The 57,545-nt window shown below is 42.3% G+C and carries 57 protein-coding genes (2 of these 57 cut by a window edge); 38 read left to right on the top strand and 19 right to left on the bottom strand.

The window, feature by feature from the left end:
• From ACNORC_RS13105 to hisIE, 13 genes are all read left to right on the top strand, one after another.
• On the top strand, positions 1–132 hold the end of the coding sequence (locus tag ACNORC_RS13105; protein WP_418336106.1) for a nuclear transport factor 2 family protein. 279 nt of this gene lie to the left of the window's left edge; 132 of the gene's 411 nt are visible here — the last part of the coding sequence; its start codon lies beyond the left edge, outside the window; it ends in the stop codon at positions 130–132.
• A gap of 64 nt (positions 133–196) precedes the next feature.
• Complete coding sequence (gene sucD / locus ACNORC_RS13100; RefSeq protein ID WP_418336105.1) at positions 197–1,069, top strand: succinate--CoA ligase subunit alpha; 873 nt, start codon at positions 197–199, stop codon at positions 1,067–1,069.
• A gap of 141 nt (positions 1,070–1,210) precedes the next feature.
• Positions 1,211–1,957, top strand: coding sequence for a 3-oxoacyl-[acyl-carrier-protein] reductase (gene fabG / locus ACNORC_RS13095; protein ID WP_418336104.1), 747 nt, complete (start codon positions 1,211–1,213; stop codon positions 1,955–1,957).
• An 86-nt stretch (positions 1,958–2,043) separates the two neighbouring features.
• Positions 2,044–4,077 (top strand): vWA domain-containing protein, encoded by a 2,034-nt coding sequence (locus tag ACNORC_RS13090; protein WP_418336103.1) that lies wholly within the window; start codon positions 2,044–2,046, stop codon positions 4,075–4,077.
• A gap of 19 nt (positions 4,078–4,096) precedes the next feature.
• Positions 4,097–4,912: a prohibitin family protein gene (locus ACNORC_RS13085; protein ID WP_418336102.1), complete on the top strand. Its 816-nt coding sequence runs from the start codon at positions 4,097–4,099 to the stop codon at positions 4,910–4,912.
• Between the two features lie 212 nt (positions 4,913–5,124).
• Positions 5,125–5,982, top strand: a complete 858-nt coding sequence (hisG, locus tag ACNORC_RS13080; RefSeq protein WP_418336101.1) for an ATP phosphoribosyltransferase — start codon at positions 5,125–5,127, stop codon at positions 5,980–5,982.
• A gap of 11 nt (positions 5,983–5,993) precedes the next feature.
• Positions 5,994–7,286 carry a histidinol dehydrogenase gene (hisD, locus tag ACNORC_RS13075; protein WP_418336099.1) on the top strand — a complete coding sequence of 431 codons (1,293 nt, stop codon included), beginning with the start codon at positions 5,994–5,996 and terminating at the stop codon, positions 7,284–7,286.
• Positions 7,276–8,367 (top strand): histidinol-phosphate transaminase, encoded by a 1,092-nt coding sequence (gene hisC, locus ACNORC_RS13070; RefSeq protein ID WP_418336098.1) that lies wholly within the window; start codon positions 7,276–7,278, stop codon positions 8,365–8,367. The genes hisD and hisC overlap by 11 nt, the downstream gene beginning before the upstream one ends.
• Positions 8,364–9,500 (top strand): bifunctional histidinol-phosphatase/imidazoleglycerol-phosphate dehydratase HisB, encoded by a 1,137-nt coding sequence (hisB, locus tag ACNORC_RS13065; protein ID WP_418336097.1) that lies wholly within the window; start codon positions 8,364–8,366, stop codon positions 9,498–9,500. Before hisC ends, hisB begins: the two co-directional genes overlap by 4 nt.
• Positions 9,501–9,510: 10 nt before the next feature.
• Positions 9,511–10,098 carry an imidazole glycerol phosphate synthase subunit HisH gene (gene hisH / locus ACNORC_RS13060; RefSeq protein WP_418336096.1) on the top strand — a complete coding sequence of 196 codons (588 nt, stop codon included), beginning with the start codon at positions 9,511–9,513 and terminating at the stop codon, positions 10,096–10,098.
• A 53-nt stretch (positions 10,099–10,151) separates the two neighbouring features.
• On the top strand, positions 10,152–10,901 hold the full coding sequence (gene hisA / locus ACNORC_RS13055; RefSeq protein WP_418336095.1) for a 1-(5-phosphoribosyl)-5-[(5-phosphoribosylamino)methylideneamino]imidazole-4-carboxamide isomerase: 750 nt from the start codon (positions 10,152–10,154) through the stop codon (positions 10,899–10,901).
• A 5-nt stretch (positions 10,902–10,906) separates the two neighbouring features.
• Positions 10,907–11,662: an imidazole glycerol phosphate synthase subunit HisF gene (gene hisF, locus ACNORC_RS13050; protein ID WP_418336094.1), complete on the top strand. Its 756-nt coding sequence runs from the start codon at positions 10,907–10,909 to the stop codon at positions 11,660–11,662.
• Between the two features lie 29 nt (positions 11,663–11,691).
• Entirely contained in the window at positions 11,692–12,288 is a 597-nt protein-coding gene (hisIE, locus tag ACNORC_RS13045) for a bifunctional phosphoribosyl-AMP cyclohydrolase/phosphoribosyl-ATP diphosphatase HisIE (protein ID WP_418336093.1), read from the top strand.
• 57 nt (positions 12,289–12,345) lie between these two features.
• Here the strand turns inward: hisIE and ACNORC_RS13040 are convergent, their stop codons facing one another.
• A complete protein-coding gene (locus ACNORC_RS13040) occupies positions 12,346–14,895 on the bottom strand; it encodes an ATP-dependent Clp protease ATP-binding subunit (RefSeq protein ID WP_418336092.1) in 2,550 nt (849 codons plus the stop codon).
• 241 nt (positions 14,896–15,136) lie between these two features.
• Here ACNORC_RS13040 and gyrA point away from each other — a divergent pair, with 241 nt between their 5' ends.
• Positions 15,137–17,692 (top strand): DNA gyrase subunit A, encoded by a 2,556-nt coding sequence (gene gyrA, locus ACNORC_RS13035; protein WP_418336091.1) that lies wholly within the window; start codon positions 15,137–15,139, stop codon positions 17,690–17,692.
• Between the two features lie 22 nt (positions 17,693–17,714).
• Entirely contained in the window at positions 17,715–18,983 is a 1,269-nt protein-coding gene (locus ACNORC_RS13030) for a tetratricopeptide repeat protein (protein WP_418336090.1), read from the top strand.
• A 51-nt stretch (positions 18,984–19,034) separates the two neighbouring features.
• Here ACNORC_RS13030 and ACNORC_RS13025 read toward each other — a convergent pair whose 3' ends face one another.
• Complete coding sequence (locus ACNORC_RS13025; protein ID WP_418336089.1) at positions 19,035–19,781, bottom strand: C40 family peptidase; 747 nt, start codon at positions 19,779–19,781, stop codon at positions 19,035–19,037.
• 21 nt (positions 19,782–19,802) lie between these two features.
• A complete protein-coding gene (locus ACNORC_RS13020) occupies positions 19,803–20,981 on the bottom strand; it encodes an acetyl-CoA C-acyltransferase (protein WP_418336088.1) in 1,179 nt (392 codons plus the stop codon).
• Between the two features lie 112 nt (positions 20,982–21,093).
• Between ACNORC_RS13020 and ACNORC_RS13015 the strand changes: the two genes are divergently transcribed.
• Positions 21,094–23,139: an HD family phosphohydrolase gene (locus ACNORC_RS13015; protein WP_418336087.1), complete on the top strand. Its 2,046-nt coding sequence runs from the start codon at positions 21,094–21,096 to the stop codon at positions 23,137–23,139.
• A gap of 3 nt (positions 23,140–23,142) precedes the next feature.
• On the opposite strand, the gene ACNORC_RS13010 is transcribed toward ACNORC_RS13015, so the two are convergent.
• Positions 23,143–23,595 carry a transcription elongation factor gene (locus ACNORC_RS13010; RefSeq protein ID WP_418336085.1) on the bottom strand — a complete coding sequence of 151 codons (453 nt, stop codon included), beginning with the start codon at positions 23,593–23,595 and terminating at the stop codon, positions 23,143–23,145.
• Between the two features lie 90 nt (positions 23,596–23,685).
• The gene (locus ACNORC_RS13005) at positions 23,686–24,093 is read right to left on the bottom strand and encodes a glyoxalase (RefSeq protein ID WP_418336084.1); all 408 of its coding nucleotides are present in this window, start codon (positions 24,091–24,093) and stop codon (positions 23,686–23,688) included.
• Between the two features lie 157 nt (positions 24,094–24,250).
• Between ACNORC_RS13005 and ACNORC_RS13000 the strand changes: the two genes are divergently transcribed.
• From ACNORC_RS13000 to ACNORC_RS12990, 3 genes are read left to right on the top strand one after another with little or no spacing between them, the layout of a single operon-like run.
• A complete protein-coding gene (locus ACNORC_RS13000; RefSeq protein ID WP_418336083.1) occupies positions 24,251–25,609 on the top strand; it encodes an NAD-dependent succinate-semialdehyde dehydrogenase in 1,359 nt (452 codons plus the stop codon).
• Between the two features lie 2 nt (positions 25,610–25,611).
• Positions 25,612–26,055: an NUDIX domain-containing protein gene (locus tag ACNORC_RS12995; RefSeq protein ID WP_418336082.1), complete on the top strand. Its 444-nt coding sequence runs from the start codon at positions 25,612–25,614 to the stop codon at positions 26,053–26,055.
• A 1-nt stretch (position 26,056) separates the two neighbouring features.
• Positions 26,057–26,446: an acyl-CoA thioesterase gene (locus ACNORC_RS12990; RefSeq protein ID WP_418336081.1), complete on the top strand. Its 390-nt coding sequence runs from the start codon at positions 26,057–26,059 to the stop codon at positions 26,444–26,446.
• Here ACNORC_RS12990 and ACNORC_RS12985 read toward each other — a convergent pair.
• The 3 genes from ACNORC_RS12985 to ACNORC_RS12975 form a co-directional block, all read right to left on the bottom strand.
• On the bottom strand, positions 26,443–27,546 hold the full coding sequence (locus tag ACNORC_RS12985) for an endonuclease/exonuclease/phosphatase family protein (protein ID WP_418336080.1): 1,104 nt from the start codon (positions 27,544–27,546) through the stop codon (positions 26,443–26,445). The genes ACNORC_RS12990 and ACNORC_RS12985 overlap by 4 nt on opposite strands.
• A 121-nt stretch (positions 27,547–27,667) precedes the next feature.
• On the bottom strand, positions 27,668–28,948 hold the full coding sequence (locus ACNORC_RS12980; protein WP_418336079.1) for a mechanosensitive ion channel family protein: 1,281 nt from the start codon (positions 28,946–28,948) through the stop codon (positions 27,668–27,670).
• 3 nt (positions 28,949–28,951) lie between these two features.
• Positions 28,952–29,236, bottom strand: coding sequence for a DUF3817 domain-containing protein (locus ACNORC_RS12975; protein WP_418336078.1), 285 nt, complete (start codon positions 29,234–29,236; stop codon positions 28,952–28,954).
• Positions 29,237–29,416: 180 nt separating this feature from the next.
• On the opposite strand from ACNORC_RS12975, the gene galE reads away from it, so the two are divergent.
• Positions 29,417–30,451 (top strand): UDP-glucose 4-epimerase GalE, encoded by a 1,035-nt coding sequence (galE, locus tag ACNORC_RS12970; protein ID WP_418336077.1) that lies wholly within the window; start codon positions 29,417–29,419, stop codon positions 30,449–30,451.
• A gap of 151 nt (positions 30,452–30,602) precedes the next feature.
• On the opposite strand, the gene ACNORC_RS12965 is transcribed toward galE, so the two are convergent.
• Complete coding sequence (locus tag ACNORC_RS12965) at positions 30,603–30,746, bottom strand: YqaE/Pmp3 family membrane protein (RefSeq protein WP_084625583.1); 144 nt, start codon at positions 30,744–30,746, stop codon at positions 30,603–30,605.
• A 209-nt stretch (positions 30,747–30,955) separates the two neighbouring features.
• Here ACNORC_RS12965 and ACNORC_RS12960 point away from each other — a divergent pair, with 209 nt between their 5' ends.
• Entirely contained in the window at positions 30,956–32,071 is a 1,116-nt protein-coding gene (locus ACNORC_RS12960) for a DEAD/DEAH box helicase (protein ID WP_418336076.1), read from the top strand.
• A 3-nt stretch (positions 32,072–32,074) separates the two neighbouring features.
• Here the strand turns inward: ACNORC_RS12960 and ACNORC_RS12955 are convergent, their stop codons facing one another.
• From ACNORC_RS12955 to ACNORC_RS12945, 3 genes are all read right to left on the bottom strand, one after another.
• Positions 32,075–32,950: a cation diffusion facilitator family transporter gene (locus tag ACNORC_RS12955; protein WP_418336075.1), complete on the bottom strand. Its 876-nt coding sequence runs from the start codon at positions 32,948–32,950 to the stop codon at positions 32,075–32,077.
• Between the two features lie 70 nt (positions 32,951–33,020).
• A complete protein-coding gene (locus ACNORC_RS12950) occupies positions 33,021–33,641 on the bottom strand; it encodes a YqaA family protein (RefSeq protein ID WP_418336074.1) in 621 nt (206 codons plus the stop codon).
• A 75-nt stretch (positions 33,642–33,716) separates the two neighbouring features.
• Positions 33,717–34,094 carry a hypothetical protein gene (locus tag ACNORC_RS12945; protein WP_418336073.1) on the bottom strand — a complete coding sequence of 126 codons (378 nt, stop codon included), beginning with the start codon at positions 34,092–34,094 and terminating at the stop codon, positions 33,717–33,719.
• Between the two features lie 227 nt (positions 34,095–34,321).
• On the opposite strand from ACNORC_RS12945, the gene ACNORC_RS12940 reads away from it, so the two are divergent.
• Positions 34,322–35,041: an SDR family oxidoreductase gene (locus tag ACNORC_RS12940; protein ID WP_418336072.1), complete on the top strand. Its 720-nt coding sequence runs from the start codon at positions 34,322–34,324 to the stop codon at positions 35,039–35,041.
• Between the two features lie 26 nt (positions 35,042–35,067).
• On the opposite strand, the gene ACNORC_RS12935 is transcribed toward ACNORC_RS12940, so the two are convergent.
• Positions 35,068–35,976, bottom strand: coding sequence for an alpha/beta fold hydrolase (locus ACNORC_RS12935; protein WP_418336071.1), 909 nt, complete (start codon positions 35,974–35,976; stop codon positions 35,068–35,070).
• A 6-nt stretch (positions 35,977–35,982) separates the two neighbouring features.
• Positions 35,983–36,663: a type 1 glutamine amidotransferase domain-containing protein gene (locus ACNORC_RS12930; protein WP_418336070.1), complete on the bottom strand. Its 681-nt coding sequence runs from the start codon at positions 36,661–36,663 to the stop codon at positions 35,983–35,985.
• A 207-nt stretch (positions 36,664–36,870) separates the two neighbouring features.
• Between ACNORC_RS12930 and ACNORC_RS12925 the strand changes: the two genes are divergently transcribed.
• The 3 genes from ACNORC_RS12925 (at position 36,871) to cysM (ending at position 41,109) form a co-directional block, all read left to right on the top strand.
• Positions 36,871–39,090, top strand: a complete 2,220-nt coding sequence (locus ACNORC_RS12925) for an FUSC family membrane protein (protein ID WP_418336069.1) — start codon at positions 36,871–36,873, stop codon at positions 39,088–39,090.
• Positions 39,091–39,436: 346 nt separating this feature from the next.
• Positions 39,437–40,225, top strand: a complete 789-nt coding sequence (gene epsC, locus ACNORC_RS12920) for a serine O-acetyltransferase EpsC (protein WP_418336068.1) — start codon at positions 39,437–39,439, stop codon at positions 40,223–40,225.
• On the top strand, positions 40,222–41,109 hold the full coding sequence (cysM, locus tag ACNORC_RS12915) for a cysteine synthase CysM (protein ID WP_418336067.1): 888 nt from the start codon (positions 40,222–40,224) through the stop codon (positions 41,107–41,109). The genes epsC and cysM overlap by 4 nt, the downstream gene beginning before the upstream one ends.
• 44 nt (positions 41,110–41,153) lie before the next feature.
• Here the strand turns inward: cysM and ACNORC_RS12910 are convergent, their stop codons facing one another.
• From ACNORC_RS12910 to ACNORC_RS12900, 3 genes are all read right to left on the bottom strand, one after another.
• Positions 41,154–41,699 (bottom strand): hypothetical protein, encoded by a 546-nt coding sequence (locus ACNORC_RS12910; protein ID WP_418336066.1) that lies wholly within the window; start codon positions 41,697–41,699, stop codon positions 41,154–41,156.
• A gap of 169 nt (positions 41,700–41,868) precedes the next feature.
• Entirely contained in the window at positions 41,869–42,417 is a 549-nt protein-coding gene (locus ACNORC_RS12905; RefSeq protein WP_418336065.1) for a hypothetical protein, read from the bottom strand.
• A 99-nt stretch (positions 42,418–42,516) separates the two neighbouring features.
• Positions 42,517–43,218 carry a Crp/Fnr family transcriptional regulator gene (locus ACNORC_RS12900; RefSeq protein ID WP_418336064.1) on the bottom strand — a complete coding sequence of 234 codons (702 nt, stop codon included), beginning with the start codon at positions 43,216–43,218 and terminating at the stop codon, positions 42,517–42,519.
• Positions 43,219–43,414: 196 nt separating this feature from the next.
• Here ACNORC_RS12900 and ACNORC_RS12895 point away from each other — a divergent pair, with 196 nt between their 5' ends.
• Entirely contained in the window at positions 43,415–44,935 is a 1,521-nt protein-coding gene (locus tag ACNORC_RS12895; protein ID WP_418336063.1) for a DEAD/DEAH box helicase, read from the top strand.
• A gap of 62 nt (positions 44,936–44,997) precedes the next feature.
• Here ACNORC_RS12895 and ACNORC_RS12890 read toward each other — a convergent pair whose 3' ends face one another.
• On the bottom strand, positions 44,998–47,280 hold the full coding sequence (locus tag ACNORC_RS12890) for a transglycosylase domain-containing protein (RefSeq protein ID WP_418336062.1): 2,283 nt from the start codon (positions 47,278–47,280) through the stop codon (positions 44,998–45,000).
• A 181-nt stretch (positions 47,281–47,461) separates the two neighbouring features.
• Between ACNORC_RS12890 and ACNORC_RS12885 the strand changes: the two genes are divergently transcribed.
• The 4 genes from ACNORC_RS12885 to ACNORC_RS12870 all read left to right on the top strand — a co-directional run bounded on the left by ACNORC_RS12885 (position 47,462) and on the right by ACNORC_RS12870 (position 50,298).
• Positions 47,462–48,319 carry an SdiA-regulated domain-containing protein gene (locus ACNORC_RS12885; RefSeq protein ID WP_418336061.1) on the top strand — a complete coding sequence of 286 codons (858 nt, stop codon included), beginning with the start codon at positions 47,462–47,464 and terminating at the stop codon, positions 48,317–48,319.
• 4 nt (positions 48,320–48,323) lie between these two features.
• On the top strand, positions 48,324–49,034 hold the full coding sequence (locus tag ACNORC_RS12880; RefSeq protein WP_418336060.1) for a TVP38/TMEM64 family protein: 711 nt from the start codon (positions 48,324–48,326) through the stop codon (positions 49,032–49,034).
• Positions 49,035–49,211: 177 nt separating this feature from the next.
• Entirely contained in the window at positions 49,212–49,634 is a 423-nt protein-coding gene (locus tag ACNORC_RS12875; RefSeq protein ID WP_418336059.1) for a hypothetical protein, read from the top strand.
• A 250-nt stretch (positions 49,635–49,884) separates the two neighbouring features.
• The gene (locus tag ACNORC_RS12870) at positions 49,885–50,298 is read left to right on the top strand and encodes a hypothetical protein (RefSeq protein ID WP_418336058.1); all 414 of its coding nucleotides are present in this window, start codon (positions 49,885–49,887) and stop codon (positions 50,296–50,298) included.
• A 51-nt stretch (positions 50,299–50,349) separates the two neighbouring features.
• Here ACNORC_RS12870 and ACNORC_RS12865 read toward each other — a convergent pair whose 3' ends face one another.
• A complete protein-coding gene (locus ACNORC_RS12865; RefSeq protein WP_418336057.1) occupies positions 50,350–51,633 on the bottom strand; it encodes a dipeptidase in 1,284 nt (427 codons plus the stop codon).
• A 220-nt stretch (positions 51,634–51,853) separates the two neighbouring features.
• On the opposite strand from ACNORC_RS12865, the gene ACNORC_RS12860 reads away from it, so the two are divergent.
• The 8 genes from ACNORC_RS12860 to ACNORC_RS12825 all read left to right on the top strand — a co-directional run.
• On the top strand, positions 51,854–52,699 hold the full coding sequence (locus ACNORC_RS12860) for a hypothetical protein (protein WP_418336056.1): 846 nt from the start codon (positions 51,854–51,856) through the stop codon (positions 52,697–52,699).
• A gap of 115 nt (positions 52,700–52,814) precedes the next feature.
• Positions 52,815–53,342, top strand: coding sequence for a hypothetical protein (locus ACNORC_RS12855; protein ID WP_418336055.1), 528 nt, complete (start codon positions 52,815–52,817; stop codon positions 53,340–53,342).
• Between the two features lie 35 nt (positions 53,343–53,377).
• On the top strand, positions 53,378–53,509 hold the full coding sequence (locus ACNORC_RS12850; protein WP_418336054.1) for a hypothetical protein: 132 nt from the start codon (positions 53,378–53,380) through the stop codon (positions 53,507–53,509).
• Positions 53,510–53,676: 167 nt separating this feature from the next.
• A complete protein-coding gene (locus ACNORC_RS12845; RefSeq protein WP_418336053.1) occupies positions 53,677–54,240 on the top strand; it encodes a hypothetical protein in 564 nt (187 codons plus the stop codon).
• Position 54,241: 1 nt separating this feature from the next.
• Positions 54,242–55,186: an alpha/beta hydrolase gene (locus ACNORC_RS12840; RefSeq protein ID WP_418336052.1), complete on the top strand. Its 945-nt coding sequence runs from the start codon at positions 54,242–54,244 to the stop codon at positions 55,184–55,186.
• Between the two features lie 121 nt (positions 55,187–55,307).
• Positions 55,308–56,666: an outer membrane protein assembly factor BamB family protein gene (locus tag ACNORC_RS12835; protein WP_418336051.1), complete on the top strand. Its 1,359-nt coding sequence runs from the start codon at positions 55,308–55,310 to the stop codon at positions 56,664–56,666.
• A 30-nt stretch (positions 56,667–56,696) separates the two neighbouring features.
• Complete coding sequence (locus ACNORC_RS12830) at positions 56,697–57,095, top strand: hypothetical protein (protein WP_418336050.1); 399 nt, start codon at positions 56,697–56,699, stop codon at positions 57,093–57,095.
• A 19-nt stretch (positions 57,096–57,114) separates the two neighbouring features.
• Positions 57,115–57,545: the 5' portion of a CDP-alcohol phosphatidyltransferase family protein gene (locus ACNORC_RS12825; protein ID WP_418336049.1), read on the top strand. 172 nt of this gene lie beyond the right edge of the window; the window shows 431 of its 603 coding nt (coding positions 1–431); the start codon lies at positions 57,115–57,117; the stop codon falls past the right edge of the window.

Here is a 57,545-nt window from a genome sequence, read left to right as displayed (position 1 = left end):
GAAGAACTTCCCATGGCCCATTTCATCTCCATCTGGCAAATTAAAGATGGTAAAATGTACAAAGGACATCAAATAAGTCAGCAGGCTGATGACAGCCCTGAAAATCTCAATTCTTTCCTGCCAACTAATTAATAAAACACTTTAGGTTTCTTTAGTAAAAACCTACTTTTGTAACTCAAAAATTCAATAATCAACTATGAGCGTTTTAGTCAATAAAGATTCAAAAATAATTGTTCAAGGATTTACCGGAAGTGAAGGTACTTTTCACGCCGGACAAATGATAGAATACGGAACAAACGTTGTAGGTGGGGTGACTCCCGGAAAAGGTGGTCAAAAGCACCTGGAAAAACCTGTTTTTAATACTGTTGCTGAAGCAGTAAAAGAAACCGGAGCAGACGTCTCCATTATTTTTGTTCCACCGGCATTTGCAGCCGATGCTATTATGGAAGCTGCTGATGCAGGCATCAAAGTTATTATCACTATTACCGAAGGTATTCCTGTAGCCGATATGATCAAAGCTGCAGATTATATAAAAGACAGAGACTGCCGTTTGGTAGGACCTAACTGTCCTGGAGTTATCACTCCCGAAGAAGCTAAGGTTGGTATTATGCCGGGCTTTGTCTTCAAAAAAGGAAATGTTGGGATCGTTTCAAAATCTGGAACCCTTACTTATGAAGCAGCAGATCAGGTTGTAAAAGAAGGTCTAGGTATCACCACCGCTATTGGTATTGGAGGAGATCCAATTATTGGAACCACTACCAAAGAAGCTGTTGAACTATTGATGAACGATGACGAAACTAAATGTATCGTTATGATCGGAGAAATCGGTGGACAACTTGAGGCTGATGCGGCCCGTTGGATCAAAGAGAACGGAAACAAAAAGCCGGTTGTTGGATTCATCGCCGGAGAAACTGCTCCAAAAGGACGTACTATGGGTCACGCCGGTGCGATCGTTGGAGGAAGTGAAGATACTGCCGAGGCTAAAAAAGCCATTATGAGGGAGTGTGGGATCAATGTTGTTGATTCTCCTGCCGAGATCGGTAAAAAAGTAAAAGAAGTTATGGGATAATTTATCCCGTGTTACCATAAGAACCTCCGTGGTTTGCTGATCCACAAATCAGGAACTTCCGGAGGTTTTTTTATGGTAAACAACTCGTTTTACTATATTTGATTCAAATTGAGTACTGACCACGAAAACCGAAAAATAAACATGAAACTTTTAGAAGGAAAAAATGCCATAGTTACCGGTGCCAGTAGAGGTATTGGAAAAGGAATTGCCGAAGTATTTGCTAAGCATGGAGCCAATGTGGCTTTTACGTATAGCTCTTCTGTAGAAGCAGCCAACCAGCTTGAAAAGGAACTTCAAGAAATGGGGATCAAGGCCAAAGGTTACAAATCAAATGCTGCTGACTTCAAGGAAGCCGAAGAACTGGTGAAAAATGTACTGGAAGATTTCGGAAGTATTGATATCCTGGTGAACAATGCCGGAATTACAAAAGATAACCTGTTGATGCGAATGAGCGAAGAAGATTTCGACAAGGTCATTGAAGTAAACCTGAAATCTGTTTTCAACATGACCAAGGCTGTTCAGCGTACCATGTTGAAGCAACGCAAAGGAAGTATCATCAATATGAGCAGTGTGGTGGGAGTAAAAGGAAATGCCGGCCAGGCGAACTATGCTGCTTCAAAAGCTGGGATGATCGGCTTCTCCAAATCAATGGCTCTTGAGTTGGGATCACGTAATATTCGTACCAACGTGATCGCCCCTGGATTTATAGAAACCGAAATGACCGGAAAACTTGATGAAAAAGTTGTGGAAGGCTGGAGAGAAGCAATTCCATTAAAAAGGGGAGGAACTCCCGAAGATATCGCTAACGCATGTGTCTTCCTGGGAAGTGATCTCAGCGCATATATTACCGGGCAGGTCATCAATGTTGATGGCGGAATGCTCACCTAAAAGATCTTGTTCCCGCTTTTAACCAAAAGCGGGAATTTTTTTTCAGGACACCTTTCTGTATATTTAATGAAATTCTGCAAGTCCTGATGCCAACATCTACTGTTCTCCTTATTATACTTGCTCTATTTGTCTCTATTGCCATAGGGACTTTTCAGTATTTCCATGAACCAAAAGGAAAACTATCTCAAAATGCCATTTTTGCTGCCTTACGTAGCCTTACTATCTTTGCTCTTCTATTATTGGCTATCAATCCCAAGGTCAGGAATACAGAATATTTTACTGAAAAACCTGAATTGATCCTGGCCGTAGATAACTCCTCTTCAATTGCCGAACTTTCAGATACCAGCCGGGTTAAGAACTTCGTAAACAAACTTCGGAAGGATAAAGAGATCAACAACAGGTTTGATGTTCAACTTTATACCTTCGGAAGGGAAACCGGTACCGGAAAAGCTCCGGATTTCAGAGAAAACCAGACCAATATTTCTACCATTTTTAAAGACCTGAAAAGTTTGAAGAGGGGGCAAAGAGCACCAACAATTTTGATGACCGACGGTAATCAAACGGTGGGGCAGGAATTCTCCTATGGAATTGCAGGATATGAGCAGCCGGTAATTCCGGTTGTTTTAGGAGATACTGCCAAAATTAAAGATCTGGCGGTCACCCGGATCAATGCCAATAAATATGCTTTTTTGAACAATCGTTTTCCTGTGGAGGTTATTCTCAGGTATTCAGGTAAAGAGCCTGCCGAATCAATTCTGCGGATAAAGTCTGGAAACACCGTTGTTTTCAGTAAAAAGGTAAATTTTAGTCAATCTGAAAATTCTGCCGTCATACAGACTGATCTGCCGGCAACTTCCATTGGCACCCGTGTATATACTGTAGAGATCGAACCTCTTTCAGAAGAAAAGAACGTTCAGAATAACAGCAGGAAATTTGCCCTGGAAGTCATAGATGAACGTACAAAGGTTGCGGTGGTATATGATGTGCTGCATCCTGACCTGGGAGCACTTAAAAAAACTATAGAATCAAACCAGCAAAGGGAAGTACATCTGCAGCAGATCCAGGATGGTAACTTTGATCCCGCCGATTACCAACTCCTCATACTTTACCAACCGAATTCAAAGTTTTTGGATCTTTTTCAGCGACTTCAGGAAAAGTCTCAGAACTACTGGCTTATTTCCGGACCAAATACTGACTGGCGCTTCCTTAATGCTCAGTTGGAGGATGTAGAGCATGAGATCACGGGACAAACTGAAGAAGTCTTTCCTGTCAAAAATGACAATTTTGGAACCTATCAGCTTTCCGAATTTGATATTTCAGCATTTCCGCCACTGGTTTCCAACTTCGGAGATCTAAAAATGGAATCCAATCCGGATGTTCTATTTTATAAAAAAGTGGAAGGAGTGGAAACCGGTTTGCCGCTTTTGGCTTTACTGGAAGAAAAGGAGCAAAAAAGGGCATTTTTGTTCGGTGCGGGGATTTGGAAATGGCGGAGTCAGGTGTATCAGGATGATTCCTCCTTTGAGAGTTTTGATGAATATTTTGGAAAACTTGTACAATTCCTGGCAGCCCAACAAATGAGGCAACGCTTTGCTGTTTCTTATGAACCGCTTTACAATGGCGAGCAGGAACCATTGATCTCGGCAGAATACTTCGATAAGAATTATGTTTTTGATCCAGGCAAAGAACTGGTGCTTCGAATCACAAACAAGGAGACCGGCGAAAAAAGGCAAATTCCTTTCCGGTTGGCAGAACGGCACTATGACGTTGACCTCTCCAGCCTTCCTGCGGGAGAATATGAGTTTAATGCCTATGTAGAAGGTGAAGGACTAGCTAAAACCGGTTCTTTCGAGATCCTTTCATTTGACATGGAAAAGCAATTTACCGGCGCAAACCTGGAAGAGCTGCAAATGATCGCCACTCAAAAAGAGCAGAAACTTTATTTCCTTGAAGATGCAGATCAACTACGGAATGATCTATTGTCATCCAATTCTTACCTTCCTGTGCAGAAAAGCCGACAAAACAACGTATCTTTGATCGACTGGTATTACCTGCTGGGGATAATAATTCTCTTGCTGAGCCTGGAATGGTTCTTAAGGAAATACCGCGGATACATTTAATTTACAAATTCAAACACGTATGGACAGATTACCAAAGGTGGGTTTACCCATTTTATTTTTAGGTATTATTTTAATTATTATCATCGCTAAATCTACAATTACCATAGGATCCGGGGAAGCCGGGGTTCTTTATAAAACCTTTGATGAAGGAGTGGTTACAGATGAACCTCCATTATCTGAAGGTTTCCATTTTGTAGCTCCATGGAACAAGGTTTTCGTTTACGAAGTGCGCCAGCAGTCAATTGATGAGGATATGCAGGTTCTTTCTTCCAACGGATTAGAGATCCAGCTGGATGCTTCAGTCTGGTTCCAACCTGCTTATGAAGAGCTGGGGTTATTGCACAAAACCCGGGGAGAAGCCTATGTACAACGAGTATTGCAGCCTGCTGTAAGATCTGCTGCCCGTGCGGTAGTTGGACGTTACAATCCGGAACAGCTTTATTCTTCTAAAAGGGAAGCCATCCAACAGGAGATCTTTGAGGAGACCAAATTATTGTTGGAAAACCAATATGTGCAGATCAATGAAGTTCTTGTGAGAGATGTTTCTCTTCCCTCGACCATTAAAGATGCGATCGAGCGAAAGCTTCGTCAGGAACAGGAATCTCTGGAATATGAATTCAGGTTGACCAAAGCAGAGCAGGAAGCCGAACGGCAGCGTATTGACGCTGAAGGTAAAGCCCGCGCCAATGAGATCCTAGCAGCTTCCCTGACAGATAAAGTCCTGAAGGAAAAAGGTATTCAGGCCACACTCGAACTGGCCAAATCCCCGAATTCCAAAGTAGTGGTTATAGGTGGCGGTGAAGGTGGTATGCCTATCATTTTAGGCAATCAGTAATTAAATATTCAGAAAAGTCTTTTCATATTGAAATATTTATTTAATTTCGCCTTTATAATGAAAGCAACTCAATTACATCATCATCATTCTCATTCATTCGCTCTTGCGAGGTGAGATTGATATGTGTATAACTCATATTTCTAAAACCCGTTTGAGCAGCTCAAACGGGTTTTTTTATTACCCCGTTTTCTGCTCAGCAAAAAATTACCAACATGCAAAAAATCAGAATAGCAGTACAAAAATCGGGGAGACTTCACGATGATTCTCTCAAGCTCCTAAAGGACGCCGGAATTTCAATTGACAATGGCCGGGAACAGCTTAAAGCCACCTCCGGAAATTTTCCGTTAGAGGTATTCTATCTCCGCAATGGGGATATTCCGCAGTATTTACGCGATGGCGTGGTAGATGCAGCCATTATTGGTGAGAATGTGCTCATTGAAAAAGGGGAGGACATAATAACAGCCGAAAAACTCGGATTTTCTAAGTGTCGTGTGTCATTAGCTGTTCCAAAAACGGCAAAATATACAGGTCTTAAAGATCTTGATGGCACCCGTATCGCGACTTCCTACCCCAATACCGTCAATAATTACCTGGCCAAAAATGGCATTTCTGCAGACCTTCATATTATTAACGGTTCTGTTGAGATCGCGCCTAATATTGGGTTGGCAGATGCGATCTGTGATATCGTTTCAAGCGGGAGCACCCTTTTTAAGAATAACCTGAAAGAAGTGGAGGTGATGCTGCAAAGCGAAGCCGTTCTGGCTGTTTCCCCAAAGATCTCTGCGGAAAGAAAAGAGGTGCTTACAAAGCTTCAGTTCAGGATCAAATCTGTACTGCGAGCCAGGAAATCAAAATACATTCTGATGAATGTTCCAAGCGACCGGCTCGATAAAGTAATTGAATTGTTACCCGGAATGAGAAGTCCTACCGTTCTTCCTTTAGCTGAAAAAGGATGGAGTTCTATCCACACCGTAATTTCTGAAGAACGTTTCTGGGAAGTAATTGATGAGTTAAAACAGAACGGTGCCGAAGGAATTTTGGTCGCACCAATCGAGAAAATGGTACTTTAAAATCTGCTGGAATGAAAAAAGTAATAAATCCGGAAAGGAAACAGTGGGAAGAACTTCTTAAGCGTCCCACGCAAAGTTTTGAAGATATTGAACGTACGGTTGCAGAGATCTTTGGGGAGATCAAAGCCAAAGGGGACGAGGCTGTCAATCGCTACACCGAACTGTTTGATGGTGTAAAACCTGACAACCTGGAAGTTTCTGCAGAAGAAATAAATGAAGCTCAAACCGAGGTTTCAGATGATCTAAAACAAGCTATTCAGTTAGCTAAAAAGAATATTGAAGCTTTTCACGCCGCTCAAAAGCAGGGAAAAGTTGCGGTAGAAACCGTCGCAGGGGTAGAATGTTGGCAGGAAAAACGACCTATTCAAAAAGTTGGACTTTACATTCCCGGCGGGACTGCACCTTTATTTTCTACGATCCTTATGCTGGCTGTACCGGCACAAATAGCAGGCTGCAGGGAAATAGTTCTGTGTTCCCCGCCTAACAAACAGGGTACGATAAATCCGGTGATATTGTATACTGCGGCTCTATGTGGTATAGATCGCATCTTTAAAGTGGGAGGTATCCAGGCCATTGCAGGAATGACCTTTGGAACCGAAACCCTTCCGAAAGTATACAAGATCTTTGGCCCCGGAAACCAGTTTGTAACTGTAGCCAAACAGATGGCCACGAAATATGATGTTGCAATTGATATGCCGGCAGGCCCTTCGGAATTGCTGGTGCTGGCTGATAATACCGCCAATGCTGCCTTTGTTGCTTCAGATCTCTTGTCACAGGCAGAACATGGAAAAGATAGTCAGGTGATATTGGTTTCTCTTTCCGAAGATTTTCTGGAACAAGTTGAAAAAGAGGTAGCGAATCAGCTGGAACAACTTCCGCGAAAGGAGATCGCCAGCGCAGCCATTCAGAATTCCCGCCTGATCTTTATAAAGGAAAAAGAAACTGCTCTCGAACTCATTAATGAATATGCCCCAGAGCACTTTATAGTTTGCTGCAGTGAAAGCGACTATTTTGTAGACGGAATTCAGAATGCGGGCTCTGTCTTTATTGGGAACAATACTCCCGAAAGTGCGGGAGATTATGCTTCAGGAACAAATCATACGCTGCCCACGAACGGATACGCGAAACAGTACAGCGGAGTTAACCTCGACAGTTTTATGAAAACGATCAGTTTTCAAAAGATAACTGAGGAAGGAATTCGCACTATTGGTCCGGCTATTGAATTAATGGCTGAGGCTGAAGGACTGCAGGCTCACAAAAATGCAGTTAGCTTACGATTAAAAGAACTTGAAAATGCAAACTAAGATGAACTCCGATTTTAATATTGACCGACTGGTGCGCAAGAATGTCGCGCAGATGAAACCGTATTCTTCTGCCCGGGACGAGTTCAAAGCAGATGGTCGAAAAATGACATTTTTGGATGCCAATGAAAATCCATTCGATAACGGAGTCAATCGATATCCCGATCCGCAACAGGCAAACCTGAAATCTGAACTTGCCATTCAAAAAGGCCTTCGGGAAGAACATATTTTACTCGGAAACGGCAGCGATGAAGTGTTGGACCTGCTTTTCAGAGCTTTTTGTAGTCCGGGGAGGGACAACATAATTACGTTGCCTCCTACCTATGGAATGTACAAGGTACTGGCTGATCTTAATGAGGTAGAAAACCGTGAAATATTCCTGAAGAAAAACTTTCAGCCTGATGTAGATACAATTCTTGATGAAGTGGATGCGAATACCAAATTGCTCTTTCTCTGCTCTCCCAATAATCCCACAGGAAACACTTTTTCTGAAGAAGCTGTTCTGAAATTATTGAATAACTTCAACGGACTCTTAGTGATCGATGAGGCCTATATTGATTTTTCTTCGCAGGAAAGTTGGCTAAAAAGACTTCAGGAGTTTCCTAATCTTGTGATCACGCAAACCCTCTCAAAGGCTTATGGACAGGCCGGGATCAGGTTGGGGATCTGTTATGCTTCCACAGAAATCATCAGTATCCTGAATAAGATCAAACCACCTTACAATGTAAATGTGCTAACCCAGCAAAAGGCTCTGGAGCGGTTACAGGCAACAGAAGAGGTGGAATTGGAGATCAAAAAAATACTTGGCCAAAAAGGCTTTTTAGAGAAGGAGTTATCCAAAATATCTTTTGTTAGTGAAATTTTTCCTTCCGAAGCAAACTTTCTGCTGGCAAGGGTAGACAACGCCGATCAAAGATATGAGCAACTGCTGAAGAAGGAAATAGTGGTCCGCAACCGCAGTAACCAACCGCTGTGTGAAAATACCATTCGCTTTACGGTCGGGACGATGGCAGAAAATATAAAGCTGGTAAAAGCTTTACAGGAAATAGAAATGAACAACCAAAAAGAAATGGCAAGTAAATGAAAAAAGTACTTTTTATAGACCGTGACGGAACATTGGCGCTTGAGCCCGAGGATTATCAATTGGATAGTTTTGATAAACTGAAATTTTATCCCGGAGTTTTCCAATACCTATCAAAAATCGCAAAAGAGCTGGACTACGAGTTGGTGATGGTCACCAATCAGGATGGCCTTGGCACAGATTCCTTTCCGGAAGATACTTTTTGGCCGGTCCAGAAATTTCTTTTACAGACCTTCGAGAATGAGGGAGTGAAGTTCAACGAGATCATTATTGACCGGACATTTCCGGAAGAAAATGCCAACACCCGAAAACCGCGCACCGGACTTCTAACACACTTCTTCAATGAAGAGCAGTACGATTTGAAGAATTCTTTTGTGATAGGCGACCGGCTGACCGACATGGAACTGGCAAAGAATTTAAATTCAAAAGGGATCTTTATCACCGGGCATGAAGATCTTGGAAAGGAAGAAGTTTCAACAAAAAAGGAGGAATTACAGCAGGTGATCCAACTGGAGACTGAGAGCTGGCAGAAGATCTATGAATTTTTGAAACTCAGTGATCGTTCCGCAGAGATCTCCCGGAAAACGAATGAAACAGATATTTTCATTAGGCTGAATCTCGATGGCACAGGAATAAGTGATATTAACACCGGACTCAAATTCTTTGACCACATGCTGGACCAGATATCGAGGCATGGTCAAATGGATCTGGAGGTGAAGGTTACCGGCGATCTGGAAGTCGACGAGCACCACACGATAGAAGATACCGCCATTGCTTTGGGAGAAGTATTTTCAAAAGCCTTGGGTAACAAACTTGGAATAGAGCGCTATGGCTTTTGCCTGCCGATGGATGATTGCCTGGCGCAGGTTGCCATTGATTTTGGAGGCAGGAACTGGTTAGTATGGGACGCCGAATTCAATCGGGAAATGATAGGCCAAGTGCCCACAGAAATGTTCTACCACTTTTTTAAATCCTTTACCGATGGTGCCAGGGCTAATCTAAATATCAAAGCTGAAGGAAGGAATGAACACCACAAAATAGAAGCCATTTTTAAGGCTTTTGCCAAAGCGATCAAGGTGGCGGTAAAAAGAGATCCTGAGAAAATGATCCTGCCCAGTACCAAAGGCATGCTATAATTTGAACAGAATGAAAATAGTTATAATAGATTACGGAGCAGGAAACATTCAAAGCATCAAATTTGCATTGGAACGACTGGGTTACACCGGGGTATTATCCTCAGACGCAGAAGAGATCAGGAAAGCAGATAAGGTCATTTTTCCCGGTGTTGGGGAAGCAAGCTCGGCTATGACCAAACTACGAAGCACAGGATTGGATGCGCTTATTCCCCAACTGGAGCAGCCTGTTTTGGGTATCTGCCTGGGTATGCAGTTGATGTGTGCCTCTTCGGAAGAAGGAAACACAACCGGACTGGGGATTTTTGACACAGCAGTGGTTCATTTTGAAAAGGACCTGAAAGTGCCTCACATAGGATGGAACAGAATAACGGATCTTAAAACAGAACTTTTTGAAGGAATTTCAGAAGGAGAGTACGTTTATCTTGTGCACAGTTATTATGCTCCTGTCTGCAGTGAAACTATTGCGAAATGTGACTACGGAGTGGAATATTCTTCAGCTCTTAAAAAAGGTAATTTTTACGGAGTTCAGTTTCATCCGGAAAAAAGCAGCGAGGCAGGAGAAAGAATATTGGAGAACTTTCTGAAGTTAGAAATGTAAAAATAGAAGAGACCTTTCGGCTCCGCTCGAGGTGACAATTAAAACAAAAAAGAATGAGAATCATTCCAGCAATAGATATTATCGACGGGAAGTGCGTAAGGCTTTCCCAGGGAGATTACAGCACAAGTAAAATTTACAATGAGAACCCTTTAGAGGTTGCGAAAGAATTTGCAGATCATGGGATAAAATACCTGCACCTGGTCGATCTTGACGGAGCAAAATCAAAGCATATTGTCAATCACAAAGTTCTTGAGAAGATCGCTTCGGGTACTGATCTTAAGATCGATTTTGGGGGTGGATTAAAGTCTGATGAGGATCTTAGAATCGCTTTTGAATCTGGAGCCAGGCAGATCACCGGGGGAAGCATTGCGGTAAAACAACCGGAAGTCTTTTTCTCCTGGCTGGAAAAATTTGGAAATGAAAAGATCATTTTAGGGGCCGATGCCAAAAACAAGAAGATAGCAGTCAGTGGCTGGACTGAAGAATCGGGAGAAGATCTTTTACCTTTTATTCAGCAGTATTCAGCAAAGGGAGTCAAATATGTTATCTGTACTGATATTTCTAAAGATGGAATGCTGACTGGTCCTTCAATTGATCTGTACAGGGAAATCCTGGAAGAGAATCCTGGATTGAAACTAATTGCCTCCGGAGGGGTGGCTACTTTCGATGATCTTCCATACCTCCGTGAAGTTGGTTGTGAAGGAGCGATTATTGGAAAAGCGATCTACGAAGGAAAGATCAGTTTAAAACAGCTGGAGAAATTTATCCTGGAAAATGGAGGATCACAAGAAATAAACATTTAGAAGAAATGCTGACAAAAAGAATTATTCCTTGTCTTGATATCAAGGATGGACGTACCGTAAAAGGGGTAAATTTCATAGCCCTCCGGGATGCAGGAGATCCGGTGGAGCTGGCGCAGATCTACTCGAGATCGGGTGCAGATGAACTGGTGTTCCTGGATATTTCGGCTACAGAGGAAAAAAGAAAGACCCTGGCAGAACTGGTAAGAAAAGTGGCTGCCACGGTGAATATTCCGTTTACTGTAGGCGGGGGGATTTCTTCTGTTGAAGATGTAGATGTGCTGCTTCAGAATGGGGCTGACAAGGTTGCTGTGAATTCTTCCGCAGTGAAGAATCCCGACCTTATCAATCAATTGGCAGCTAAGTTTGGTCGGCAGTGCATTGTCGTGGCCATTGATGCTAAACAGATTAACGGGAAATGGCTCGTGTACCTCGTGGGCGGAAAAGTTCCTACTGAAATTGACCTTTTTGAATGGGCAAAAGAGGTGGAAGAGCGAGGTGCAGGAGAGATCCTTTTTACCTCCATGGATCACGATGGCACTAAAAAAGGCTTTGCTAATGAAGCACTGAAAAGACTTTCTTCAGAACTCAGTATCCCGGTAATTGCCTCGGGAGGTGCTGGTGATATACAGCACTTTTGCGATGCTTTTACTGAAGGAGATGCAGATGCAGCTTTGGCCGCCAGTGTTTTTCATTTCAGGGAAATAGAGATCAAAGATCTGAAGAAAGAAATGAGGAAAAAAGGTATTGAGGTTAGACTTTAGGTAGAACAAAGAATATAGAAAATAGAGAAATGAAAATAGATTTCAATAAAGATAGAGACGGACTTGTGCCCGCAATTGTACAGGATTCGGAAACCAAAAATGTACTAATGTTAGGTTATATGAATGACGATGCACTGGCTAAAACCAAAGAGCTTCAAAAAGTGACATTTTTCAGCCGCAGTAAAAAAAGACTTTGGACCAAAGGGGAGGAGAGTGGTAACTTTTTAAACGTGGTGGATATTAAAGTAGATTGTGACAAGGATACGTTGCTTATTCTCGCAAGACCTGACGGCCCAACCTGCCACAAAGGAACAGATACCTGTTGGGGAGAAGAGAATACACAGCAATTCGGATTTTTATCCGAACTGGAAAAGATCATCACTGATCGCAGAGACAATCCGGAGAATGAGAAAAGTTATGTTGCTTCCCTTTTTCGAAGCGGGATCAATAAGATCGCGCAGAAAGTAGGTGAGGAGGCGGTGGAAACGGTTATCGAAGCCAAAGATGACAACGAAGAGCTGTTCCTGAATGAAAGCGCCGATCTTTTATTTCATTACCTGATCCTGCTGAAAGCAAAAGGATATGAGCTGCAGGATGTAGTTGATGTTTTAAAGGGAAGGCATTAAAAAAAGAAGCCTGTGAAAATTCACAGGCTTCAAAAATTAAAACTCAACTACGTACAACTAAGAGTTGGTTTCTTTTTTAGCTTTTTCCACTTTAATGGTCAGCTCATTTTTCTTTTCGTCAAGGTCCATAAAGATCTTGTCTCCTTCAGAAATGTGTGAAGAAATGATCTCTTCGGCCAGGGCATCTTCAATATACTTCTGAATAGCTCTGTTCAATGGTCTTGCACCGTATTGCTTGTCGAAACCTTTTTCGGCAATGAAATCCTTGGCTTTTTTGGTCAGTTTCAAGTCGTAACCAAGAGCGCCAATTCTTCCGAATAGTTTTTCAAGCTCAATATCAATGATCTTATAAATGTCCTCTTGTTCTAGAGGGTTAAAGATCACCACGTCATCTACCCGGTTAAGGAACTCGGGAGCAAATGCCTTTTTAAGAGCATTTTCAATAACACTACGTGCGTTCTCATCAACCTGAGACTTCTTGGCAGCGGTTCCAAAACCTACTCCCTGTCCAAAATCTTTCAGTTTTCTGGCCCCAATATTCGAGGTCATTATAATGATCGTATTTCTAAAGTCGATCTTTCTACCAAGGCTGTCAGTGAGGTAACCGTCATCCAGTACCTGCAACAGCATGTTGAATACATCAGGGTGGGCTTTCTCTACCTCGTCCAGCAGGATCACTGCGTAAGGTTTACGTCTTACTTTCTCAGTTAATTGACCTCCTTCTTCATAACCTACGTATCCCGGAGGTGCACCAATTAATCGGCTTACCGCGAATTTTTCCATGTATTCACTCATGTCGATACGTATCAACGCATCTTCATTGTCGAACAATTCTCTGGAAAGGATCTTCGCTAACTGAGTTTTACCAACCCCGGTTTGACCAAGGAAGATAAATGAACCAATTGGCTTGTTCGGATCTTTAAGTCCGGCGCGGTTACGCTGAATAGCTTTTACCACTTTTCCAACCGCTTCGTCCTGACCAATTACTTTGCCTTTGATCAATTCCGGCAGAAGAGCCAGTTTGTTGATCTCAGTCTGGGCGATCCTGTTTACAGGAATTCCTGTCATCATGGAAACAACATCTGCTACGTTATCTTCAGAAACTATTTCCCGGTGCATTTTAGATTCTTCTTCCCACTTGGCCTGAGCTTTAGCGAGTTCTTTCTCTATATTCTTTTCGTCATCACGCAGTTTTGCAGCTTCTTCATATTTCTGCTTTTTAACCACGGAATTCTTGTTCTCTCTTACTTCTTCCAGCTTGCGCTCCAATTCCAGGATCTGTTTTGGAACATCAATATTTGTGATGTGCACTCTTGAACCAGCTTCATCTAAAGCATCGATCGCTTTGTCCGGAAGGAAACGGTCTGTCATATACCTGTTAGTGAGTTTTACACAGGCCAGAATAGCTTCGTCTGTATAAGTCACATTGTGGTGCTCTTCATACTTGTCCTTAATATTATTAAGGATCTGAATAGTTTCCTCTACCGTAGTTGGTTCTACGATAACTTTTTGGAAACGTCTTTCCAGAGCTCCATCCTTCTCAATATACTGTCTGTACTCGTCAAGAGTTGTGGCACCGATACATTGTATCTCGCCTCTTGCAAGTGCAGGTTTGAACATGTTGCTGGCATCCAGGCTACCTGTAGCGCCACCGGCACCAACAATAGTATGGATCTCATCAATGAAAAGGATGATATCATCATTCTTTTCAAGTTCGTTCATTACTGCTTTCATTCGTTCCTCGAATTGACCACGGTATTTGGTACCGGCAACAAGGCTGGCAAGGTCAAGAGTGACCACCCGCTTGTCAAAAAGGATACGTGAGACTTTTCTTTTTACAATACGTAAAGCAAGACCTTCAGCAATTGCCGACTTACCAACTCCGGGTTCTCCAATGAGGAGCGGGTTGTTTTTCTTTCTTCGGCTTAAGATCTGGGATACCCTTTCGATCTCTTTCTCCCGACCCACAACAGGGTCCAGTTTATCAAGCTCTGCCAGGGCAGTAAGATCCCTTCCGAAGTTATCCAAAACGGGAGTCTTCGATTTCTTGTTGGTCTTACTCGGACTTCCCGCAAAAGGATTGCTTTTTCCGGAATCGTCTGAAGTAGCATCTTCATCCGAAAAAGACTCGGCCGAAGGAGACTCTATATAGTCGTCATCGTTTGTTATCATATATTTAAACTGGTCTTTAACCCCATCGTAATCCACCTTCAATTTATTGAGAAGTTTCGTAGTAGGGTCGTTTTCATTCCGTAAAATGCACAATAGCAGGTGGGCAGTATTAATCGAAGTGCTCTGGAATAATTTAGCCTCCAAAAAAGTGGTTTTGAGAGCCCTTTCTGCCTGGCGTGTCAAATGAAGATTTCGCTTCTCATTAGATTCAACACTTATCGCAGGGTTAGCAGGGCTTAGGATCTCTACCTTTCTTCTTAAATGGGTAAGGTCAACATCCAGTGCATTTAATATATTAATCGCTTTTCCATCACCATCTCTAAGCAGCCCCAACATGAGGTGCTCTGTACCTATAAAGTCATGGCCCAAACGCAAGGCTTCCTCCTTGCTGTAGGCGATCACATCTTTTACTCGTGGTGAAAAATTATCATCCATGTTTTTTCCTTTCTCTCTGATTATTTGTAACTCAAGTTTCAAAAACCATACCTGATTCTGAGTTATAGCTAATTGACAAATTTGCTTCCTAATATCAAAGAAGAATGTAATGAACTTATTAACGAACGACAACTAAAAATTTGTTAATAAAATACAAGAAAACCTCAATGAATATAGCCTTTGGGTTCCCAAAAATGCGTAAATTGGCACGTTAGTTTTTTGAACCAAAATATGTGAATTTATGGCTGAAGGAGAAAAGTTAATTCCTATCAATATTGAAGATGAAATGAAGTCGGCTTACATTGATTATTCAATGTCGGTCATTGTGTCACGTGCACTGCCAGATGTGCGGGACGGATTGAAACCTGTGCACAGAAGGGTTTTATATGGAATGTACGAGCTTGGTGTTCTTTCTAACAGGGCTCATAAAAAATCAGCGAGAATAGTTGGGGAAGTGTTAGGTAAGTTTCACCCGCACGGTGACTCTTCAGTCTATGACACTATGGTGCGTATGGCCCAGGAATGGAGTTTACGCTATATGTTGGTCGACGGCCAGGGTAACTTTGGATCTATTGACGGTGACAGCCCTGCAGCAATGCGTTATACCGAGGCCAGAATGCGCAAGATCAGTGAGGATATGCTCGCAGATATTGATAAAGAAACAGTTGATACCCAATTAAACTTTGACGATACCCTTCACGAACCGGTAGTTTTACCTACCCGTATCCCGAACCTTTTGGTGAACGGGGCGAGTGGTATTGCTGTTGGTATGGCTACCAATATGCCGCCACACAACCTTGCTGAAGTGGTGGACGGAGTAGTGGCCTATATCGATAATCCCGATGTTGAAATTGATGAACTTATAGAGCATGTAAAAGCTCCTGATTTTCCTACCGGCGGAATTATCTACGGATATGACGGGGTGCGCGAAGCATTCAAAACAGGACGTGGAAGAGTAGTTCTTCGTGCTAAAGCTCATACCGAAGAAGTCAACGGAAGAGAAGCTATTATAGTTACTGAAATACCTTACCAGGTGAACAAAGCTGAAATGATCAAAAAGACGGCTGACCTGGTGAATGACAAGAAGATAGAAGGGATATCTCTCATCCGTGACGAGTCTGACCGTAACGGAATGAGGATCGTTTACATTCTTAAGAGAGATGCGATCCCAAATATTGTCCTTAATACCCTTTACAAGCACACTTCTTTGCAGAACTCTTTCAGCGTTAACAATATCGCCCTTGTAAAAGGCCGACCTCAAATGCTGAACCTGAAGGATATGATCCAATACTTCGTGGAACACAGGCATGAAGTGGTGGTGAGAAGAACTGAATATGAACTTCGAAAAGCTGAAGAAAGAGCACACATTCTTGAAGGGCTTATCATAGCTTCTGATAATATTGATGAAGTAATTGCATTGATCAGGGCGTCCAGCAATGCTGATGAGGCAAGGGAAAAGCTGATCGCGCGTTTTGAACTTTCAGAAGTACAGGCCAAGGCGATCGTAGAGATGCGATTGAGACAACTTACCGGTCTGGAACAGGATAAGTTGAGAGCTGAGTACGAAGAACTAATGAAGACCATTGAAGATCTTAAAGACATCCTCGCGAGAAAAGAACGCAGAATGGAGGTCATTAAAGATGAGATGCTGGAGGTGAAGGAGAAGTATGGTGATGAAAGAAGATCTACTATAGAATATTCCGGAGGTGATCTTAGCATGGAAGATATGATCCCTGATGAGCAGGTAGTGATAACCATTTCTCACGCGGGTTATATTAAAAGGACATCACTTACAGAATATAAGACACAAAACAGAGGTGGAGTTGGACAAAAGGCTTCTATTACAAGGAATGAAGATTTCCTTGAGAACCTGTTCATTGGAACCAACCACCAATACATGCTCTTCTTTACCGAAAAAGGTAAGTGTTTCTGGATGAGGGTCTATGAGATCCCTGAAGGAAGCAGAACTTCAAAAGGAAGAGCGATACAAAACCTGATCAACCTCGAGCCGGATGATAAGCTGAAAGCATTTATCTGTACTCAGGATCTTAAAGATGAAGAATACATCAACAGCCATTATGTGATCATGGCTACTAAGAAAGGACAGGTTAAAAAGACTCCGCTGGAGCAGTATTCACGACCACGTACCAATGGTATCAATGCGATCACCATCAGGGAAGGAGATGAGCTACTTGAAGCAAAATTGACCAACGGTGAAAGCCAGGTTATGCTGGCAGTGAAGAGTGGTAAGGCTATCCGATTTGAGGAGAGCAAGACCAGACCAATGGGAAGAAATGCATCCGGGGTGAGAGGTATTACCCTTGCAGATGACAACGATGAAGTAGTAGGAATGATAGCGATCCAGAATCCGAAGGAGGAAACCGTTCTTGTGGTTTCTGAAAATGGATACGGAAAACGTACCTACATTGACGATCCGGAAGATGGAGAACCAATTTACAGGGTCACCAACCGTGGAGGAAAAGGTGTGAAGACCATTTCCATCACTCCAAAGACTGGTAGCCTTGTGGCTATCAAAAGCGTAACTGATCTTGATGACCTTATGATCATCAATAAATCGGGTATCGCGATCCGAACTTCAGTAGACAGCCTTAGAGTTATGGGCCGTGCTACACAAGGAGTAAAATTGATCAACCTTAAGGGGAATGATTCGATTGCCGCAGTGGCAAAAGTAATGAATGAAGAGGAAGATGTGGAAGAGGTTGCAGACAAGGAAGGCCTTGATATGAGGGACGGAACTGAAGATGGCACAACAATTGCAAATAACAGTGACGAATAACTTTAACACAAAACCCTAAATGATGAAAAATAGATTCTTAACGGCAGTTTTAATGATGCTTACTGTCGTAGCGTTCGCCCAGAAAAAAGAAATTCGACGTGCCGAAAAAGCCGTGGAAAAAGGTGAATTCCAGGAGGCTCGAAAGTACATACAACAAGCAGAAGCTGAAATTGCAGGAGCTGATAAAGAACTGCAAGCAGAATTTTACCTTTACAAAGGATATGCCCTGGTAGGTACCGGTCAAAACGTTGCTCCGGCTGATCTTACAGCTGCTGTAGAAGCATTCAAAAAAGCAAAAGAACTTGGGCATGAAAATGCTGCTGACGGAATTACTGCTGCCAGTAACGCTCTGGTCACTGCTGCTATCGCCGATCAAAATGCTCAAAAGTATGCTGAGGCCGCAGACAAGCTTTACATGGGATATCAACTGAATACTAAGGATACCATGTACCTTTATTATGCTGCTTCAAATTCTGTAAATGCTAAAGATTATAAAACTGCTCTTGATTATTATCAGCAGTTGAAAGACCTTGGTTTTACAGGTATTGAGACACAATACACTGCAGTGAACAAGGCTACAGGGGAAGAAGAGCAAATGGCTTCTAAAGAACAAAGAGATCTTTTCGTGAAGTCCGGAGAGTATATGAATCCGCAGGAAAGGTCGTCTGAGTCTAAAAGAGCAGAGATCGCTAAGAATGTTGCATTGATCTACATTCAACAAGGTGATAACGAAAAGGCTGTAAGTGCAATGGAAGATGCCAAAAAGGAAAATCCAAATGATGCCGGTCTTATGCAGATTGAAGCTGATATGTACTACCGTATGGGCGACATGAAAAAATACCGTGAAATCATGGAGGAGATCGTAGCTCAGAATCCAAATGATGCGGTTCTATATTACAACCTGGGAGTAAGTTCTGCCGAAATGGGAGAAAAGGACCGTGCAATGGAGTACTACAATAAGGCTATTGAATTGGATCCAAATATGAATAATGCCCGTATAAACATGGCATACGTAATTCTTTCAAGAGAGGCTCCAATAGTTGAGGAAATGAACAGTCTTGGTATGAGCAAGGAAGATACTAAGAAGTATAATGCACTAGCCAAGGAACGTCAGGGTCTTTATAGAGAAGCACTTCCACACCTACAAAAAGTATTGGAGATCAATCCAAATAATATAGAAGCTGCCAGAACCATCATGAACATTTACTATCAGATCGAAGAGCCTAAAAAGGCTGAAGAAATGAAAGCTAAAATTGCTGAAATGGAAGCTGCCAGAGCAAACCAAAACTAATTTGCAGGATTACCTGAAATAAAAAAACCCGCTGTGAAGCGGGTTTTTTGTTTATATGATCTTTTTTATCACCCTGAGTTGATGCGTATGTCGTCGCATTTCGGCATTATAAATGCCCGAATGATCTATGCGGTCCAGCCGCACCCTGCCATCAGAATGAATGATGTAATTATCATTCATGATAATGCCTACATGAGTGATCACTCCTTCTTTATTATCAAAAAATGCAAGATCTCCGGGTTCACTTTCTTCAATGAAACTAAGGGACTCTCCTTGCTTCGCCTGATCAGCCGCATTACGGGAAAGTTTATATCCATTGAGTTTATAGACCATCTGGGTGAATCCGCTGGAGTCAATTCCAAAAGGCGTTTTTCCGCCCCACATAAAGGGAGCGTTTAGGTAAAGGAAAGCCGTTTCAATAAGCTTTGGTTTATCTCTTTTTCCCTGCATTCTGTTACCCGAAAAGTTGTGTTGCAACAATTCAAGTCCGTGCAATTCAGAACCCAATGGCACAGGCAGCAATTGATTCCCGGTATCCACAAAATCAACAAGGTCACCAGATAATGGTCCCTCTGAGATTTCCGCTGATTGATAATGTTCTTCAGTAACCTTTTGATACTGCTTATTGTCAATCCAGGCTTCGACCCCATCAAAAGCGGTCCTGATACGGGACCATTTTCCTCTTTCTTCAAGGATCTTGAAGTACTCTCCATAGAGCACCTGGCTCAGCATTTCGCTGGTATCTGAAGGTTCTAACCTTAGTGGAACAATGCCCAGGTTACAGATGGCATATTGCATTAATTCGGGGGTATCAGAATATTAATGACGCTCCAGGATCATGGCAGAAGCACCGCCACCACCATTACAAATTGCAGCTGCTCCAATTTTTCCGTTGTTCTGTTTTAATACGTTCAGTAAGGTTACGATGATACGTGCTCCTGAGCACCCCAGTGGATGACCTAATGAAACAGCTCCACCATTCACATTTACATTATCGCCTTTTAGTCCCAGGATCTTCATATTTACCAATCCTACTACAGAAAAGGCTTCATTAAATTCAAAGTAATCTACGTTGTCCATAGAGATACCTGCTTTATCAATGGCTTTCGGAAGCGCTTTGGAAGGCGCTGTAGTAAACCAAATTGGATCTGTAGCAGCATCTGCGTAACTTTTGATAGTAGCCAGTGGAGTTAATCCCAGTTCATCTGCTTTTTCACGGCTCATAAGTACAAGTGCAGCAGCACCATCGTTAATAGTAGAGGCATTTGCCGCGGTTACCGTTCCTTCTTTTCCAAATGCAGGACGTAGGGAAGGGATCTTGTCCATAAATACGTTCTTGTATTCCTCATCTTCATTAACAACTAAAGGATCTCCCTTACGCTGTGGAACTTCTACAGGAACTACTTCGTCATCAAATTTCCCTGCTTCCCAGGCCTTTTTGGATCGGGTGTAGGACTGAATGGCAAATTTATCCTGCTCCTCGCGGCTGAAATGATGCTCTTTTGCACAATGGTCTGCAGCAACACCCATGGCATTATGATCATATGCATCTACAAGTCCGTCTTTTTGCATTCCGTCTTCCATTTGTGCAGGGCCAAATTTTTGCCCTTTTCGAAGGTAGAGGTAGTGAGGGATCATGCTCATATTTTCCATTCCACCGGCAACAACAATAGAAGCATCTCCCAGAGCAATGGCCTGTGCAGCCTGCATTACAGACTTCATTCCACTGGCACAAACTTTATTTACAGTAGTACAGGGAACTTCTTTAGGTATTCCGGCACCCAGGGCTGCCTGCCTTGCTGGAGCCTGTCCATTCCCGGCCTGCACCACATTTCCCATCAAAACTTCATCTACCAGTTCAGGCTTCAGGTTAATTTTATCAAGTGCTCCTTTAATAGCTATAGAACCCAGTTTGGTGGCGGGTACAGTTGATAAGCTGCCCAGGAAACTACCTATTGGAGTTCTTACGGCGCTTACTATTACTACTTCCTTATTCATTATTTCTAAGTTTTAGTTTAATCCTTGCGAATTTAATCATTTTATCAGGAAGAAACCAACCACGAAGCATCAGCCGCCTTTTTTTACTACATTTGAAAAGAGATTTGTTTTTATGAAATCATTTGTGAATTACCTTTATAAAAATCAGGACCTTTTTTATAAAGTTTTTTTATTTCTGCTCACCACTTTCCTCATCGTTTATCTTTTTCCTAAAGGAGGTAAATTCAAGTATGAGATTCCGAAAGGCAAACCCTGGCAATATGAGAATCTCTATGCTCCTTTTGATTTTGCGATTTTAAAGACTCCGGAAGAAATTTCCGCAGAAAAAAATAAGATCAATAAGACCCATATTCCTTATTACGATTATAATGCTGATGTTGCCGAAGGTGTAAAAGCTGCTTTGGAACAGGAATTCACTGAACTTTTTCCGGATACACTCAGCCGGCAGGAAACAACAAAACTCCGCAATTTTGTAAACAAAACGGCAAACGACATTTATGAGAACGGATTGCTTCAGGAAATTGTTCCACTAAATCCAAACCAGCTCATCTATCTTAGAAAGGGAAACGAGGCCACAGAAGTGGCATACCAGAATGTTCTGAAGCAAACAGGGCTTAGAGATTATCTCAACAAAAGGATCGATCAGGGCGGCCTGCAATTGTTCAGGGAAGAACTCGTAGGTTTATTCTTTGATACCGTTAAGCCTAACGTTTCCTATAATGAAACCCTCACCAAAAATGACCTGGAAAGTAAATACAACCAGATATCTTATACCCGCGGGAGTGTAGAACGGGGCACTATTATAGTGGCCAAAGGAGAAGTAGTGGAAGGGGATAAGCTCCAGATCCTGAACTCCCTGAAAGCCGAATATGAATCCCAGGTATGGAGTAAGGCAAATTATTATTGGGTGGTCCTTGGTTACGGAATGCTTGTATTCCTGGCTTTGCTCATGCTGATGCTGTTTATAAGGAAATATCGATATGATATTTTCCAGAACAATATAAAGGTCACATTCGTTTTCTTTAACGTGCTCCTCATGGTGCTGCTAACCACGCTCATCATTAAATTTAATGTGCAGTACGTCTATGTGGTGCCGCTATGTATCTTACCTCTGACTATTAAGGGCTTTTTTGATTCCCGACTGGGATTATTTACACATGTTATTACGGTGCTATTGCTGGGCTTCATTGTACCGGATAGTTACGAATACATGTTTCTGCAGATCATTGCGGGAATTGTTACCATCCTTACCGTTTCTGAACTTTATAAAAGGGCAAATTTGTTCATCACTGTAGGGCAGATCACCCTGGTGTATATTCTCTCTTACTTTGCTTTTACGATTATTCAGGAAGGGTCTATTTACGAAGTGGAACCCGAAACTTTTCTGATGTTCCTCCTCGGCGGACTTGCTACCTTATTTGTGCAGCCGCTTATCTACGCTTATGAAAAGGTCTTCGGACTTATTTCTGATATGTCACTGCTTGAACTTTCCGATACAAATTCTGCCTTGCTGAAAGAGCTTTCAGATAAAGCGCCGGGAACTTTTCACCACTCCCTCAACGTTGCGAACCTGGCCGAAGCTGCTTCCAACGAGATTGGGGCCAATTCAATGTTGGCGAGGGTAGGAGCGTTATACCATGATATCGGAAAAATGAAGAATCCAACCTTCTTTACAGAGAACCAGACCACTTCGGTCAACTCCCATGACGAACTATCTCCAAGAGAGAGTGCCGATATTATTATCGAACATGTGATCAACGGGATTGAGATCGCTAAAAAGAGGAATCTGCCCGACAGGGTGATCGACTTCATAAGGACGCACCACGGTACTACCACGGTCTATTATTTCCTTCAGAAGGAAAAAGAGGTCAACGAAAATGTAGATCCCGATGATTTCAGGTATCCGGGACCTATGCCTTTCAGTAAAGAAACAGCGATCTTGATGATGTGTGATAGTGTGGAAGCAGCCAGTAAAAGTATTAAGGAACCAAATGCCCGCCTGATTGATGAGTTTGTAGAAAAGATCATCAACAAACAAATGGAGGAGGGGCAATTCCTAAACGCAGATATTACGTTTATGGATATTCAACAGGTCAAAAAGGTGTTGAAGCGAAAATTGAAGAACATCTACCATCTCAGGATCGAATATCCCGAATAAGATTTACCAGACCTTTACGATCTTCACTTTTTGGTCATGGAATGTAAAACTGTCTCCGGCTCGTTTACCTTCTAAATGCTCATAAATAGGTGCATCTGTAGATATTGCATAGACTTTACTTCCGCTTTCCATGTCGATCTCCCCAAGAGGAATTGAGATAAAATAATAGTGGCTATTGGTCTCGACCACGCTACCCCGGCGCACAGTTTCACTTCGATGATGAATGTCAATGTTAGCAAGGGTCTCTTTCATGTTACGCACTCTATCCAGGTACGCAGCATTCTTTTCATATTCCGTGAGCATTTCCCCTTTATTTCCGTATTCATCAAAATCGGGATGAAAATTGTGTTCTTCATCTTCCCCGCTAATACTCTCGAGGGCTTCATTATACTGTTCTATCCGTCTGTTAACGGTATCCAGACATTTATTGAATAATTCTTCTTTATTAATGCTCATATATTGCGTTTTTCATAAAATTAAAGAACGCAATATGGAATCAAGAACAATTAGGAAAAGTTTAATATTGGCTGGTTTCGGGCGAATGGCCTATACCACAGTCAATGGATCCAGCAGTTGAATGTTGCTTTGAATCCTTTCTTTTACCAGGTTCATCATCCGTTTATTCAGTGCAGATGAATTGGTAATATAGAAACGGTATTCCTCAATGGTAAACTGACCAATCACCATTCCTTTGAGGCTATTCCTGAATTTCATATCCTTCTGAATGGCATTTTCAATGTAGTGCAGCCTTTTTTCTACGGAAAGCGTATAGAACACATTCTTGTGTTTATTTACGTAATTCCGAAAGGCTTCCAGCAGCAGATCGTTCTGCAGCTTTATCACCGGCCGAAGGGTCTGGTTTTGAAATTTTTCATCAGGCATCATTCGTTCTGAGATTCGGGCCGCCGGAATCTCCGGCCGCGCTCTAAGCAGGTTGGGATCGCGCTCTTCCATGGGAGGTTTTTCTTAAATATACAGAAAAAGTCATACCATTTAGGACCGGGCCATCCAGATTTATAAACGGCTTATGAACAATGGGCTTCAGTTAAATTCATTTTAATAGTTTCGTTTACTGAAGGCTTCTTTTTACCTTTAAAAAAAGCCAATTTTTATGATACTTTCCAAAAATCCCTATTCAGGTGAAACCCTGGAGGAACACAGGGAATTTACTTCCGAAGATATAGATAAAGCCCTGGAAAAAGCAGATTCCCGTTTTAAGCAATGGTCTAAGACCACCTTTGAGGAACGGGCAAAACTCATGAAAAAAGCTGCGGAAGAATTGAAGAAGAATTCCCGGGATTATGCTGAAACCATTAGTCGCGAAATGGGGAAACCTATAAAACAGGCAATTGCAGAAGTTGAAAAATGCGCGTGGGTTTGTGAATATTATTCGGAAAATGCTGAATCTCAGCTAAAGGATCTGGAGATCGAGACCGATGCAGATCAAAGTTATGTACGCTATGCCCCATTGGGAACAGTCCTGGCAATTATGCCCTGGAATTACCCTTTTTGGCAGGTATTCCGATTTGCCGCTCCGGCTCTTATGGCCGGAAATGTGGGAGTTCTTAAACATGCAAGCAACGTTATGATGTCTGCCAACAACATTCAGAAGGTATTTGAGCGGGCAGGTTTTCCGGAAGGCTGCTTTCAGAACCTGGTTATAGGCAGTAAAAAAGTGGAAGAGGTAATAAACGATGAACACGTAAAAGCAGTTACTCTTACAGGAAGTACAAAAGCCGGAAGTGCAGTTGCAGCAGCTGCGGGTAAAAAGATTAAGAAAACGGTTTTAGAACTGGGCGGCAGTAATGCGTTGGTAGTCCTAAAGGATGCAGATCTGGAGGAATCAGTCAAAGTTTGTGTACAGGCAAGATTCCAGAATACAGGTCAGAGTTGCATAGCTGGAAAGCGGCTGTTACTTCAGGAAAGTATTGCTGACGAATTTATGGAGAAGTTCAAAAAGGCAGTGAAAGATTTGAAGAGCGGTGACCCTATGGAAGAAGATACTTATATAGGAGTGCAGGCCCGGGAAGATCTGGCTGAAGATCTTGAAGACCAGGTTCAGAGGTCGGTAAAACAGGGTGCAAAGATCGAACTCGGAGGCAAACGCGAGGGAGCTTATTACCAACCAACTATCCTGATCGGAGTAACTCGCGAAATGCCCGTATTTCAAGAGGAAACCTTTGGTCCGGCTATAGGGGTTACCACTTTTAAAGATGTCGATGAGGCAGTTGAACTGGTGAATGCTACCAATTTTGGCCTCGGTGTTTCTGTGTTCACGCAAAACATGGAGGAAGCTAAAAAAATAATTCCCCGCTTTGAGGATGGTGCTGTCTTTATCAACGAACTTGTAAAAAGTGATCCCCGACTTCCGTTTGGAGGCACTAAAGGTTCGGGGTACGGAAGGGAACTTTCCCATTTAGGGATCAGGGAATTCGTCAATATTCAAACAGTCTATATCAATAAATTCTAAGTATGCCGAAGCAAAATATTTCAGTTACCACAGATTGTGTGGTATTTCTTAAAAATGGTTCTAAGGAAAAGGTCCTTCTGGTAAAACGGAAAAAAGATCCTTTTAAAGGGCAGTGGGCAATACCGGGAGGATTTCTGGAAGAAGATGAAGCTATGGAAAAAGGTGCGGCAAGGGAACTGAAGGAAGAGACAGGACTGGAAATTTCAGACTTGCACCAATTAAAAGCTTTTGGAAAAGTAGATCGAGATCCCCGGGGAAGGACCATTAGTATTGCCTTTTTTGGGGTAATAACTTCCGAAGAAAAAGTAACAGGAAATGACGATGCTGAAGATGCCCAATGGTTTCCTTTAGATAATTTACCGGCCTTGGCCTTTGATCATGATGAAATTATCCAGGTTGCAATAGACCGCTTCAAACAAACTATCTTTACCGAAAAGAAAAAATAATATGAGATTTCACACCCGAAAATGGATCAAACCACAAGATCTTAATCCCAACGGAACTTTATTTGGTGGTCGGCTATTAGAGTGGATAGACGAAGAGGCTGCTCTTTATGCAATCATACAACTGGAGAATCCTAAAACGGTTACCAAGTACATGAGCGAGATAGATTTTAGAAGCTCCGCCCGCGAGGGAGATATTGTGGAAATTGGAATGGATGTGGTGAAATTCGGTACGGCTTCTCTTACGCTGCGCTGCGAGGTGAGGAACAAAATGACCCGGGAAAGCATTATTGCTATAGAAAAGATTGTAATGGTCTGCCTTGATGAGCATGGAAAACCTAAACCTCATGGCAAAACAAAGATCGAATATGTGAAAGACAGGCTAGGGCATTAATTCCCTTCGGCAGCTTCTTTTTTCTCTTCGGCGTCTTTTTTATTTTCTTTCTCTATTTGCTTTTCAGCATCCTCAAGTTCATCCTTTGAAGGAGGTTCAATTTCCTTATTCCCGTTAGGAAAAGGCTCCAGCATCAGTTTTGCGTAGTAAGGAAAATGATCTGATCCTACATTGCTGCCCACCTGCAGATCCATAAGTTTGAATTCTTCAGAAACAAATAAGTGATCCAGCGGCCACCTAAAAAGGAAAATATTGGAGTTGAAGGTATTGTAGAAACCTCTTCCAATCCGGGGATCCAGTAACTGACTCACATTTTGAAAAAGGGAAGTTGATTCAGACCAGGCTACATCATTGAAATCCCCCGCTACTATCACCGGAAATTTCGAGTTATTAGCCATTTTTGCGACCATCATCATCATCGCATCTCTGTCTGTAGAAGATGCGTCGTGCGGTGGAAGAGGAGGCGTGGGATGAATAATATGAATTTCAATAACCTCTTCTGAAGGTAGCCTCATCAACATGTGCATTGACGGAATACTGTCCTGCAATAAAAATTTTATCTGGGGATCAATTAAACGATATTTGGAATACAGGATCATTCCGTAGGTGTTATCCAAAGGCATTTCGAGCCGGTAATCATAACCAAAATTACTTAGACCTTTCCGAAGTTCTTTTTGCCATATTTGGTCAGTTTCAGTAAAAATGAGTAAGTCGGCATCTTTGGTCAGTACCTCGTCAATGACCTTTTTATATTCTGTGTTCTTTTGCAGCACATTTAATGCTAATATGCTAAGGGTCCTTTGAGGATCTACCAGGTCATTTTCTTTCACCTGTTTTTCCGCTAAAGGGGTATAGGGATAGATCTTGGTGAGCTGCAGAATAAAGCAGACTCCCAATATTCCCATAAAGGCGTAATCTCTCCAACTGCGAATATCAAAACTGATGAAATAAGAAAGCAGGGCGATCAACGTGAGCAGGGTCAATTGTACGTGTGGATAATCAAACATTCGTATCCACCAGTAATCGGAAGCAACAAAAGGAAAAATTGAAAGAATGACTGCTACAATTCCGAAGCCCTGGAGGAATCCTTTAAATGTCATTTTTGGAGGAGTATAGATGTTTAACCTTTAAAGGTAGTACATATTCACTGCAGAAGTAGCTTTATATTACCTAAAAGCTTCTTAAAAAAGAAACCCCTGCATTTTTACAGGGGTCTAATAACTATTCTTTTACGAGGTGTTTCAGAGATTTTATAATGTCATCCCCGGAAGGTGATTCAAATAACTGAAGGTCAAAATAGGGGATAGCCGCTATAAGATGATCAAAGATATCAGCGGTAATGGCTTCAAAATATTCCCACCGTTTGTCTTTACTGAAACAATAGATCTCTAGTGGAATTCCCTGCGTGGTAGGTGGAAGGTGCCGTACCATCATGGTCATATCCTGGTTGATCTGAGGATGGGATTTAAGATAAGATAGCGCGTACCTTCTAAATACTCCCAGGTTGGTCTGATGCCTTCCATTGATCAGGTACTTTTTATTAGCTCCGGTCTTTTGATTGTAATCATTGATCTCCTGCTGCCGCTCTTTAATGTATTGCCCAACAAGATTGTATTCTTCAAAACGGGCGATATCTTTATCATCAATATACCTGATGGAATTCTGTTTTATATAAAGGCTGCGCTTGATCCTTCTCCCGGGTGAGTCCTGCATACCACGCCAGTTTTGAAAAGAATCGGCAGTGAGATAATAAGTTGGAATGGTGGTATAGGTGTTGTCCCAGTTCTGTACCCGCACGGTTGCGAGATTTATTTCGGTCACAAATCCATCAGCTCCATATTTGCTGAAGGTGATCCAGTCTCCAATACGCACGATATCATTCACGGATACCTGTATAGAAGCAACAAAACCGAGAATGGTATCTTTAAAAATAAACAAGATAATTGCTGAAGCGGCTCCCAGGGAAATAAGGAAATTCACTACCGACCTTTCCGTCAATTCAGAAAAAATGAAGATGATTCCTAAGGCCCAGAAAATGATCATTAACACCTGCGTGTAACTCTCAATGGGTTTGTCCCTGTACCTTTCATGAGTCTTCATGTAGCTGTTGGTGGTGCGCAACAGGCTACGACAAATCAGGACGATGAGAATTATAATATAAATGTCTACTGCCTTATTGAAAACCTCGAGGAGTTGAGGGTAATCTTCAAAAATGACCGGTACGGTAAAAATGAGCAGCAGTAACGGAAAAATGTTACTTACATACCGGGGAAAATTACTTTGCACCAGGAAATCGTCAAAAGTATTTTCCGTTTTGTCGGTGAAGGAATGATATGCCTGCAGCAGCACCTTTTTGGTAATGTAATGTATGACATACCAAAGAATGAAAACAATAGCAACATTGATAAGCATGTTGAGAAAATGAGCTATCGCCGGCTCCATGCCTTGTTCAATAAAATAGTTTGCCAGGAAATTACTGAGGTCGCGGGTGGTTTCGCCCATAATCTACAGGTATTTTCTTTCTACATAAAAAGGTCCCAGCGGCAGAACTGAGCTTGCACAAACAATCATAAGGGTGCTTAGTTTCCATTGAAGGGGACGAAAAAGGAGGAAGGCTCCCAGGATATAACCCACGAACAAAATTCCGTGTGCCATTCCTATTACCTGTACCATTTGTGGCAGGTCCCATATATATTTCAATGGCATCGCGATCAGTAAAAGCACTAAAAAGGAAATACCTTCCAGAATGCTCACCCATTTAAAAATTCTCACCTGATTTTCCAGAGTCATAGTTCATCAATTTTGTGTGCTGCAAATATACCGTTTCTTGATAGAACCTCCTGTTTTCCGGATTTTAAAAGATCAGATTTTCCTATACTCTCAATTTCTTATTTAAACGAAATCTTAACCACTCTAAAACCTCGAATAACACAGGGATTTTATTAATTTGCACCTGATAAAATAAAAAACATGAGTAAAAGAATACTGGTTACCGGAGGTTTAGGGTTCATTGGTTCCCATACCGTGGTAGCCCTGCAGGAAAAAGGCTTTGAGGTGGTGATCATAGATAACTTGTCTAACTCTTCACTCGAAGTATTGGGAGGCATTACCAGGATCACCCGTATCTCTCCTGAATTTGAAAATATTGATCTTCGGGAAAAGGCAGCCGTAAAAGCCTTTTTTGAGAAGTATAATGATATAGAGGGTGTGATCCATTTTGCAGCTTCGAAAGCTGTTGGAGAAAGTGTTGAGAATCCGTTGTTGTACTATGAAAATAACCTGAACACTCTTATCTACCTGCTTCAGCAATTAAAAGAAAAAGAAGCTCCAAAGTTTATCTTCAGTTCATCGTGTACTGTCTATGGACAAGCTGATGAATTGCCTATTACAGAATCTGCACAGGTTAAAAAAGCAGAATCACCTTACGGAAATACCAAGCAGATAGGTGAGGAGATCATTAGTGATACCTGTAAGGTCACTCCAAATCTAAAGGCTATTTCCTTACGTTACTTTAATCCCATTGGAGCACATCCCAGTGCCGAAATAGGGGAGTTGCCTATAGGTACTCCTCAAAACCTCGTTCCGTATATCACTCAAACTGCTATAGGAATGAGGGAGAAATTATCCGTTTTTGGTGATGATTATCCTACTCCGGACGGAACCTGCATTAGAGATTACATTCACGTAATGGATCTGGCCCGAGCTCATGTGGTAGCCTTAGAACGCTTATTGGATGACGAGCAGCAGGAAAATTATGAAGTTTTCAACCTGGGCACCGGAAAAGGAAATTCAGTGCTGGAAGCTATTCAGGCTTTTGAAAAGGTTTCCGGAACAAAACTGCCTTACCAGATCGTGGGCAGAAGGGAAGGCGATATCACAGCAGCTTATGCTGATACAACCAGGGCGAATGATGTTTTAAAATGGAAAGCTGAATATTCTATAGAAGATGCTATGGAGAGTGCCTGGAAATGGCAACAACGCTTAAAAGAAAAAGAAGAAGTTTAAAGAAGAGAGAAAATAAAAACTGTCTAAAATATAAGCTTAAAGGCTAATTCAAACTTTGTCACCTTGTCTTTCAAGGCACGTCACCTGCCGGAAACAGGTCGTAGAGGGGATTTATATTTTAGACAGTTTTTTAAATATGCTGGAGAAATAATTAGTTTACTATAAATGCATGGATCACGCCGGGCAACCAGCCGATCAATGTGAGAACAATACTTATTAGCAAAGTGGTTCCTACTCCATGGTTCAAGTAAACTGCAAGTGGTGGTAATAGGATATTCAAAATGATAGTAAGCATAATTTCTTTTTTATTGGTTATATACCCAAATTACTGATAATCTGTCAAAATAATTCTAAATAAATTAGAATTAGCTTCAGTTTAACAAGTTGAAATTCTGAGGATTGCGAATTTTCTTACGCAGCTCAGGTATAGCGGGGGATGATCAATATTTCTTCTGATTCCGACCAGTAATTATTTAATCACCTATCTTCGCAAAAAATTAAGGAATGACATTTAAGGAGCTAGGAGTTTCGGAAGATATAATTAAAGGACTGAATGAAATGGGGATAGTGACGCCTACTAAGATCCAGGAGGCGGCAATCCCGGTGTTGGCAGAAGGTGATGTGGATTTCATTGGTCAGGCCCAAACCGGAACCGGTAAAACTGCAGCATTTGGTTTACCTATACTGGCACAAATAGATCCGGCTAAAGAGGAGGTACAGGCCCTTATCCTGGCACCAACCAGAGAGCTGGGGCAGCAGATCGCCCGACAACTGTTCAAATTCACAAAGTACAGCGATAAGGTATTTACTGAAGCCGTTTATGGGGGAGAAAAGATCGATATCCAGATAGCGAGGCTAAACAGACCAACACAAATTGTGGTGGCTACGCCGGGACGTTTGATCGACCTGATGAAAAGAAAAGCGGTGGATATCCGGAACATTCAAACCCTTGTTCTTGATGAAGCAGATGAAATGCTAAGCATGGGTTTCAAAAAGGACCTCGCTACCATCCTTGAAGCTACGCAATCTTCGGAACGGAAAGTTTGGTTATTCTCGGCAACCATTCCGCAGGACCTAAATGAGATCATCAATACATATGTGCGAAAGAACGCCCGAAGAGTCAAAATTGATAAACAGGACGCCGTTAATACCGGGATCGAACACCAGTTCGTTTCCAGCGATGATAATAATAAACTGGATACCCTTTCATATTTCCTGAAATCAATGGGGAAACAGAACAGGGGCATCATCTTTACCAAGACCAAAACAGCTGCCAGAACGCTTTCCAAACAACTTCTGGCAAAGAACCACGAGGTTGGTTTGCTTGAAGGAGATATGCTTCAAAAAGACAGGGATAAGGTGATGCGGGCATTCAAGAACGAAAATTTACGATTGCTCGTTTCAACAGATGTAGCTGCACGCGGAATTGATGTGGCTAACCTGGCTTTTGTGGTGCATTACCAACTTCCCGATCAAACTGATTACTATACGCACCGCAGCGGTAGAACCGCAAGAGCAGGTAAAAAAGGAATTTCTTTGGCCCTTGTGAATCAATTCGAACTTAAAAAGCTAAGACAGATCGAGCGGGAACTCGGGATAAGGTTCAACCAGATAAGATAAGCTCTACAGCATATCGCAGGTTTCCTCATCCAGTTCAGTTTCTACCGTGTAGTGGTCAAATTTGTATTCCTGCAATACATCTTTTACCTGCCGTTTCACATCCAGTAATTGTTGGAAATGACTGATATTTTTCAGCTTGATGTGCGTGGTAAAGACGTGATCTGTTCCTTCAAGGGACCAGATGTGCACATGATGTAATGAAGCTATATTGGGGATCTGGCTAAGTTTCTCTTTAACCTCCTCCAGGTCTATCTCCTTCGGAACCCCCTGCAGAAAAATAAAAAGCGTGTCCTTAAGTCTTTTCGCCACATTAAAAAGAATGAATATGGTGATCAATAAAGAGAGGGCAGGATCCAGGTAGTGAATATCCTTAAACTGAAGCACGATAGCCACAATTAGAACAGCCACCCATCCCAGCACGTCTTCCATTAGATGCCAGCTCACCACTTTCTCATTCATCGAGGTTCCTTTACTGAGCTTATAAGCAGCAAAACCGTTGACCAGGACTCCAATGATCGCGAAGATCAACATCTCCTGGGCATCAGAATGTTCAGGTTCTAAGAGCCTTCCAACCGCTTCAATGATAACATAGATAGATCCGGCAATAAGAACTACGCTGTTGATCAATGCTCCCAGGAGGGAGAACCTTTTGTAGCCAAAGGAAAACTTTGCATTTCCGGCTTTCCGGGATTTATTTTGAAGATACCATGAGGTGCCGAGGGAAAGGGTGTCACCCAGATCATGTACGGCATCTGAAACAATCGCAATACTGTTAACGTAGAAGCCTCCAATGAGTTCAAAGACAGTAAAGGCAGCATTCAGAAAAAAGGCAAATTTCAGGTTCTTTCCGGCAGAATGATGGTCGTGATCGTGGCCCATTTAATTCTATTTGGTTGAGTTGGTAACCAAAAATACAAGAAATAAAGAGGATTTTAGATCGAATTTCGGATTAAACGATTTTGAAGATCACTATTGCATAACCATAAAAACGAACGAACCTGAGCAATCCAAACAGCAGGTAATGTCTGAACTTGTAATTGATGATACCGGCAGCAATGCTAGTCATGGAGAATGGTATGGGTAGAAGCGCGCCAACCACTATCAGGAAACCTCCCCATTTTTCGGTATTTCTTATATGTTTGGACATTTTGGTCTCCAGGTAAGTGTGTACCGAAGGGATTTTGGTAATTGCTTTTCCTATAAAAAAAGAAAAGATACCTCCCAGATAAGACGCTGTTGCCAATAAGGTGAGATAGAGCAGTGGAAGAGTGGATTTACCGGCCCATGCTATAAAAAGCTCGGGTGGCACCAATCCCAGTATAGTTTCCGAGGCCAGGAAAACAGCAAAAATCCCAATTGGAGAAAAAGTTTCTGTAACGGTGATCAGGACATGATTAATGTCGATCACGAATTCATTGACAACCAACAAAGCTCCTATAAAAAGTACGATCGGTAAGATCGCCTTTTTCAGACTAAGACCAACGAATTTATAAAATCCGGTGTATTGGTAGTATTGGTGAAGTAATTTCCAGCGGGGTTTCTTGTTCAGCACGACATCTTTCTTCTGCATATCATTAAAAAATTTTAAAAGCGGAGTAGTGAACGGAATGATTCAACAATCGGTCCACTTTAGTAAAAGATGATGTTAATTTTCTTCAGCGTAGGCGATCAAATTATTGCTGTATTCCCTGAGTTCCAGAGCATTCACTTTGTTCTTTGATTCGGCCATTAAAGAAAGCAGGTAATCAAGGCTTTCCTGTGGATCCACTTCCGGCTGCTCTTCAGTCTCTGCTTCAGCATCTTCTAAAGGCTCATCTTCGGGAATTGGAATATCAAAGGTCTGGTAGGTCTCAATGTGCTCGTAAGTAAGGCGAATAACCTTTGCAAGCAACGGATTTTTTTCCTCTACGGCATAAGGTCTCAACTCCTTAAGTTCTTCAACAAGTGTATTGGTAATGATACCATTACGCATCAGGTCGCGTTGTATTTTATTCAGAAGTTTTTGTGCCTTAGGATTTTCCAATGTTGCAATTTTTTTAGTGTTTATACCAGATTCTCTTTCCTTTTTCAGGGTTTGCAAAGATAATTGATTCTCTTCGAATTTTTCCCGCCTGCAGTTAAAGATTTTTTCCGGATCTAAAAATGGCATTTTTCGGCAGGCTTTCTGCAAGAATTAACAAAGTCTTAGAATCTGCGGCTTACATTTTCCTGCATCATTCAGTAGCTTTAGTCTCACTAAAAATAATTACGATGAATTCACTTGAAAATAAAGTAGCCTTCGTTACCGGAGGCAGTAAAGGAATTGGCTACGGAGTGGCTGCAGCCCTTTCAGAAATGGGAGTGAAGGTGGCCATTACCAGCAGGCATAAAAATGAAGCTGAAAAGGCCGCCCGGGAACTTTCTGAAAAAGGAAAAGGTGAGGTAATTGGGATCGAGGCAGATGTAAGAGACCTCAAGAGCCAGGAAAAGGCTCTGGAAGAAGTGGCCAACAAATGGGGACAGGTAGATGTTATGGTAGCCAACGCCGGAGTCGGTCATTTTGGTTCTGTAGAAGAATTAACAGCAGAGCAGTGGCAGCAGACCATTGATACCAATCTCACCGGGGTATTTTATTCCATAAAGGCTTCTGTACCTCACCTGAAAAAAACCAAAGGATATATTTTTACCATCTCCAGCCTCGCCGGTACTAACTTCTTCGCGGGAGGTGCAGCATATAATGCCAGTAAGTTTGGAGTTACAGGTTTCACCCAGGCAGTAATGCTCGATCTACGTGACCACGATATTAAGGTCACCACGATTATGCCGGGATCTGTGGCCACTCATTTCAATGATCATACTCCTTCTGAAGCAGATTCCTGGAAGATACAAATAGAAGATATTGGAGAGCTGGTGGTAGACCTTTTAAAAATGAACCACAGGGCATTACCGAGTAAGATCGAAATAAGGCCTACCAAACCGCCTAAGAATTAATATGAAGGAAATAGAAAAAGGAGGCCTTAAGCCTCCTTTTTTATGGGTTTTAAATGAGAACTCTTTGCGAGTTCCACTACCTGGTCTGCAATAGAAAGCCAGGCCTCCTCCTGTAAAAAATGCCTGGAGGGCAGTCTCTGAACCTCTTTTAAACCAGCCACTCTTTTAATTTCTTCTCCATAGGTCTCATAGGGAAGCCCGGGATCTTTATCTCCCCAAATTGCCTGCACGGGATAAGGTACATTCTGTACCGCTTTGTAACAGAGGTCGCGAAAGCTTTTGGTGCTGTCAAAACTCCTCATAGTCTTCAAAAAAGCCTTTCCGTGATCGACTCTTTTTAGCAGATCAACATAGGCATTCACTTCTGCCATGGGAATCCGGGAGGAATTCTCTACCGCCATTTTTTTGAACATGACCGGCCAGGTGACGTGGGAGATCATTTTTAGCTCAGTCTCTCCCAGGATCCTTTTTTCAAAAGGCCGCATTACAGCAGGTTTTTTGAAATTCACCACATCTATCCAGGTATTGAGGATTGTAAGAGACATGATGCGGTTCATATGTCTGGCAGCAAAGGCAAAGCCAATTGGTCCTCCAATGTCATGGACCACAAGGTGAAATTTCTTCAGTTTTAATCGTCGGGCAGCGTCGTACAAAAAGTCGGCAAAATTTGAAAAAGTATATTCAAAGTCTTCAGGCCTTTCAGTAAGACCAAATCCTGGCAGATCGATACACACTCCTTTATATCCTTTTTTGGATAGGGAATGTATCACCTTACGGTATAGAAAAGAAGAGGTAGGGACCCCGTGAACGCACAATACCGTCTCCCCACGGCCCTGACTAAGAGCAAAGGTTCTAATGCCGTTGACATCCACGTACCGGCCCAGAGCTTCGTGCTCTTTTATTACCGCTTCGACCGTCCTTTCTGTTCTTGTCATAAACAGCTATTCTTTTCCTAATAAACGCAGGAGTTCACGGGCGGCTTTTTCAGAAGAGGCCGGATTTTGACCGGTGACAAGTTTACCGTCTACCATTACATACGAGCTCCAGTCATCGCCTTTACTGTAGTTGGCGCCCAATTGGTTCATTTTGTCTTCCACCAGGAACGGGACCACATTGGTGAGTCCCACAGCCTCTTCTTCGCTATTAGCAAAGCCGGTAACATTCTTTCCGCGCACCAGCGGTTCTTTATGATCTTCCACATTAGCGAGTACTCCTGGAGCATGACATACAAAAGCCATAGGTTTCATCTGCGCGTTGAATTCCTCAATAAGCGAGATGGATTTAAGGTCATTGGCAAGGTCCCAGAGAGGGCCATGGCCACCGGGATAAAAAACGGCATCGTAATCTTCAGAATCTATGTCTTCCAATTTGATCGTTTTCTTAAGTTTTTCCTGAAGATCGCGGTCAGAATAGAACCTGCGGGTAGCGCCGGTCTGTGCATCTTCAGATTCACTGGAGGGATCTATCGGGGGTTCTTTTCCTTTCGGTGAGGCAATAGTGACATCAGCACCCGCATCGGCAAATACGTAATAAGGTGCTGCGAATTCCTCTATCCAAAAACCTGTTTTTTTTCCGGTTTCTCCCAATTCGCTGTGAGAAGTAAGGACCATTAGAATTTTCATAGAATTGTTTTTTAATTTATATCTCAGAAGAAAGAGGCGTCAAAAGTGACATTTTTCCTCCGTTTTTCTAAAATTACAATCCTCTCATGCCCTAACCAAAGCGGTTTTACTAATTAAAGGTTAAATCTATGTACCTGTCTAAAATGGCCTTTCCGGCTCCTGCATCCACCCAAAACCTGTAGCTTTGCATTATCAAAACTTTCACTATTGAACCTGCGGAAAGAGATCTCTTCATTTTTTAGCCTTTTAAAGGCAGCCGATTATTCCAAAGGTTTCCGGTTCGCCCTGGCCGCTGTTCTACCGCTTCTGGTCACAGGTTATTTCGACCGGCTTTCAATAGGTATACCCATGGCAGTGGGAGTACTTTTATCCTCTCCCAGCGATGTGCCGGGAAGCATCAGGCGCAGGGTAATTGGCGTCTCCTTTTCGGTACTTATTGCCGTAGTTGGGAGCTTGCTGGCCGGTTATGCGGCCGTTAACAGCTTTTTCTTTGTGCCTGTTCTTATCATCCTCATGTTCAGTTTTTCAATGATATCGGTTTATGGGTTCCGGGCGTCGCTGATCTCATTTTCGGGCCTTTTTGCCGTGGTTCTCAGCCTTGCCAATGTCACTGCGGAAAACTCAGTGCTGGAACGGGCTTTACTGATTGGTGCAGGTGGATTGTGGTATCTTGGATTGACTGCCTTATTGCACTATCTCAACCGAAAAAGAGAAACTGACCAATTACTTTCTGAAGCATTTGACCTTACAGCCGATTATCTGGAAGTACGAAACAGGTTTTTTAAAAGTCCGCCTTCCGAAGCTGATGAAATTCAGAAGGAGCTGGTAAGCCTGCAAACGCTGCTCAATGAGAAACATGAAACCCTCAGGGAACTGTTGATCTCCGGAAGGAGAAACTTCGGAAGATCTGGAGTGGTAAGAAGAAAATTGCTCATCTTCATGGACCTTGTGGACATTCTGGAACTCGGAATGGCCAACCCTGTCAAAAATGACAAAATGCAGCAACTTTTCAAGAATCATAAAGAGCGGCTGGAGCTTGTGGTGGAATGGAATTCTTTAATGGCCGAAGAGTTGCGCAAGATCGGCCGGATATGGAAACAGGAGAAGAACGACCTCACCTTAGAGAAACTGGCTGCTCACCGACAAAAAGTGTGGAAAAACTTTTCAGATTTTGAAAAGGAGGCAGATCTTCCAAAAGAAAGGGAAACCCTCTTGGTCTACAGGAATTTGCTGGTTTTTAAAGACCGTCAAAATCAAAAGATAAATTCTATACGGAGGTTGCTTCACGAGTATGTGGATAAGAAAGACTTCAAATTAAATCCGCAGGAAGCAGTAAAATTCCTTAGTACGCAGGACTATGATCTAAAGACCTTTCAGGACAACCTGGATATTAAATCTCCCATTTTTCGGCATTCCCTTCGCCTCACCGTGGTCCTGGTAGTAGGATTTTTCATTGGACGCATTTTTGAATTTCAGAACTCTTACTGGATCCTCCTTACTACGCTGGTGATCATGAGACCGGGTTATGCGCTTACTCGTGATCGTTATAAACAACGACTATACGGTACTCTTATTGGAGGCGCCATTGCTGTGACCATTGTATTGCTGGTGCAGAACAAAACGGTCTATGGGATTTTTGCCATTATTACGTTGGTACTGGCTTTTTCAATGATCCAGAAGAACTACAAGACTGCAGCGGCTTTTATTACTTTAAATGTGGTCTTTGTCTATAGCCTTTTACGGCCAGATGTGCTGGACGTGATAAAGTTCCGGATGCTTGATACCTTAGTGGGGGCGGTTCTGGCCTTTTTGGGTAATAAATTTCTTTGGCCTACCTGGGAATATCACACCATACATAATTACATACAGGATAGTATAAAAGCGAATGTCGCTTTTTTGAAGGAGATCGAATCCTATTATGTTGATAGATCAACCTCTGCATCGGCTTACCGATTGGCCCGAAAAAAGGCATTTTTGGCCATTGGTGATCTCAACGCCGCTTTTCAAAGAATGGCGCAGGAACCAAAATCAGGTGAGGAGCTTTCTGAAACCTTTCGTATGGTGTCCCTCAACCAGGAGTTCCTCAATTCGGCGGCATCCCTGGGCACCTTTATTCGCTCCCAGGCCACTACCAAAGCTTCTTCACATTTCCTGACCTATATGCGGGCCATACAGGAAAATCTGAAGCAAACCCAAAATAGTATTGAAGTTCAGCAGCAGGATCTGGAAGCTGCCGACAATTACTACAGGGAGCTCTACCAGGCTTTGGTGGATCAAAGAATGAATGAAAAAGCGGAAGGAAAAGAAGCAATAAGTGAGGAGCTGCGTTCACAACTACAGGAGGTGCAGCTGGTGAATGAACAGTTGAAGTGGCTACATGAATGGTCACTGAACATCAAAGAGTTACAGAAATCTACGAAAGTATAAAGCCACCCTTGTGAGGTGGCCTAAAAACAAACTCAAATGTAAATTGTATGCCGGAAACTATTTCTTTTCGTGTTTACCGGATTGTTGTTTTCTTGGTTCAGATTTTTGTGCACCTTTTCTAGGTTCAGCTTCCTTTTTTTGCTGTTGCTGTTGTTTTTTTGGATCTTGTTGTGCCATGGCAATTAAGTTTTTTGATTAATAAAATAAATTTACAATACATTGATGTTTAATGATTTAGAGGCCTGTCATTTTAACTCTTCTTTAGTAGTTAAAGTTTGTACAACCAAGACCGAATTCTTTTTCTTTATAGAATAAGCGTACCTTTAAAGCTTAAATTTTTTGCACGATGCAACACGAGAAGATCATTGAACAAATAAATGCTCAGAAACGTCTTCCTCATCTTAAATTGAGGATCAAGGAACGTGCAGAAGCCTTTACAAAAAGCCTTTTTTATACCCTGTTTGATGAAGATACCCCGGTAAAGGAGAATCTCGAGAAACTCGCATTTGATTTTGAGGAGTTGGCTGAACTTGTGTGCTGGAAGCCGGAAAAATCCTGTAAGGAGGTGTGGGAAGCTTATTGCAGTAAATTGCCGGGCATTTTGGAATTACTGAACAAGGACGCTACGGCTATTGCTAATAATGACCCTGCCGCCAACTCTGTAGAAGAAGTATATCTTTCATACCCCGGATTCTTTGCCATAGCCGTTTATCGGTTGAGCCATGAATTCTATAAAATGAACCTGCCTTTATTGCCCAGGCTAATGACAGAGTGGGCCCATAAATTAACGGGTACAGATATCAATCCCGGCGCCCAAATAGGAGAATCGTTTTTTATAGACCATGCGACTGGAGTAGTAATTGGGGAAACTGCAGTGATAAAGAACAACGTGAAACTTTACCAGGGTGTGACCTTAGGTGCATTGTACGTTGAGCGGGATTTAAGGAACCAGAAAAGGCATCCTACCATTGAAGATAATGTGACCATCTATGCAAATGCAACTATTCTTGGAGGACAGACAATTATTGGTGCTGATAGTATCATTGGCGGTAATACCTGGCTTACCACTTCGGTAGCCCCAAATTCTTTCGTCACTCACAGCCCACAGATAAAAATCAAAAACCGACAGCAATGAGCCAAACTGTACTGGATCTTATAGGGAACACTCCGCTGGTAGAGGCCCAAAACCTTGTGAAAAATCCTAACGTTAAATTATTATTTAAACTGGAGGGTCAGAATCCGGGAGGGAGCGTTAAAGATCGTCCGGCCTATAATATGATCAGGAAAGCCTTGGAAAGGGGGGAGATCAGTAAAGAGACAAAGCTTATTGAAGCTACCAGTGGAAATACGGGAATAGCTCTGGCGATGGTAGCCCGGCTGTTAGATCTGGATATCGAGCTTGTCATGCCCGAAAATTCTACTGTAGAGCGGGTAAAGACCATGCGGGCTTATGGTGCTAAAGTGATCCTTACAGGAGCTGACAGGGGAATTGAGGGATCACGGGATTATGCTGAAGAACAGGTAGAGAAGGGGAGATACTTTATGCTGAACCAGTTTGGGAACGATGATAACTGGAAAGCGCATTACCACAGCACGGGACCGGAGATCTGGCGGGATACTGATCAAAAGGTGACGCATTTTGTTTCTTCGATGGGTACAACAGGCACCATCATGGGCACCTCTACTTTCCTCAAGGAAAAAAATAAAAATATTCAGATAGTGGGGGTGCAGCCTAAGGATGGAGCAAGTATACCCGGTATCCGGAAATGGCCGCAGGAGTATTTACCTGCAATCTTTGACAGGAATAAGGTAGATGAAATTATGGAGGTTAGTGAGGCTGAAGCACGCAAAATGACTATACGCCTGGCTGAAGAAGAAGGCATCTTTGCCGGAATGAGCAGCGGGGGTGCCACTGCAGCTGCGGTGCGACTATGTAACGAATTGAAGAGCGGAATTGTAGTGAGCATCATCTGTGACCGTGGAGACCGCTACCTTTCCTCAGATCTCTTTGACCAATAAAAAGGCCGGTTTATTAGACCGGCTTTTGTTGACCCAAGCGTGATTTATAAACCTGCCAGGGTTATACCCTGTGCGTCTCTCTGAATTTTTAGTCTTCTTACTTTGTCACCATCCTGTAATTTTACTTTGTAGACCTCTTTTTCTATATTCCAGGATTTAGAATAAGCAGCATACCTGTTGCTCAAAATTTTTGCATCTCTGTACTTTTCAAGGATAGCTAATTTTGTGTCGTCTGGTATGGGGACGTTTTTAAATCTTTGTCTTGAACCGATCAGTTCTCCCTTATTATCAAATGTTGTGAAAAGTTGTCCGGCTCTGTTTTTAAAGACAATCTCATAGGAATCATATCCTAGTTTTTCGTTATCTCTAATGAACTGTTGAACATTGAAATGGTTCTTCACGAATGCAAGCGGATCTTTCTGAAATTCTCCATATGCCTTTTCTTTAACCTTGACCACCAGTTCATGATTCACAGGGTCCATTTTTAATGAGACAGGTTTATATTCCAACCTGGTCTCATCCAACACGATCTGGGAATGTCCGACGCCAACAAAACACATCAGAAGCAATCCGAATAATAAATTTTTCATAGCACACATTTTAATGGATTTCTAAGAGATAAAATTACTCCGGGTTTCGAAAAAAGAATACTACTTAAGTATCAGATCCTGTTAAATTTTAAAATAGAATAGCAGCTGAAGCCGCACTATTACTGCGATTGCCTCAGCTGCTATTCTTTTATCTCCTGTTTTTGAGGGTCTAATATCCGGCGAGACTTATCCCTCTATTTGTTTTGTTCAAACGTACTCTTTTTACTTTATCGCCATCTTTAATTTTAACTTTGTAGTACTCTTTGTCAATATTCCAACCATCACTTATAACAATATGTCTTACATCCATTACCTGGGCACCCTTGATCTTTTTCATGATCTCTTTTCTGGCGTCGTCTGGCAAAGCTGCATCTTTGAATCGTTGGAAAGTGGATACTAATTCCCCTTCATCATCATAATTGGCAACCATATATCCTTTATCGGTATTGAAAAAAACTTGAAAGTCTGTATAATCAGATCCTTTGTTTTCCTGGATCAGTTGATTTACATTGAACTTTCTTTTTGCAAAGTCAAGAGGATTACTTTGGAACTCACCCACATATTCTTCGGGGATGTCAATTGTAACAGACTGGGTTCCAGGGTCCAGCTTCATGGAAACAGGCCGATAATCAATGGTCGCTTCCTTAAGCTCTTCAATTTGTGCCTGCATCACACCTGTAAAGCATATGAGTAACAGACCTGCCATTAGCTTTTTCATAACTATATAATTTAGAATCTACTCTAAATTACAACCGCTTTGTGAATAGTAAAACTACCTAGGTATCAAAAGACAAAGATTGTGCTACAGGAGAGCCCGTTACGTACGGTGTTTCGCTTTATTGAGCAGTAGCTCCAGGTTCCTGATCTCTACTTTTTCGCGGCCAAGGTTTAGAATACCTTCGGTCTTAAAATCCTGTAGGTGACGGTTCACAACAGCACGGGTGGAACCTATAAGATTGGCCAGTTCCTCATTGGAAAGATCGTTAATAAGCTCCAGTTGATGAGATTCAGCGTTAATATTGTTCAGGATCAGTTTGGCCAACCGGGTCGAAATATCGATCAGGGTGATGTTGGAAGCGTACTCTTCCAGTATCCTCATCTGTTCACTTAGGTAGGGCAGAAGGTTCTCATTGATCAATGGATTTTGCTGAATGTACTGGCGCATTCTATCCATGGGAATAGCCAACATCACTACCCGGTCCAGGGTTTCATAGAATACATCATGCCGGTGCCCGTCGAGCAGACAGAGCACATCGAAGACATCATCTTCCTTTAACAGAAAAAGAGTGAATTCCCTACCGGTGGCAGGATCCACTTTATAGACTTTGAGCCTTCCGGAAACTATAAAGTGAAAATAATTTACAGTAGCCGGTTTATTAATGCTGCAGGTATCGGGGGGCCAGATCTCTTCTTCCACTTCATCTAAAAAATCATCAAGTTTTTCGGGTGATAGATCCTTCAGCAGTTTATTATTCTTAATTGCCCTCTTATATATATCCCATTTATTATTCTTTCTCATCTTCAATTGGCATTATGACTACATTAACGGGGGAAGATTTTAAAAGGGGATTTATAAAGATACTGATTTTTGAAAAGGATAAAAAGAAGTCCTGATGTAAAAGAGGAAGGAAAACTCTTTCAGTTTTTCTGCGGAAAAATTTGAGTATACCTTTAAAATCAGCTATTTTTGCAAAATTGCAATTGAAACAAAACACATGACGCAGGATACATTCGGAATTGAAGAGAAAACAGTTGACAAAGAACTTTATGATTATCAGCAAAAGGACATAGAAAAGATCTTTGAGGTTCTGGAAGCCCATCCGGAACGCTATAACCTACTTTACCAACTGCCTACAGGTGGAGGTAAAACTGTGATCTTCTCCCAGATCGTGCGGGAATATATTCAACGTACCAATAAAAAGGTGCTCATCCTTACACACCGAATCGAGTTGTGCAAACAAACCTCAAGAATGCTTACCGGGTTTGGAGTGCGCAATAAGATCATCAACAGCAAGATCAAGGAACTGCCAGACCAGGACCAGTATATGTGTTTTGTAGCTATGGTTGAAACCCTTAACAACCGGCTGAATGATGATAAGGTAGAGCTGGATAACCTGGGAATGGTCATTATTGATGAGGCCCACTACAACTCTTTCAGGAAACTCTTTAAGTTCTTCAATAAGTGTTTTATTCTTGGTGTGACTGCAACGCCGTTGAGCTCCAACATCAAATTACCGATGAAGGATAATTACCGGGAACTTATTGTTGGAGATTCCATTAGTTCCCTTATCGAAAAAGGCTTTTTAGCCAAGGCGAACACCTACAGCTATGATGTTGGGTTATCAACGCTGAAGGTGGGGATCAATGGGGATTATACCGTGAAATCCTCCGAAGAACTTTATTCCAACTTTTCCATGCAGGAAAAGCTGCTGGATGCATATATGGAGAAATCAATGGGCAAGAAGACCCTCATTTTCAATAACGGGATCAACACCTCGATAGAAGTATATGAGACCTTCAGAAATGCCGGATTTGACATTCGCCACCTAGATAATACCACCAGTAAACAGGACCGGAAGGATATCCTGAAATGGTTCAAAAAGAAGCCGGATGCTATTCTTACATCGGTTAGTATTCTGACCACCGGATTTGATGAACCTACCGTCGAATCCATTATTCTAAACAGAGCTACAAAATCCCTAACTCTCTATTACCAGATGATAGGTCGTGGCTCACGGGTCCTACCGGGAAAAAGCGAATTTACCGTTATTGACCTTGGTAATAATGCTGCTAGGTTCGGGCTTTGGAGTGCGCCCGTAGACTGGAAACAGATCTTCAGATCGCCCGATTACTTCCTGGAAAACCTGGTTAGTGATGAGGAGATCGAACAGAATTTCAGGTATGAGATGCCGAAGGAACTGCGTATGAAGTTTGAGAAGACTGAAGATGTAAGTTTCGATGTGGAAGCCGAATACGATGATATCATCTCTAAAGGACTGCGTTCAAAAACAGTCCTGGAGCGTTCGCTGGAGCAGCATACCAGGATGTGTGTGGAGAACAGTGAAGACGTGTTTGATGCGCGCCTGTTGGCAAAGGAACTTCAGGAAGATATAGCTTACAGAATAAGAAGATATTCCTATTGCATTAGCAACAGTACCAAGAACTACCGTGACTGGCTCAAGGAAGATTATATGCGCAAGCTGCGACTGAGTATCAATCAGGCAGAATTCAAGTAAAAAATACCATTTTTCACTGGTGAGGGTGACGAAGCTTCCTTTACGGAAGCTTTAGTTTAGCCTTACTTTCCGTTTTTGCCAAACAAGCCTTTGATCTTGGAAAAAAGGCCTTTTCGATCTTCCTTTTTCTTTGGTTTATCGGCACGTGTGAACAAGCGTTCAAAGAAGTTGTCTCTTTTCTCCGGCTCACAGTTTAGCATCATTTGCACTTCAGGTGACGGGTTTTCAAAACGTGCCGCTGTAATTCCTTCAAAGGCAGGGTCTGCATTCATCTTTTTCATTAGCAATGCAAAGGCCGGCAAAGCCGAATTGGCACCCTGACCAATAGCGGTGGAAGGAAAACCTATTCGGTGATCATCGGTACCTGCCCAGGTCACGGAAACCAGGTTAGGAGTGATCCCCACAAACCAGCCATCTTTATTATCCTGTGTGGTTCCGGTCTTACCGGCTATGTCATTGGATAATCCGTATTTATGACGTAACCTGGCTGCCGTTCCATCATTAACAGTGGCCTTCATCATTTCGATCATCACCTGGTTAGTCGTTTTCGAAAAAGCAGCTTTTTCAGCTACTTCAGGCTCAAACTCAGCCAGAGTATTTCCGTACTTGTCTTTGATTCGGGTGATGTAAAATGGCTTAACCGCGTGTCCTTTGTTGGCGAAGCTGGCATACGAACCTGCCAGTTCTGCCGCACTCATTTCCGCAGTACCAAGCGCAATGGAAGGGTAGGGCGGCAGCTTTGGGAATCCCATTTCTTCTGCCTGTTCCAGCACATTCTGCAATCCTACCGTAAACAATACTTTTACAGCAATGGTATTGATAGAATGACTAAGCGCTGTCATCATTGGATAGTTCATGTATGGATCTTCTTCTGGCCCTGAATTTTTTGGGGTCCAGCCGCCGTCATAGGTAACTTCGCGCACCGAGAAATAGGTGCAGGGATCAATTCCGGCTTCTACCGCAGCGGTATACACCACAGGTTTAAAGGTAGATCCTATCTGTCTCCGACTTTGAGAAACGTGGTCATATTGAAAATATTCATGATTGATACCTCCAACCCATGACTTCACTTCTCCCGTAGAAGGTTCCAGGTTGATCATTCCAATGTTCAGGAATTTCATATAATGCTGCAGGCTATCGGCTATGCTGGCAGAAGTGATCTTATTTCCCTCCCAGTCGAATAGCTCCATATCTTTTTTCCGGTTTAGGGAATCCAGAATTTCCTCTTTTTTAAGGCCTGCGGCTGCCAGTTTTTTATAAACGTCGCTTTCCTGTAGTACTTTGTTTACAAAGCCCTGCTGTTTCCAGGGAGCCCTGTTTCCATAAGCACGTTCATAATGCTTCTGCAGTTCGCTCATATGTTCTTTTACTGCCTGCTCGGCCAGCAGCTGCATATCATAATCCAGCGTAGTAAAGACCTGCAGACCGTCGCGGTAGATGTTATAAGGTTCTCCTTCGGAATTTTTCAGGGTATCCAACACGGCCATGACATCTTTCTTGACCTGTGAACGGAAATAAGGCGCTACGCCATTGTTGTTTCCGAAGAGCTGATAATCGAGTTCCAGCGGCTGTTTTTTGGCTTTTGCAAAATCTTGTGGAGTGAGGTATCCGTACTTCTTCATTTGTTGCAGAACCACATTCCGTCTTTCCCGGCTACGATCGGGGTATAGTCTGGGATTGTAGTAATGAGAAGCTTTTAAGGTTCCCACCAGCGTTGCCGCCTGTTCCAGGTTAAGTTCTGAAGCAGGGGTATCAAAGAATTTCCTCGCGGCACTCTCTATTCCGTAGGTGTTATCACTAAAAGGAACAGTGTTGAAATACAGTCCCAGGATCTCTTCTTTTGAATAGATATCTTCCAGGCGACGGGCAATAATTGATTCCCGCAGTTTGTTGACTACAATGCTCAGGTGGCCGTAATCATCCCTTCCGTAAAGATTCTTTGCCAGCTGCAGGGTAATGGTACTTCCCCCGCCCGAAGAACGGTCCTGTAAAAGAATGGTCTTAATGAATACGCGAAGCAGGCTTCGGCTGTCAATACCCTCATGATCATGGAATCGAACGTCTTCGGTAGCGATCAAAGCATCGATGAGATGTTGTGGCAGTTCTTCGAAAAGTACCGGCTGCCGGTCAAAAATGTAATATTTTCCAATGAGTTCTCCTTCCGAAGAAAAAACTTCGGTGGCCTCACTTTGTTTTAAATTCTGTAACTCGGCCGACTGTGGAATTTTTCCCCAGAATCCCCAATAGATACTCAGGTAAAAAAGTCCGCAAATTAGTAATAGCCCTAAAAAAGAAGCTGCGCCCCACTTTAATAGGGGGCGGAGCCTCACTTTTTTCATTTTCATAGCAATTATTTCTCTATAGCCTAACGACCACATTTCGCAAATCGTTTGTCAGCCACAAAATCTTATGAAAACATTGTGCCGAAATGTGAAGCAGCAGCAAATGCTTTAAAGAATTACTAATATTTGATAAGGAAAATTTAAAGTGACAGGGAAGGGCAAAGAGTTTTCTTATCTTGGAGCTATGGGGGTAAATAAGACAGTTACTTTGATCACCACCGGCCTTTTGGTCTTCATTGCCATCCTGGTAGGGCTTTATGAGTATGTCAAAAAAGATTACTCTCGGGAACCTTCCGAAGAAGTCGAAATTTTGAGAACCTGGAGATTGCCTGCCCAACTTAAGGAGGTCTCGGGAATTGCATTTTTGGATGACGAGCGCATCGCATGTGTGCAGGACGAAAAGGGTGTGATCTACATTTTTAATCTTCGCAATTCTAAGATCGAAAAGGAAATCAATTTTGAAGGCAAAGGAGATTTTGAAGGTATTGCCCTCAATGGCTCTACGGCCTATGTGGTAGAAAGCAACGGCAGGATTCACGAGATCAGGAATTTTCTTGACGAGGAGCCCCAGTTCGAGGAATACAGTACTGATCTGAGCGGGGAGGAGAACGTGGAAGGTCTCTATTTTGACCGCGGAAAGAATCGGCTGTTACTGGCTTTAAAGTCTGAAGACCTGCATTCAGATAATTACAAAGGTATCTATGCCTTTGACCTTCAGCGGAAGGAACTGGAGGAAGGTCCTGTTGTAAAGCTCACTTTTGAAGGAGAAGGTTTTGAGAATTATGAAGATAAGGATGTAGAGGAGCGTTTTTTCCCTTCAGAACTCAACCGCGACCCGAAAACAGGAAATTTGGTACTGCTTGACGCCGAAGATCCTCGCCTGTTGTTCGTCAATTCTTCCGGAAAAACAATTAAATTATACAACCTTAACACAACTGATTTTCCGCAGCCTGAAGGCATATCCTTCGATAGTCAGGGTGAAATGTTCATCTCCAACGAAGGAAATCCCGGTACGATACACCGGGTGCGGATAAACCAATGATCCTATGCCTGAGCCGTCAGAAGCTACTTCCGTAACCAAAAGCAAAACTCCGTTATATACTTCCCTGGGAATTGTTGCCGCCCTGGTGCTGAGTTATTTTTTCATTCCGCAGGTACAGCATTTCATGGACACTGCCTGGAGTGTGCTCACCAGCGGTAACGAGCAACGGGTTCACGAATGGGTGGGGCAGTTTGGCTGGTTTGGACCCGTGGTGATCGTGCTTACCATGATCCTGCAAATGTTCCTGCTGGTGGTGCCCACGCCGGTACTCATGGTGGTCGCTATTGTAGCCTACGGGCCCATCTGGGGCAGTCTTATTCTCTTCGCAGCCATTTTCATAGGTTCTACTATTGGATACCTGATTGGTCGTTATTTGGCGCCGGTAGTGGTTGAAAAGCTCATTGGTAAGAAAACTGAAAAGAAGATCGCGTCTTTCATTGATGATTATGGATTCTGGACCGTGATCGTGGTGCGGCTAAGTCCGTTTCTCTCCAATGACGCCATCAGCTTTGTTGGCGGTATCCTTAAAATGGGTTATTGGAAGTTCATTGGTGCTACCATGATAGGGATCTCCCCACTCATCATTTTTATCGCCTATCTCGGCGGAAACTACGAGCGCCTCAAAACCGGACTCATCTGGACATCTGTTATTAGCCTGGTATTGTTCATCGCCTTTGTATGGTGGGACAAAAAGGTACGGAAAGACAAACCATAAATCCCATTTTTGAAACCTTTACACCTGAACCTCTGCTGAAGATGCAGTTGTTCAATCATTTGCATTTCAGTCATTTAATAAAAATTAGTTATCTTTAACAGTCCCTTTTAGACGAACCAGGGTAATTCCCGGATGCTCCCTTTATAATAGCATTTTTCCGAAGTAAAATTTTAAGTGATGAAGAACAGGATAAGCGTACCGGCCATTCTCCTGCTCCTTATGGCGTTGTTCGTGCTACAGGCGTGCAATGTGTACCACAAGAGTGCCGTAAGCGTGGAGGAGGCCGTACAGGCACAGGAACGGGTAAAGATCGTGACCACAGACAATGTCTTCTACGAGTTTAAGAGATTACAAAGAAAGGATGACCAGTTATTGGGAGTTACAAAGCCCGGCTCAGACACTGCCGGAAAGCTCAAAGGTTACGAACAGATCTTTGATGGCAAAAACGTGATGATCCCTCTGGACGAGAACAGGATCGAATCTGTCTATCTGCGTAACAAGTCAAAGTCTAATTTGCTCAGTTACGGAATCCCTGCTGTATTGGTGGGAGGAGCATTGGTCATTGTAGCGGCAAGTTCAGTTCCGGTTTCCGGGTATTAATGGTAAAAAGCGGCTGGTTACAACCCGAAAAAGCTCTCGTGAGCAGCTAATTTGTTGTAAATAAATTCCTCCTAAATAGAGAACCAGTCATAATTTGTTTATAACTTAACTATTCGTAAAGCAAAAGGACACGTCTACTCCTTTTTAAAATCTCCTTCGAAGCCTCCTTTTTTTGACCCGGCGGTATGTCCGCCTTTCCCCTGTTTGAGACATTTTATCCTATTGAGTACTAACTTAAAAATAATGTGCTATGAAAAATTTTACCAACACACTCGTAACAGGAATCCTCATTTTATTGATCTCCGGCTGTAACGTCTACCACTCTGGTACAGCAAGTGTAGATGAGGCTGTGGAATCTGATAACCGGGTACGAATTGTGACTTCAGACAATGTATTCTATGAATTCAAAAAACTGCAAAGGGAGAACGGAAAGATAGTAGGAGTGGCCGGCAAGGATTCCGATACTGCCAAAATGCTGCTCAACAGGCCGCATACAGAAGATGGCCGCAACCTGAGATTCCCTTTTGAGGAAGATGAGATCCTTGCGGTATATCTGAAGAACAGGCAAATGTCCAATGTCGTCTCCTTTGGCGTACCACTGGTAGGCGCTGCTGGGCTCATAGGTGTTACTTCTGATGGTTTCCGGCCAGATGTCGGGAACTAGAATATAAAAAAAGGCTCCCTTGCGGAGCCTTTCTCTTTTGTACTCATTTTTCTATCCCTGAAGATCGCGGGCCACCGCCTGCACCTCGTCCAGTACGCGCAACAGGTTCTCACCCCACAGTTTGGCGATCTCGTCTTCGGTATATCCTCTTCGCACCAGTTCCAGCGTCACATTAAAGGCTTCCGAAGCATCATTATAACCTTCCACACCACCGCCGCCATCAAAGTCGGAGCTGATGCCCACATGGTCAATTCCAATTTTTTCTACCAGGTAATCAATATGGTCCACAAAATCTGAAACATCTACCGGCGGTACTTTTTCCTTCAGCTTCTGTAGCTTGGGCTGTGCCAGTTTACGCACCTTCCGGTATTTCTCGGAATAGGCTTCGCGTGCCTCATCGTCCAGCTCTTTCAGCTCTTCCCACTTTCTTTTCTTAAATCCTATTTTTTCACCTACTTCGGCTATCACCTGGTCTGCCGCGGCATTGTAGGCATTGTGCTTTTCAGTGCTAAGGTAAGAACGGAAGGCTACGGTTTGCACCACGCCACCATTCTCTTTTAACCATTGCAGCTGTTCATCATCAAGGTTGCGGCTGTGATTGCACAGGGCGCGGGCAGAGGAGTGGGAGGCGATAAGCGGCGCCTTTGACAGTTCGATCATTTGCCGCATAGACTCTTTGGAAGGATGTGACACATCGATCATCATTCCCAGCCGGTTCATTTCCATGACGACTTTCCGGCCCAGCGGACTCAATCCATTGTGCAGCCATTTGCCGTCAGCTTCTCCCGTATTGGAATCACAAAGCTGGCTGTGCCCGTTGTGGGAAAGCGACATATAGCGGGCGCCAAGATCATAGAACTTTTTGACATTTTTGATGTCGGTACCAATGGGATAGCCGTTTTCCACGCCTATCATGGCTACCATTTTCCCCTCAGCCACCAGGTCACGTACTTCCTGTGAAGTGGTAGCGAGTCCTATCTCCTCCGGAGCAATCTCTCCGGTAAGCCGGTGAATGGCTTCAAACTTGGAAATGGCATTTTCGTAAGCTTTTTTATAACCTGCAGGAGTTAGTTCCTCCTGACCGGTATACACGATAAGCCAGGTGACATCCATACCGCCGGATTCCATTTTTGGTAGGTTCACCTGTGTGTCAAGATCCTGGGTGTAATTCTTTTGGGCGGTGAAATTGTTGACGTTGATATCGTTATGGGTGTCAATGGTGATCACCTTCTCGTGAATACGGCGAGCTTTTTCCCGCAGTTGTTCTTCGGAAGTCTGCGCCCGCGCCGAAAAAGCGGCGAACAGCAGCAGCAAAAAAGAGCTTGAAAATTTCATGATTCGAGGTTTAAAAGCTCAAAGTAGCAATAATTTTTCAAACCCGGGGCAGGGAAGGGGTTATCAACCGGAAGCTGTTGAAAACTAGCGTACGAACTCCCCTACAGCAGCAGCTTCTTTTGGTATCTTGTGGGAGATTAGTGGTATCACCTGATTATTACTAATAAAAGAAAGGTATTCTTGGGGTAAAACGAGTTAGGTGCAAGGCCAGAATTTTCAAATGAAGAACAAACCTATTACAAAAGAAACTAAAAAAGAACTAATCAATTTAACTGATCTCGCATTAGAAGAAGTTTCTAAAGAATTAGATAATACTAGAAAATTTATTAATGAATTTGCGCTAGCTAAAAAAAATATTTTAAACACAAGACCTAGCAGTAAATTGCTTGAAGATTTGGAAAGTCATTTAGAATATAGACTTCTAATAATACTAATATACTTGGATTTAGCTTCGGCCATAAGAGCATTTCTTCATTCTAAACATTCCTACCAAAGAAAAACTCATATACGGCAAATCATTGTTATTCTAAATGAGGGTTTTAAACAGATATTTAATTTCATAATCGTCAATGATAAAGGAGACCAAATTAAAAAATATAGAAATAACTCATTTTGGATAAAGGAAATAGGTTCAATTGTGAAAAATTCAATGCCAGAATTAGAAAAAGATTTTAACCTAATTTCGGATAAGCTTGAGAATTATTCAAGGACTAATATCCCATTAAAAACTCAAAGAGACCTATCAATTCATTACGATAAAAAACCAAGTAAAGTATATGACATGATTGACAGTTTGAACGTAAACAAAACGTTTCTTCAAATGGTACCATTTCTAGACATACTAAACAAGATGAATAATTTCTCTAGGCAATTATTGGAAAGTACGTATGAAAAACAAAAGGTCCAACTTAAACAACTACATAAAGAAGTAGATCAGTTAATTCAAAAACTGGAAAATCTGGCGTTAGAAAATAAGCCAGGAACTAACCATTATGAAATTACTGACTTAAAAAGACAAGCTGTTCAAATTAAAAATCACATTACAAAAAATAAGCCCTGTACCTAACAATGAATAACACAAATTACGGAATACCTCTCAAAAATGACATTTTTGACTACCTTTAAAAAGATAACTTAACGGACAAGTTCCTGTCTCCCTCACCAATCTAATAGTTATTAAAATGAAAACTAAAATTCTCATCCTTATCATCTTCATTTTAAACTGTGGTCTCTCCTTTGGTCAATCCACCCAATTCGACAAAATAAATTTTATAATCGGGCAATGGAGTGGTACGGGAAGCGGATTTGGCAATGACAGCTCAACAATCGAATCCAGTTTTGAGCTCGTTATGGACGGTAAATACATCGAAGTTCAAAATGATTCACGGTTTGAACCAACTGAAAAGAACCCTGAAGGGGAACATCATATTGATAAAGGCTTTATTAGTTATGATAAGAGAAGGCAATTAATTGTATACCGGCAATTCAATAACGAAGGGTACATTAATCAATATGTTTTGAATGACTCTTTATCTAACGGTACAAAGCTGGTCTTTGAATCGGAGATCATAGAAAATTTTGTTCCGGGAGGAAAAGCCCGTTGGACCATTGAGAAAAAGTCGGACACCCAGATAGAGACGACTTTTGACGTCTCTTTCCCGAATAAAGACTATACTTGTCTTGGAGTAAATAAACTGACAAAAAAATGAAACCAGCTCCTTTAAAGCATTAACATTAAGTTACTATGGAAAACCTGATCTTTCTCGGATTATTTTTAGTGGTCATTTACCAGATCTACTCTACTCATAAAAATGTCAATAAGCTGGTGGCTCAAATTGAAGATCTCAAAAACAAGATCGATCAGCTTCAGAAGTAGACGACTTTAGTCATGCTTCTATGTAAATTAAATGCACTATACCTGTTCTTAGTTGTTATTGCCTAACCAGTAAGTATTTAGGGCTGTAGCATTATCGTATCCTTTTGATTTTCGGGCAAATGCCTTTCAGTTATTATACACGCATATAATTACACTAATTGATCAATATGACCAAAAACTTTGTTTTAGTCTTTCTTTTTTGCATGCCGGCCCTTTACTTACAGGCTCAGACTACTGAGACACAAGAGGCCTGGCTCGGAGAATTAAAGGGCGGGATCAGAATACAAAAAGCCCATGAACTTTATTGGGAAAACGGTTTTACCCTGGATCTCACCAGCCCTAAACTTCTGGATAACAGATTTCATTTGGGAATGAGCTATGTGACTTCCCGCCTTGGAAGTGCCATGGGTTCTAATGCTATCAAGCAGGATAATTTCCTGCTAAGCCTTGGTTACCACTTTCGCCCTGAAAAAAAGCTACAGCCTTTTACGCGTCTAAATACAGGATATTTTCATTCTGATTATGAATATGACATTTTTCGGGACCTGGACAATAATGCACTGCTCTTTTCGGTAGACGCAGGATTGTCCTATGAATTCAAATTTCCCATAACCCTTGATCTAAGCGTAGGGTACAACTTTAACACCGGAGACGGCTCTGAAGGACCTGGTACTCTTTTTCCGCTTTTTTACCAGATGAGTATCTATTACACCATATTAAATAAGAAATAAAATGAGATCAAGAAATACGGTTTTCAGACTCCTGGTAATTTCCTTTTTATTCCTTACTTCCTGCTCATCAACTCCGGATATCGACAATGAAACGATGCTGGACGGAGATCAGATCTTTGATCCGTCACTTTATGATCCGGCCAGGTACCTCGTATCAGTTTCGATTGAAAGTCCTGATGAAGTTCAAAAGAATACTCCTGTTGTAATTGCTGTGCATGGATATTCGGCTTCAACCTTTGAATGGGATGAATTCAGGGAATATTCAGATGCGAATGCCGATATACTGGTTTCACAGGTGTTGCTGGGGGGACATGGCCGTACTTATGAAGAATTCAGAAATTCAACCTGGAAAGACTGGCAGGAACCCATCATGGAAGAATACAACGCCCTCCGTGAGAAAGGATACACAAATATTAACTTTGCGGGTTCTTCAACTGCATGCCCTTTAGTGCTTGACCTTATCAAGAAAGGTGACATTGGGGATAGCGGCATGAAAAACATCTTTTTAATTGATCCTATAGTTATACCATCTGATAAAATGCTCAGCCTTATTGGCTTATTGGGCCCTATGATAGGATATATAGAAACTTCCAATTCGGCACTGGAAGATATTCACTGGTACCATTTCAGGCCGCAGGAAACCCTGAATCAGTTAATGGATTTGATAAGTAAAGTGCGCAAAGATCTCGAAAATGGCTATAGGTTGCCTGCAGGCACTCACCTCAAGGTCTATAAATCTATCAAGGATTCCAGTGCGGATCCCGTGAGTGCCGTCCTCATTTACAAAGGATTGAAGAACAGGGATGGATCAGCTATAGATTTAGAAATGCTTGACTCAAAGCTCCATGTGGTTACCAGATTGGAAGCCCGGGAAAATGTTACCCAAAAGGATCGTGAAATTCAGAAGCATGTTTTTGACGATATGCTCATGTTCCTTGGGCAATAGGATAAAAACAGCTGTGTTTAAACTTTTTAAACAACCGGAGTTTTAGTTATCTTTATGGTGCTAATTAACCCGCCATTTCGTATTCCGAAAATATTTGGCCCCAGTCTAAATAGAAAATACGATGAACAATAAACTTATAAGGCTCAGCTTATTTCTAACCCCCGTTGTAGTCCTTCTTCTTTTTTATTCTTTTAAGGACGAGTCAGCCACAGCACCCGGGGAAAGCAGTATGTTTTTAGGAAAAAAAGAACATACCCCGGAGTATAAGTCTGTTGCAGTTAAAAAGGAACCCCACCTCTTGTGGAAATTCAAAACAAACGGACAGGTCATTTCTTCGCCGGTAATTGCCGACAGCCTTGTTTACATTGGAAGCAATGACAAAAACCTTTACGCGCTTGACAGCTCATCCGGAGAACTCATCTGGAAATATGAAACAGGTGGTGCCATTAATTCTACCCCGTTAATAGCAGATGGGAAAGTCATGTTCCTGAGTTATGATGGATTCTTTTATGCTTTAGACGCCGCTAATGGTAAGCTCCTGTGGAAGTTTGAAACCGGTGGAGAATCAAAGTTCAAGGTCAAAGATTACTTCAATGGTTCCTTTAAACCGGACTTTTGGGACTTCTATCTCTCTTCGGCAGTGGTGGAGGGCAATACCGTTTATTTTGGTTCCAGTGATACTAATATCTACGCGCTTGATATTAAGACCGGCGAAAAGATCTGGAATTATACTGCAGGTGGAAGTATTCATTCTTCACCTGCAATAGCTGAAAATTCTCTTGTAGTAGGTTCCTGGGACGGCAATATTTACTGCCTTGATATTACCACAGGTGAGGAAAAATGGAAGTATTCTACCGAAAAAGATCTTAAATCCTATATCTGGTTGGGAGTGCAGGCTTCCCCTTCGATAGACAATGAAGTGGTTTATATAGGTTCCAGGGATGCGAAATTTTACGCACTTGAGCTTGAGACGGGGCAGCCAATATGGGTGCAGGAGGATTTCAACAGGTCCTGGATGCCGAGTTCTGCTGCTATAGGTAAAGAAAATATCTACACAGGCTCTTCCGATTCTTTCAGCTTTTATTCTATTGACAAGCAAACCGGAGCCATTAATTACGCCACAAAAACCAATGCTTATACCTTTTCAAGCCCTGCCATTGACAACGAAATGGCTTATATAGGTTCCTCAAACGGAAGGTTATATGGTATCGAGCTGGAAAGCGGAGATATAAAGTGGCATTTTAAAACTGGCGGAATAAAATCAGACACCATCAGATTGTTTAACGAGCAGGGCTTTATGGACGTGGAGAGATACAGGGAGCTCACGAAAGACATTAAAGATATGCCCAGGCTGTCGGCCTTTATGAACGAAGCTTTTGTTAACACAGGAGCCATTTTATCTTCTCCTGTTATTTCCAACCGGGTCGTCTATTTTGGCAGCTCTGATGGATATGTGTATGCGATCACTGATAAACCCTAAAACATCATTGTAAAATAATCTCATCGAAATATGGAATTTTTCAGGCTTATTAAGACTCCCATTTCAGAAAAGGGTATTCAGGAATTTACAGACTTCAATAATCTGGAAGCCATAAGCAATGAACTTTTTGTGATCGGAGATCAAAACCAGACCGAAGCAGAGATTGGAGGATTATGGGGAGAATTCACCCTGATCAGGAATGAGATAAGGGGAGGAGTGCGTTTTGCTTTAAAGGAATGTCCCAATGCACTGGCGTGGACGATCACCACCGGTTTTTCTCCGGATCCCGAAGCCATAGTGATCCACCTGACCATCAACCGTCAGGAAAAAGAAGCATCCTTTCTGGAAGAAGTAGAGGAATTCCTGGATGACCACTGTAAATGCATTGAAAAATTCCTTGCTCCTCAATTAGCATTGGAACAGAATTGATTCCGGAAACCCCCTCCTAATGAAGAAAATTCCGTTTTTACTTATTTACAGCAGGATCCTAATTGGCTTTATAATAGGAGTAATCGCTTTTCTTGAGATCCAACATCAGGCTATCTGGATCGTGGTTTTGATGTTCCTGGGTTTGCTCACAGATGTATTTGACGGTATAATTGCCCGAAACCTGAACGTTGCGACAGAAAAATTACGAATCTGGGATTCAAATGTCGACCAGTTCTTCTGGCTTATGGTGATCGGTTCCATCTTCTATTTGAATTTTGACTTTATTCAGGAAAACCTCTTGTGGATTGGGCTCGTGGTGTTCCTGGAGATCCTGTGTTACCTGGTGAGCTATCTAAAATTTCGAAGGCCCATTGCTACACATTCCATACTCGCAAAATTATGGACACTTACGCTACTGGCATTTCTTATTGATCTGGCGTTAAACGGGAA

The sequence above is a fragment of the Salinimicrobium soli genome (assembly GCF_048323655.1).
GTDB classification, from domain to species: Bacteria; Bacteroidota; Bacteroidia; order Flavobacteriales; family Flavobacteriaceae; genus Salinimicrobium; species Salinimicrobium soli.
This window is presented reverse-complemented; position numbering and strand designations above follow the sequence as displayed.

Coding starts and splice junctions, on each gene's coding strand:
- sucD (WP_418336105.1), top strand. CDS start 197: ATGAGCGTTTTAGTCAATAAAGATTCAAAAATAATTGTTCAAGGATTT.
- fabG (WP_418336104.1), top strand. CDS start 1,211: ATGAAACTTTTAGAAGGAAAAAATGCCATAGTTACCGGTGCCAGTAGA.
- ACNORC_RS13090 (WP_418336103.1), top strand. CDS start 2,044: ATGCCAACATCTACTGTTCTCCTTATTATACTTGCTCTATTTGTCTCT.
- ACNORC_RS13085 (WP_418336102.1), top strand. CDS start 4,097: ATGGACAGATTACCAAAGGTGGGTTTACCCATTTTATTTTTAGGTATT.
- hisG (WP_418336101.1), top strand. CDS start 5,125: ATGCAAAAAATCAGAATAGCAGTACAAAAATCGGGGAGACTTCACGAT.
- hisD (WP_418336099.1), top strand. CDS start 5,994: ATGAAAAAAGTAATAAATCCGGAAAGGAAACAGTGGGAAGAACTTCTT.
- hisC (WP_418336098.1), top strand. CDS start 7,276: ATGCAAACTAAGATGAACTCCGATTTTAATATTGACCGACTGGTGCGC.
- hisB (WP_418336097.1), top strand. CDS start 8,364: ATGAAAAAAGTACTTTTTATAGACCGTGACGGAACATTGGCGCTTGAG.
- hisH (WP_418336096.1), top strand. CDS start 9,511: ATGAAAATAGTTATAATAGATTACGGAGCAGGAAACATTCAAAGCATC.
- hisA (WP_418336095.1), top strand. CDS start 10,152: ATGAGAATCATTCCAGCAATAGATATTATCGACGGGAAGTGCGTAAGG.
- hisF (WP_418336094.1), top strand. CDS start 10,907: ATGCTGACAAAAAGAATTATTCCTTGTCTTGATATCAAGGATGGACGT.
- hisIE (WP_418336093.1), top strand. CDS start 11,692: ATGAAAATAGATTTCAATAAAGATAGAGACGGACTTGTGCCCGCAATT.
- ACNORC_RS13040 (WP_418336092.1), bottom strand. CDS start 14,895: ATGGATGATAATTTTTCACCACGAGTAAAAGATGTGATCGCCTACAGC.
- gyrA (WP_418336091.1), top strand. CDS start 15,137: ATGGCTGAAGGAGAAAAGTTAATTCCTATCAATATTGAAGATGAAATG.
- ACNORC_RS13030 (WP_418336090.1), top strand. CDS start 17,715: ATGAAAAATAGATTCTTAACGGCAGTTTTAATGATGCTTACTGTCGTA.
- ACNORC_RS13025 (WP_418336089.1), bottom strand. CDS start 19,781: ATGCAATATGCCATCTGTAACCTGGGCATTGTTCCACTAAGGTTAGAA.
- ACNORC_RS13020 (WP_418336088.1), bottom strand. CDS start 20,981: ATGAATAAGGAAGTAGTAATAGTAAGCGCCGTAAGAACTCCAATAGGT.
- ACNORC_RS13015 (WP_418336087.1), top strand. CDS start 21,094: ATGAAATCATTTGTGAATTACCTTTATAAAAATCAGGACCTTTTTTAT.
- ACNORC_RS13010 (WP_418336085.1), bottom strand. CDS start 23,595: ATGAGCATTAATAAAGAAGAATTATTCAATAAATGTCTGGATACCGTT.
- ACNORC_RS13005 (WP_418336084.1), bottom strand. CDS start 24,093: ATGGAAGAGCGCGATCCCAACCTGCTTAGAGCGCGGCCGGAGATTCCG.
- ACNORC_RS13000 (WP_418336083.1), top strand. CDS start 24,251: ATGATACTTTCCAAAAATCCCTATTCAGGTGAAACCCTGGAGGAACAC.
- ACNORC_RS12995 (WP_418336082.1), top strand. CDS start 25,612: ATGCCGAAGCAAAATATTTCAGTTACCACAGATTGTGTGGTATTTCTT.
- ACNORC_RS12990 (WP_418336081.1), top strand. CDS start 26,057: ATGAGATTTCACACCCGAAAATGGATCAAACCACAAGATCTTAATCCC.
- ACNORC_RS12985 (WP_418336080.1), bottom strand. CDS start 27,546: ATGACATTTAAAGGATTCCTCCAGGGCTTCGGAATTGTAGCAGTCATT.
- ACNORC_RS12980 (WP_418336079.1), bottom strand. CDS start 28,948: ATGGGCGAAACCACCCGCGACCTCAGTAATTTCCTGGCAAACTATTTT.
- ACNORC_RS12975 (WP_418336078.1), bottom strand. CDS start 29,236: ATGACTCTGGAAAATCAGGTGAGAATTTTTAAATGGGTGAGCATTCTG.
- galE (WP_418336077.1), top strand. CDS start 29,417: ATGAGTAAAAGAATACTGGTTACCGGAGGTTTAGGGTTCATTGGTTCC.
- ACNORC_RS12965 (WP_084625583.1), bottom strand. CDS start 30,746: ATGCTTACTATCATTTTGAATATCCTATTACCACCACTTGCAGTTTAC.
- ACNORC_RS12960 (WP_418336076.1), top strand. CDS start 30,956: ATGACATTTAAGGAGCTAGGAGTTTCGGAAGATATAATTAAAGGACTG.
- ACNORC_RS12955 (WP_418336075.1), bottom strand. CDS start 32,950: ATGGGCCACGATCACGACCATCATTCTGCCGGAAAGAACCTGAAATTT.
- ACNORC_RS12950 (WP_418336074.1), bottom strand. CDS start 33,641: ATGCAGAAGAAAGATGTCGTGCTGAACAAGAAACCCCGCTGGAAATTA.
- ACNORC_RS12940 (WP_418336072.1), top strand. CDS start 34,322: ATGAATTCACTTGAAAATAAAGTAGCCTTCGTTACCGGAGGCAGTAAA.
- ACNORC_RS12935 (WP_418336071.1), bottom strand. CDS start 35,976: ATGACAAGAACAGAAAGGACGGTCGAAGCGGTAATAAAAGAGCACGAA.
- ACNORC_RS12930 (WP_418336070.1), bottom strand. CDS start 36,663: ATGAAAATTCTAATGGTCCTTACTTCTCACAGCGAATTGGGAGAAACC.
- epsC (WP_418336068.1), top strand. CDS start 39,437: ATGCAACACGAGAAGATCATTGAACAAATAAATGCTCAGAAACGTCTT.
- cysM (WP_418336067.1), top strand. CDS start 40,222: ATGAGCCAAACTGTACTGGATCTTATAGGGAACACTCCGCTGGTAGAG.
- ACNORC_RS12910 (WP_418336066.1), bottom strand. CDS start 41,699: ATGAAAAATTTATTATTCGGATTGCTTCTGATGTGTTTTGTTGGCGTC.
- ACNORC_RS12905 (WP_418336065.1), bottom strand. CDS start 42,417: ATGAAAAAGCTAATGGCAGGTCTGTTACTCATATGCTTTACAGGTGTG.
- ACNORC_RS12900 (WP_418336064.1), bottom strand. CDS start 43,218: ATGAGAAAGAATAATAAATGGGATATATATAAGAGGGCAATTAAGAAT.
- ACNORC_RS12895 (WP_418336063.1), top strand. CDS start 43,415: ATGACGCAGGATACATTCGGAATTGAAGAGAAAACAGTTGACAAAGAA.
- ACNORC_RS12890 (WP_418336062.1), bottom strand. CDS start 47,280: ATGAAAATGAAAAAAGTGAGGCTCCGCCCCCTATTAAAGTGGGGCGCA.
- ACNORC_RS12885 (WP_418336061.1), top strand. CDS start 47,462: ATGGGGGTAAATAAGACAGTTACTTTGATCACCACCGGCCTTTTGGTC.
- ACNORC_RS12880 (WP_418336060.1), top strand. CDS start 48,324: ATGCCTGAGCCGTCAGAAGCTACTTCCGTAACCAAAAGCAAAACTCCG.
- ACNORC_RS12875 (WP_418336059.1), top strand. CDS start 49,212: ATGAAGAACAGGATAAGCGTACCGGCCATTCTCCTGCTCCTTATGGCG.
- ACNORC_RS12870 (WP_418336058.1), top strand. CDS start 49,885: ATGAAAAATTTTACCAACACACTCGTAACAGGAATCCTCATTTTATTG.
- ACNORC_RS12865 (WP_418336057.1), bottom strand. CDS start 51,633: ATGAAATTTTCAAGCTCTTTTTTGCTGCTGCTGTTCGCCGCTTTTTCG.
- ACNORC_RS12860 (WP_418336056.1), top strand. CDS start 51,854: ATGAAGAACAAACCTATTACAAAAGAAACTAAAAAAGAACTAATCAAT.
- ACNORC_RS12855 (WP_418336055.1), top strand. CDS start 52,815: ATGAAAACTAAAATTCTCATCCTTATCATCTTCATTTTAAACTGTGGT.
- ACNORC_RS12850 (WP_418336054.1), top strand. CDS start 53,378: ATGGAAAACCTGATCTTTCTCGGATTATTTTTAGTGGTCATTTACCAG.
- ACNORC_RS12845 (WP_418336053.1), top strand. CDS start 53,677: ATGACCAAAAACTTTGTTTTAGTCTTTCTTTTTTGCATGCCGGCCCTT.
- ACNORC_RS12840 (WP_418336052.1), top strand. CDS start 54,242: ATGAGATCAAGAAATACGGTTTTCAGACTCCTGGTAATTTCCTTTTTA.
- ACNORC_RS12835 (WP_418336051.1), top strand. CDS start 55,308: ATGAACAATAAACTTATAAGGCTCAGCTTATTTCTAACCCCCGTTGTA.
- ACNORC_RS12830 (WP_418336050.1), top strand. CDS start 56,697: ATGGAATTTTTCAGGCTTATTAAGACTCCCATTTCAGAAAAGGGTATT.